60 protein-coding genes and 1 pseudogene (1 of these 61 running past the window's edge) are annotated in these 57671 nt (G+C 39.7%); 41 read left to right on the top strand and 20 right to left on the bottom strand.

What is annotated here, in order from left to right; all coding sequences use genetic code 11:
* Nucleotides 1-254 carry the final stretch of a mannose-1-phosphate guanylyltransferase gene (locus tag HY063_00735; GenBank protein MBI3500297.1) on the top strand. It extends 829 nt beyond the left edge of the window, so the window shows 254 of its 1083 coding nt (coding positions 830-1083); its start codon lies off the left edge, out of view; its stop codon occupies nt 252-254.
* On the opposite strand, the gene HY063_00730 is transcribed toward HY063_00735, so the two are convergent.
* The 3 genes from HY063_00730 to HY063_00720 all read right to left on the bottom strand — a co-directional run bounded on the left by HY063_00730 (nt 251) and on the right by HY063_00720 (nt 2817).
* The gene (locus tag HY063_00730; GenBank protein ID MBI3500296.1) at nt 251-1453 is read right to left on the bottom strand and encodes a PKD domain-containing protein; all 1203 of its coding nucleotides are present in this window, start codon (nt 1451-1453) and stop codon (nt 251-253) included. The genes HY063_00735 and HY063_00730 overlap by 4 nt on opposite strands.
* A complete protein-coding gene (locus tag HY063_00725; GenBank protein MBI3500295.1) occupies nt 1414-1767 on the bottom strand; it encodes a hypothetical protein in 354 nt (117 codons plus the stop codon). Before HY063_00725 ends, HY063_00730 begins: the two co-directional genes overlap by 40 nt.
* 138 nt (nt 1768-1905) lie before the next feature.
* Nucleotides 1906-2817, bottom strand: coding sequence for a hypothetical protein (locus tag HY063_00720; GenBank protein MBI3500294.1), 912 nt, complete (start codon nt 2815-2817; stop codon nt 1906-1908).
* Nucleotides 2818-2901: 84 nt separating this feature from the next.
* Between HY063_00720 and HY063_00715 the strand changes: the two genes are divergently transcribed.
* Both HY063_00715 and HY063_00710 read left to right on the top strand, forming a co-directional pair.
* Nucleotides 2902-3351, top strand: a complete 450-nt coding sequence (locus HY063_00715; protein MBI3500293.1) for a hypothetical protein — start codon at nt 2902-2904, stop codon at nt 3349-3351.
* A gap of 45 nt (nt 3352-3396) precedes the next feature.
* On the top strand, nt 3397-4929 hold the full coding sequence (locus HY063_00710; protein MBI3500292.1) for a T9SS type A sorting domain-containing protein: 1533 nt from the start codon (nt 3397-3399) through the stop codon (nt 4927-4929).
* 1 nt (nt 4930) lies between these two features.
* Here HY063_00710 and HY063_00705 read toward each other — a convergent pair whose 3' ends face one another.
* Both HY063_00705 and HY063_00700 read right to left on the bottom strand, forming a co-directional pair.
* Complete coding sequence (locus HY063_00705; protein MBI3500291.1) at nt 4931-6976, bottom strand: DUF1736 domain-containing protein; 2046 nt, start codon at nt 6974-6976, stop codon at nt 4931-4933.
* A 27-nt stretch (nt 6977-7003) separates the two neighbouring features.
* Nucleotides 7004-7774 carry a TatD family hydrolase gene (locus HY063_00700; protein MBI3500290.1) on the bottom strand — a complete coding sequence of 257 codons (771 nt, stop codon included), beginning with the start codon at nt 7772-7774 and terminating at the stop codon, nt 7004-7006.
* A gap of 87 nt (nt 7775-7861) precedes the next feature.
* On the opposite strand from HY063_00700, the gene HY063_00695 reads away from it, so the two are divergent.
* On the top strand, nt 7862-8563 hold the full coding sequence (locus tag HY063_00695) for a hypothetical protein (GenBank protein MBI3500289.1): 702 nt from the start codon (nt 7862-7864) through the stop codon (nt 8561-8563).
* On the opposite strand, the gene HY063_00690 is transcribed toward HY063_00695, so the two are convergent.
* From HY063_00690 to HY063_00680, 3 genes are all read right to left on the bottom strand, one after another.
* Nucleotides 8564-9163, bottom strand: a complete 600-nt coding sequence (locus HY063_00690; GenBank protein ID MBI3500288.1) for a hypothetical protein — start codon at nt 9161-9163, stop codon at nt 8564-8566.
* Nucleotides 9164-9212: 49 nt separating this feature from the next.
* The gene (locus HY063_00685) at nt 9213-10550 is read right to left on the bottom strand and encodes a DUF4270 domain-containing protein (protein MBI3500287.1); all 1338 of its coding nucleotides are present in this window, start codon (nt 10548-10550) and stop codon (nt 9213-9215) included.
* Nucleotides 10551-10623: 73 nt separating this feature from the next.
* The gene (locus HY063_00680) at nt 10624-11445 is read right to left on the bottom strand and encodes a glycogen/starch synthase (protein MBI3500286.1); all 822 of its coding nucleotides are present in this window, start codon (nt 11443-11445) and stop codon (nt 10624-10626) included.
* A gap of 130 nt (nt 11446-11575) precedes the next feature.
* Between HY063_00680 and HY063_00675 the strand changes: the two genes are divergently transcribed.
* Both HY063_00675 and HY063_00670 read left to right on the top strand, forming a co-directional pair.
* The gene (locus HY063_00675) at nt 11576-12451 is read left to right on the top strand and encodes a pantoate--beta-alanine ligase (protein ID MBI3500285.1); all 876 of its coding nucleotides are present in this window, start codon (nt 11576-11578) and stop codon (nt 12449-12451) included.
* 51 nt (nt 12452-12502) lie between these two features.
* The gene (locus HY063_00670; protein ID MBI3500284.1) at nt 12503-12697 is read left to right on the top strand and encodes a hypothetical protein; all 195 of its coding nucleotides are present in this window, start codon (nt 12503-12505) and stop codon (nt 12695-12697) included.
* A 65-nt stretch (nt 12698-12762) separates the two neighbouring features.
* Here HY063_00670 and HY063_00665 read toward each other — a convergent pair whose 3' ends face one another.
* Nucleotides 12763-12999 (bottom strand): hypothetical protein, encoded by a 237-nt coding sequence (locus HY063_00665; protein ID MBI3500283.1) that lies wholly within the window; start codon nt 12997-12999, stop codon nt 12763-12765.
* Between the two features lie 201 nt (nt 13000-13200).
* On the opposite strand from HY063_00665, the gene HY063_00660 reads away from it, so the two are divergent.
* Both HY063_00660 and HY063_00655 read left to right on the top strand, forming a co-directional pair.
* Nucleotides 13201-13548 carry an aspartate 1-decarboxylase gene (locus tag HY063_00660; protein MBI3500282.1) on the top strand — a complete coding sequence of 116 codons (348 nt, stop codon included), beginning with the start codon at nt 13201-13203 and terminating at the stop codon, nt 13546-13548.
* Nucleotides 13549-13672: 124 nt separating this feature from the next.
* Nucleotides 13673-14704, top strand: a complete 1032-nt coding sequence (locus HY063_00655) for a flippase-like domain-containing protein (protein ID MBI3500281.1) — start codon at nt 13673-13675, stop codon at nt 14702-14704.
* Between the two features lie 158 nt (nt 14705-14862).
* Here the strand turns inward: HY063_00655 and HY063_00650 are convergent, their stop codons facing one another.
* Genes HY063_00650 through HY063_00635 form a run of 4 tightly spaced genes read right to left on the bottom strand, consistent with a single transcriptional unit; the run spans nt 14863 to nt 18549 of the window.
* Nucleotides 14863-15216 carry a divalent-cation tolerance protein CutA gene (locus HY063_00650; GenBank protein MBI3500280.1) on the bottom strand — a complete coding sequence of 118 codons (354 nt, stop codon included), beginning with the start codon at nt 15214-15216 and terminating at the stop codon, nt 14863-14865.
* Between the two features lie 2 nt (nt 15217-15218).
* Nucleotides 15219-15950, bottom strand: a complete 732-nt coding sequence (locus HY063_00645) for a hypothetical protein (GenBank protein ID MBI3500279.1) — start codon at nt 15948-15950, stop codon at nt 15219-15221.
* Nucleotides 15951-16661, bottom strand: coding sequence for a 3'-5' exonuclease (locus HY063_00640; protein ID MBI3500278.1), 711 nt, complete (start codon nt 16659-16661; stop codon nt 15951-15953).
* A 1-nt stretch (nt 16662) separates the two neighbouring features.
* Nucleotides 16663-18549: a DUF4153 domain-containing protein gene (locus tag HY063_00635; protein ID MBI3500277.1), complete on the bottom strand. Its 1887-nt coding sequence runs from the start codon at nt 18547-18549 to the stop codon at nt 16663-16665.
* A 141-nt stretch (nt 18550-18690) separates the two neighbouring features.
* Between HY063_00635 and HY063_00630 the strand changes: the two genes are divergently transcribed.
* From HY063_00630 to HY063_00580, 11 genes are read left to right on the top strand one after another with little or no spacing between them, the layout of a single operon-like run.
* Nucleotides 18691-19089 (top strand): hypothetical protein, encoded by a 399-nt coding sequence (locus HY063_00630; GenBank protein MBI3500276.1) that lies wholly within the window; start codon nt 18691-18693, stop codon nt 19087-19089.
* A gap of 15 nt (nt 19090-19104) precedes the next feature.
* Nucleotides 19105-19653, top strand: coding sequence for a methyltransferase domain-containing protein (locus HY063_00625; GenBank protein ID MBI3500275.1), 549 nt, complete (start codon nt 19105-19107; stop codon nt 19651-19653).
* A 15-nt stretch (nt 19654-19668) separates the two neighbouring features.
* Complete coding sequence (locus HY063_00620; GenBank protein MBI3500274.1) at nt 19669-20778, top strand: DegT/DnrJ/EryC1/StrS family aminotransferase; 1110 nt, start codon at nt 19669-19671, stop codon at nt 20776-20778.
* Complete coding sequence (locus tag HY063_00615; GenBank protein MBI3500273.1) at nt 20775-21473, top strand: glycosyltransferase family 2 protein; 699 nt, start codon at nt 20775-20777, stop codon at nt 21471-21473. Before HY063_00620 ends, HY063_00615 begins: the two co-directional genes overlap by 4 nt.
* 6 nt (nt 21474-21479) lie before the next feature.
* Nucleotides 21480-22400, top strand: coding sequence for an SDR family oxidoreductase (locus tag HY063_00610; protein ID MBI3500272.1), 921 nt, complete (start codon nt 21480-21482; stop codon nt 22398-22400).
* Nucleotides 22401-24428 (top strand): hypothetical protein, encoded by a 2028-nt coding sequence (locus HY063_00605; GenBank protein ID MBI3500271.1) that lies wholly within the window; start codon nt 22401-22403, stop codon nt 24426-24428.
* Between the two features lie 8 nt (nt 24429-24436).
* Nucleotides 24437-25798: an ABC transporter permease gene (locus HY063_00600; GenBank protein MBI3500270.1), complete on the top strand. Its 1362-nt coding sequence runs from the start codon at nt 24437-24439 to the stop codon at nt 25796-25798.
* Nucleotides 25799-25808: 10 nt separating this feature from the next.
* Nucleotides 25809-26771, top strand: a complete 963-nt coding sequence (locus HY063_00595) for a Ppx/GppA family phosphatase (GenBank protein ID MBI3500269.1) — start codon at nt 25809-25811, stop codon at nt 26769-26771.
* 4 nt (nt 26772-26775) lie between these two features.
* Nucleotides 26776-27942: a sigma-54-dependent Fis family transcriptional regulator gene (locus HY063_00590; GenBank protein MBI3500268.1), complete on the top strand. Its 1167-nt coding sequence runs from the start codon at nt 26776-26778 to the stop codon at nt 27940-27942.
* Entirely contained in the window at nt 27939-29138 is a 1200-nt protein-coding gene (locus HY063_00585; GenBank protein ID MBI3500267.1) for a glycosyltransferase family 9 protein, read from the top strand. The genes HY063_00590 and HY063_00585 overlap by 4 nt, the downstream gene beginning before the upstream one ends.
* A gap of 22 nt (nt 29139-29160) precedes the next feature.
* Nucleotides 29161-29895, top strand: coding sequence for a dienelactone hydrolase family protein (locus HY063_00580; protein ID MBI3500266.1), 735 nt, complete (start codon nt 29161-29163; stop codon nt 29893-29895).
* Here the strand turns inward: HY063_00580 and HY063_00575 are convergent, their stop codons facing one another.
* The 4 genes from HY063_00575 to HY063_00560 all read right to left on the bottom strand — a co-directional run bounded on the left by HY063_00575 (nt 29896) and on the right by HY063_00560 (nt 35631).
* Nucleotides 29896-30348, bottom strand: coding sequence for a D-tyrosyl-tRNA(Tyr) deacylase (locus HY063_00575; GenBank protein ID MBI3500265.1), 453 nt, complete (start codon nt 30346-30348; stop codon nt 29896-29898).
* Nucleotides 30349-30420: 72 nt separating this feature from the next.
* Nucleotides 30421-31362: a ribosome small subunit-dependent GTPase A gene (rsgA, locus tag HY063_00570; GenBank protein MBI3500264.1), complete on the bottom strand. Its 942-nt coding sequence runs from the start codon at nt 31360-31362 to the stop codon at nt 30421-30423.
* 14 nt (nt 31363-31376) lie between these two features.
* Nucleotides 31377-31781: a cobalamin B12-binding domain-containing protein gene (locus HY063_00565; GenBank protein ID MBI3500263.1), complete on the bottom strand. Its 405-nt coding sequence runs from the start codon at nt 31779-31781 to the stop codon at nt 31377-31379.
* A gap of 85 nt (nt 31782-31866) precedes the next feature.
* Nucleotides 31867-35631, bottom strand: coding sequence for a GHKL domain-containing protein (locus HY063_00560; protein ID MBI3500262.1), 3765 nt, complete (start codon nt 35629-35631; stop codon nt 31867-31869).
* 38 nt (nt 35632-35669) lie between these two features.
* Between HY063_00560 and HY063_00555 the strand changes: the two genes are divergently transcribed.
* The 15 genes from HY063_00555 to HY063_00485 all read left to right on the top strand — a co-directional run bounded on the left by HY063_00555 (nt 35670) and on the right by HY063_00485 (nt 48326).
* Nucleotides 35670-36041: a hypothetical protein gene (locus HY063_00555; GenBank protein ID MBI3500261.1), complete on the top strand. Its 372-nt coding sequence runs from the start codon at nt 35670-35672 to the stop codon at nt 36039-36041.
* 94 nt (nt 36042-36135) lie between these two features.
* The gene (gene atpB / locus HY063_00550; GenBank protein ID MBI3500260.1) at nt 36136-37197 is read left to right on the top strand and encodes a F0F1 ATP synthase subunit A; all 1062 of its coding nucleotides are present in this window, start codon (nt 36136-36138) and stop codon (nt 37195-37197) included.
* Between the two features lie 73 nt (nt 37198-37270).
* Complete coding sequence (gene atpE / locus HY063_00545) at nt 37271-37537, top strand: ATP synthase F0 subunit C (GenBank protein ID MBI3500259.1); 267 nt, start codon at nt 37271-37273, stop codon at nt 37535-37537.
* Nucleotides 37538-37580: 43 nt separating this feature from the next.
* On the top strand, nt 37581-38075 hold the full coding sequence (locus tag HY063_00540) for a F0F1 ATP synthase subunit B (protein ID MBI3500258.1): 495 nt from the start codon (nt 37581-37583) through the stop codon (nt 38073-38075).
* A gap of 1 nt (nt 38076) precedes the next feature.
* Complete coding sequence (gene atpH, locus HY063_00535) at nt 38077-38634, top strand: ATP synthase F1 subunit delta (protein MBI3500257.1); 558 nt, start codon at nt 38077-38079, stop codon at nt 38632-38634.
* 130 nt (nt 38635-38764) lie between these two features.
* Nucleotides 38765-40366, top strand: a complete 1602-nt coding sequence (locus tag HY063_00530) for a F0F1 ATP synthase subunit alpha (protein ID MBI3500256.1) — start codon at nt 38765-38767, stop codon at nt 40364-40366.
* 96 nt (nt 40367-40462) lie between these two features.
* Nucleotides 40463-41140 carry a response regulator transcription factor gene (locus HY063_00525; GenBank protein ID MBI3500255.1) on the top strand — a complete coding sequence of 226 codons (678 nt, stop codon included), beginning with the start codon at nt 40463-40465 and terminating at the stop codon, nt 41138-41140.
* Nucleotides 41137-42387 (top strand): HAMP domain-containing histidine kinase, encoded by a 1251-nt coding sequence (locus HY063_00520; protein ID MBI3500254.1) that lies wholly within the window; start codon nt 41137-41139, stop codon nt 42385-42387. The genes HY063_00525 and HY063_00520 overlap by 4 nt, the downstream gene beginning before the upstream one ends.
* Before the next feature lie 76 nt (nt 42388-42463).
* Complete coding sequence (locus HY063_00515; protein ID MBI3500253.1) at nt 42464-42925, top strand: PepSY-like domain-containing protein; 462 nt, start codon at nt 42464-42466, stop codon at nt 42923-42925.
* A gap of 89 nt (nt 42926-43014) precedes the next feature.
* Nucleotides 43015-44107 (top strand): peptide chain release factor 2 gene (gene prfB, locus HY063_00510; GenBank protein MBI3500252.1). Its coding sequence is split into 2 segments (ribosomal slippage): nt 43015-43068 and nt 43070-44107, totalling 1092 coding nucleotides; the frame shifts between segments, so codons are not numbered across the junction.
* A gap of 5 nt (nt 44108-44112) precedes the next feature.
* Complete coding sequence (arsC, locus tag HY063_00505) at nt 44113-44451, top strand: arsenate reductase (glutaredoxin) (GenBank protein MBI3500251.1); 339 nt, start codon at nt 44113-44115, stop codon at nt 44449-44451.
* Between the two features lie 36 nt (nt 44452-44487).
* The gene (locus tag HY063_00500) at nt 44488-44739 is read left to right on the top strand and encodes a T9SS type A sorting domain-containing protein (protein ID MBI3500250.1); all 252 of its coding nucleotides are present in this window, start codon (nt 44488-44490) and stop codon (nt 44737-44739) included.
* A gap of 33 nt (nt 44740-44772) precedes the next feature.
* On the top strand, nt 44773-46170 hold the full coding sequence (fumC, locus tag HY063_00495; GenBank protein MBI3500249.1) for a class II fumarate hydratase: 1398 nt from the start codon (nt 44773-44775) through the stop codon (nt 46168-46170).
* Complete coding sequence (locus HY063_00490; GenBank protein MBI3500248.1) at nt 46131-47939, top strand: T9SS type A sorting domain-containing protein; 1809 nt, start codon at nt 46131-46133, stop codon at nt 47937-47939. The genes fumC and HY063_00490 overlap by 40 nt, the downstream gene beginning before the upstream one ends.
* Before the next feature lie 96 nt (nt 47940-48035).
* Nucleotides 48036-48326 carry a carboxypeptidase regulatory-like domain-containing protein gene (locus HY063_00485; GenBank protein MBI3500247.1) on the top strand — a complete coding sequence of 97 codons (291 nt, stop codon included), beginning with the start codon at nt 48036-48038 and terminating at the stop codon, nt 48324-48326.
* 281 nt (nt 48327-48607) lie between these two features.
* On the opposite strand, the gene HY063_00480 is transcribed toward HY063_00485, so the two are convergent.
* On the bottom strand, nt 48608-48976 hold the full coding sequence (locus HY063_00480) for a DUF2116 family Zn-ribbon domain-containing protein (protein MBI3500246.1): 369 nt from the start codon (nt 48974-48976) through the stop codon (nt 48608-48610).
* Between the two features lie 204 nt (nt 48977-49180).
* Between HY063_00480 and ssb the strand changes: the two genes are divergently transcribed.
* Nucleotides 49181-49519 (top strand): single-stranded DNA-binding protein, encoded by a 339-nt coding sequence (gene ssb / locus HY063_00475; GenBank protein MBI3500245.1) that lies wholly within the window; start codon nt 49181-49183, stop codon nt 49517-49519.
* Between the two features lie 116 nt (nt 49520-49635).
* Nucleotides 49636-51108: a polysaccharide biosynthesis protein gene (locus HY063_00470; protein MBI3500244.1), complete on the top strand. Its 1473-nt coding sequence runs from the start codon at nt 49636-49638 to the stop codon at nt 51106-51108.
* A gap of 259 nt (nt 51109-51367) precedes the next feature.
* Here HY063_00470 and HY063_00465 read toward each other — a convergent pair.
* Nucleotides 51368-51520: pseudogene (locus HY063_00465) on the bottom strand (DUF4325 domain-containing protein).
* A gap of 237 nt (nt 51521-51757) precedes the next feature.
* On the opposite strand from HY063_00465, the gene HY063_00460 reads away from it, so the two are divergent.
* The 5 genes from HY063_00460 (at nt 51758) to HY063_00440 (ending at nt 57425) form a co-directional block, all read left to right on the top strand.
* Nucleotides 51758-52798, top strand: coding sequence for a hypothetical protein (locus HY063_00460; GenBank protein ID MBI3500243.1), 1041 nt, complete (start codon nt 51758-51760; stop codon nt 52796-52798).
* A 195-nt stretch (nt 52799-52993) separates the two neighbouring features.
* Nucleotides 52994-53287, top strand: coding sequence for a hypothetical protein (locus tag HY063_00455; protein ID MBI3500242.1), 294 nt, complete (start codon nt 52994-52996; stop codon nt 53285-53287).
* A 35-nt stretch (nt 53288-53322) separates the two neighbouring features.
* Nucleotides 53323-53955 carry a site-specific DNA-methyltransferase gene (locus tag HY063_00450; GenBank protein ID MBI3500241.1) on the top strand — a complete coding sequence of 211 codons (633 nt, stop codon included), beginning with the start codon at nt 53323-53325 and terminating at the stop codon, nt 53953-53955.
* Between the two features lie 93 nt (nt 53956-54048).
* Nucleotides 54049-55203 carry a hypothetical protein gene (locus HY063_00445; GenBank protein ID MBI3500240.1) on the top strand — a complete coding sequence of 385 codons (1155 nt, stop codon included), beginning with the start codon at nt 54049-54051 and terminating at the stop codon, nt 55201-55203.
* Between the two features lie 71 nt (nt 55204-55274).
* Nucleotides 55275-57425 (top strand): hypothetical protein, encoded by a 2151-nt coding sequence (locus HY063_00440; GenBank protein MBI3500239.1) that lies wholly within the window; start codon nt 55275-55277, stop codon nt 57423-57425.
* Between the two features lie 110 nt (nt 57426-57535).
* Here the strand turns inward: HY063_00440 and HY063_00435 are convergent.
* A partial coding sequence (locus HY063_00435) for a hypothetical protein (protein MBI3500238.1) occupies nt 57536-57671 on the bottom strand: 136 nt, incomplete at its 5' end.

Genomic DNA, 57671 nt, shown 5'->3' with positions numbered 1-57671 from the left:
ACGGCTCGCTTTACAATCATAGTAACAAGGATGAAAAACAAAATGCAATTGTGGGGAAAAATGTAATGATGTATGACAGCAAAAACTGCATCGTTCATATTTCGAAAGATAAACTGGCGGTGATTGAGGGCTTGCAGGATTATATCATTGTGGAATCGGACGATATAATTCTGATTTGCAAAAAGCAGGACGAGCAGCGTATCCGCGATTTTGTAAATGATGTGAAACTGAAAAAGGGTGAACGGTTCGTTTAATCGGTGATGATTAATTTTCCTGTACCAAGAACTTTCCCTTCGGAGAAAAGTTTTAAGAAATAAATTCCGGCCGGCACTTCGCTCATATTTACTATTTCCTTTTCTGAATTTAATTTCTTTTCAAGAATAATTTTCCCAATCGCATCAGAAATTTTTATCTGCACATCTTTAAACATTGAGCATTGAATGCTGAATATTCCGCCCGATGGATTAGGATATACCTGAAACCCGAAACCTGAAACGTTCAACTCATTGATGCCCGTGCACGGATTCACGTGAATGATTGCCGTTGCCGATGCGGTGCATGAATCGCTGTTGGTATACGTGTAGGTGATAATTTTATTTCCCGTGGAAGTGCTGTCGGTATAAAAAATTCCGCTATAAACTCCGGGACCGGAATAAATTCCTCCGGCAGGATTTCCGCCCGAAAGAACCAGCGTATCAAGTTTGCAAAGCGTGTCAACCGGCAGAACCAGTGTAACTATTGGAAGCGAATCTACGAGCACAACTTTTTTCACCGTGTCAATGCAGCCGCTTGTATTATTTACAATGAGTGTTACGGTGTGCGTTCCCGGAGTAGAAAAAATATGCGTGGTGTTTCCTTTCGTTGTGTCATCTGTGATTCCATCGCTGTTAAAATCCCATGAGTAAGTATAATTTGCAGTGGTATCAAGATTCGAAGAAAGGTCGGTGAAACTCATAGGAGAATTCTGGCAAACCGTGTCGGCAGAAAAATCGGCAACCGGAATAAAATTGCAGATGACAAACGCTTGTCCTTCGTACAAACTCCAAACGTTCATGCTGTCGCGTACGCGGAGAAATAAATGATGCATGCCCGCAGTGAGCGGAGCAGTAGGCAAAGAATCGGTGAGCAGAATGCTGTCAGCCGGAGAAAAAGCCGGAAGCGGAATTCCTTTTCCGATTCCCGGGTCGGCATCGTAAAAATATTCTCCTGCGGCAAGGAAGTAAGAAGACGTGTTTGTTTGCAGCACTGTGTCGGATAAATAAAAACTTCCGCCTTCGTATAAACTCCAGATGTTATTGCTGTCTTTCGCGCGGAAGAAAATAGTATGGAAGCAGGAATTCAAGCCGGCAGTGGAAATGAAAAGCGTGTCGTAAATAGAATCAGCAGGAGAATTGGAATAAGCAAATCCGTTTTTCACTCCCGGGTCGGCATCGAAAAAATATTCTCCCTGCAATGAATCAAACTTTGCAACGGCAGCGAGCGTATCGTAAATATAAAACCGGTCGCCTTCGTATAAACTCCATACGCCATTCGTATCGCGGAAGCGGAAAAAAACTGAATGGAAACCGCATTCAATCCGTTTACATTTATATACACACTGTCGAGCAAAGAATCTCCGGGCGTAATGCTGAGCGGAAATCCTTTCGTTACTCCCGGGTCGGCATCAAAAAAATATTCGGCAGAATCAATTGACTGCGAAAACAAACCAGCAGAAGAAATAATCCAGAATGCAAACGCAATAAATAATATAGAGAAAGTTTTTTTCATTCTTCTTTTTTGAATAATGAGTAATGAAAACTTAATTCTGTTTTTTCGCTTTCAGAATCACGTGCAAACTATCTCCCACCGGAATCATGGGGTTCAGAATAGTCATTGATTTAATCTGCGGAATGGCAGGAGAACCGGTTAAATCGGGGAAGGGCTGGGCCCGCCAAACACTCCGATGTCGGTTCCGTCTGTGCCCGCATTTTTTCCCGGAGAAGTTGCCGCCAGCGAATAATCATAGGAGTAATTAAATGTATTCGAAGGCGCATTCACATACTGCGGATTCTGCGAAATAAAATTTCCGGTGCCGGTATTTGTGCCGAACGGAATGCTGTCATTCGCGGTTTGGTAGGTGATGTTGTTGTCAAACACATTCGCATTCACATTGGTTCCGTGCGGAGTGGAGCCGCTGAAAATATTATTCGTGATAAGCGCGTTGCTCACGTTGGTGAATGCGCTCGCGGTGGAGGTCTGGAAAAAAATATTGTTTGTGATTACAACAGTGGAGGAGGTGGAAATGGTGATGGTGCTCGCGTTGAAAATATTATTTCGAATCACAATGTTCGCTTTGTTGTTCACCGTTACCGAAGTGGGATTGATAATATTATTTTCAATCGTCCAGCCGCTGCCGGTAACATTAATTTTTGCCGCGCTCGAAGAAGTGAAATAATTCCGGCTCACCAGAACATTTTTTGTTCCGCCCGAATAGCCGAGCACTTCGTTCAGTTTGAAGCCGATTATTTTTGTTCCCGATGCGCCCGAAGCATTCGAAAGCGAATCGAGCTGCACAATGCCGAACTGCGCCACCGCAGGATTTGCCTTTTGCGGATTATGCCCCGTGCCAATGAGCGTGAGGCGTTTCTTGATGTTGATGTTTCCGTAGGAAGTTCCGCCCCCGTGCACGTAAAGCGTATCGCCCACTGCCGCGCTGTTAATTGCCGTTTGAAGATTGGTGAATTGCCCCGGACTGTTGGCGGCATTGCTCACGGTGATTACAGTTGCCTTTCCGAAAAAAGGAGAAAGACAGATAAGAAGAAAGTAGAATTTTTTCATCGGATGATAATTAATGAAGAATACAAATATAATTTTTTTTACATTTGAGTAAAACAATTCCGCCACCTAAAAATCCTACTCAATATGAAAACAAAAATTTTAATCGTTGCCGCGCTTGCCTTTGCAAGCATTGCTTCTTTTGCGCAGAAAAAAGAAGCCGCGCCCAAAAAAGAAAAAGACAAAGTGCTGGTGAATAAAGTTTTCACCGTTGAATTCACCGAAACCAGCGCCAAAAAACCCAAACCCATTGCCGATGAAATCAGTTTCAAAGGAGAGAAGTTGAATTCGAAGTTCATGACTTCAGAGAATAAACTTCCCGCTGCGGCTTATACTGTTTCGGTTGATTCTTCTTCATCCAGCAAGGATGCCACGTTTCAATCTTCCAGCAAAAACCCCGATGGCGATGAAGTGAAATGGGATGGCACCGTGAGCGGTGAGAGCATTGAAGGCACTGCCGTAATCACCACCAAAAAAGGAAAGACCATTGAGTATTCTTTTACCGGCAACCTGAAAGCAAAGCCGGGGAAGAAGTAGCGAATGGGGATGGTTAAATAAGACGTTTGTAAAATATATTTATGAATGAAAATTCTTTTTCCTTTCCTTTTTCTTTTCATTGTTGCGGATGAAACAGAAGCGCAAGTTAAATTTCAAAAAACTTATGGTAGTTTAGCAAGTGATTGGGCGAGCACTGTTCTACAAACTAGTGATAGTGGTTTTATTATTTGTGGAACAACAAGTTTTGGCGCAGGTGGCACACATGATATTGGAATTCTCAAAACTGATTCAAATGGTGTTTTAAAATGGACTAAAACGTTTGGTGGAGGAAATGAAGATAGAGGTTATGATATCAAAAAAACTGCTGATGGCGGATTTATTGTGAGTGGCTCAACAGAAAGTTTTGGTGCTGGAAAAAGCGATGCTTATTTAATAAAAATTGATTCAATTGGTAATTTGCAATGGTCAAAAACTTATGGAGGAACGGGTAATGATTTAGGATATTCTGTTCATCAAACAAATGATGGAGGATACATAGTAGCAGGTTCTGGAATCAACAATCATTTTTATTTAATAAAAACTTATTCGGATGGCAATCTGCAGTGGACAAAAACTTACGGAGGAACATGGAGTGAAGATGTTTTTTACATGTCGCAAACTAATGATGGGGGATTTATTCTTAGCGGAAGGACGTATAGTTTTGGAGCTGGGAAAAGTGATATTTATCTTGTAAAAGCAGCTTCAGATGGTACTTTACAATGGTCGAAAACTTTTGGCGGCACAGGTGATGATGTTGGATCGTCAGTGCAGGAAACAAATGACGGAGGATATATTATTATTGGTGAAACAAATAGTTTTAGTGCGGGCAATAATATTTATTTAATCAAAACATATTCTAATGGAAATTTACAGTGGTCAAAAAGTTATCAGAATGGTGAAGGATATGCAATAAAGCAAACTACCGATGGAGGATTTATTATTGCAGGCAATACTAGTTTTGGTTCTGGTGCATTTGACATTGGTTTAATGAAGACTTCTTCAGATGGAGTTTTACAATGGTCAAAAACTTTTGGTGGTACGAATGGGGATATTGGTCGGTCATTTGAACAACTAAGTGATGGATACATTATCGTTGGTTCTTCGTGGACTTTTGGACCAGGATTTGTAGATATGTATTGTGTAAGAACAGATTTAAATGGTAATACTGCTTGTAATCAAACAACCTCTTTCCCCATAGTAACCACACCCAATACTATTGTAACAACTCCTGCCACGCAGGTTTCATCGGGAGGAGTGATGGGAAATCCCGCCACGCAAACCAGCAGCGGTGGAGTTGAAACCACGCTTTGTTTTTCAAACGGTATTAATGAACTTACGCAAGAAGGTGTTATTAATGTGTATCCGAATCCCTCGCCTGATGGAATATTTACAGTTCAATGTTTAAAGTTCAATGTTGGAAAGGCAGAGGTTTTCAATGTATTTGGGAAAAAAATTAAAACCTTAAACTTTGAACACGAAACTTTTAATATTGATTTGAATGCCCCAAGCGGAATCTATTTCCTTCAACTCAAAACCAAAGAGGGAACAGCAGTAAGAAAAATTATAATCAGCAAATAACTTATTTCTTCAGCGAAGGGTCCAGTTGAAATGCTTTCTGAAAATTCTCACCGGCTTTTTCTTTATTGCCTTTGTTCTGCCAACTCAGGGCAAGGTTCATGAATATGCGCGCATCTTCTTTTTTGAATTCTGATTTTAGTTTCAGCGCTTTCTCAAATTCATTGATTGAATTGTCATAGTCCTTTTTCATTGCGTAGCATATTCCTAAATTTTCGTGATACCCTTCGTCATCGGGTTTGTTGGCAAGCGCTTCTTTCAGCAGGGGAATTGCTTTGTCCACATCGCCTTTTAATTTTCCATATACCAAACCCAGCGCGCCCTTTGCCATGTACTGCGCCATGGTGTTTTCCGGCTTGAGCGAAATAACTTTTTGCTGGTAAGCAATGGCAGAATCGGGCGCTCCGCTTTTTTCCCAGATGAGCCCGATATTGTAATAGCAATAATGGAAGTACGGATTTATTTGCATGGCTCTTGTAAATTCTTTTTTCGCCAGCGCAAAAATGGAATCGCGCTTGGGCGAAGGCGCATCTTCCATGTGAGAAGTGAAAACAGTGTTTGCAAAATAGTAATGCGCGTTGGCGCTGTTGGTGCTGGTTTTTACATCGGCAGTGAAAAGCGCTTCATTATTTTTCCAGACAGGATTGCGTGAAATTGTTTTTATCGAATATGGAATAATAATTAGTGCAAGAGGAATCATCAGTTTTGTATTTCTGAAAATATCTTTTCGTAATTCGTAATTCGTTATGTTCGTAATTCGCAGCAGAACGGCAGCAAGCGCAAGGCAAAATCCCAAAGAAGTTATATAAGCAAACCGTTCGCCCATATTTGTGCCAATCAGGAAAAATAAATTTGAAACGATGGAAATGGTTATAATGTGAAAGAGAATGGCAAAGGAGAAAATATGGTTAATGGTTAATGGTTGATGCCTGCCTGCCGGCAAGGCAGGGCTGATGGTTGATGCTTCTAAACTTGGGGCTTTAAACTTTGCAATTAAAATTTTCACTGCGTAAAAAAATAATCCGGCATAAATTAAAATGGAAATGATTGCTTTCGGGTTTGATAAACTGATAGCGGGAATTTCATTGAACGCATAATCGGAAGTGAGCGGATGAGGAAAAATCAGGAGCAGGAGATACTTCAGAAGAATCCAGCAAACGGTGGCGAACTTTTCCGGGAAAGGAATTTGCATGGGCAGAGCAGGAAAATTTACTTTCATGAAAGGGTTATCGGTTAAATCATTGCTCACGCGGTCGCCAATCATGCCGACAAAATGAGTTCGCAGAGCAAGATAAATTCCTGCTGTAATAAAAAATGGAATGGAGAGCAGTAAACTTTGCTTACTATTTTTTCCTGCAAAGCAAAACAGCGCCAGCGGAATAATGGCGATGAAAGTGATTCCGTTTTCTTTTGAAAGAAGTGCGGTGAAATAGCAAAGCGCTCCGTAGAAAATAAGAGCCCCCCTCCTGCTCCCCCCGTTAGGGGGAGAGATGCGTGCGTAACGAAAAAGAAAAAAAAGTGTCAGGCAAAGAAAAAGAAACGAAACAATTTCATCCCGGCTCTTGATGTTTGCCACAACTTCCGTGTGGATGGGATGAGCGATAAATAAAAGTGTGGCAAGAAAAGCAAGTAATTTATTCTTCGGGAAAATTTCTCCGAGCGTCATAAATAAAACCATTGCAGTAATTCCATAGAGAAGAATATTTATGAAGTGATACGGATGTGCATTGTCGCCAAAGAAATGATATTCGATGGCGAACATGATTAAAGTTAAAGGCCTCCACCGCCCGCCTTCCAGGTCAAGCGCGTTGCCGTAAATTCCATAGAACAAATCTTTGGTGGCGAGCGTTTTTATTCCTGCGAAACCTTCCTTGGTATATTTATTTCCGGTGATGACAACCGAGTCGTCAAAAGCAAATTCATGATTGAGCGTGTTGATGTAAAGCCCGCAGGCGAGAAGGAAAAGAAAAATGTAAGCCCACCGATACGATGGTTGATGGTTGATGGTTGATGGTTGATGGACTTTTTTATTTTTATTTTTTTTTCTCATTCGGGTTATTTGTATCAATTCGTGAAATTAGCGGCTGAATATTTCTTCTGCATTTTTTGTTGTAACTGCTGCAACTTCTTCCAAAGAAATTTCTTTTATCTCCGCAATTTTATTGGCAATAATAGGTAAATAGGAACTTTCATTTCTTTTTCCGCGATAAGGCGCAGGAGCAAGATAGGGCGAATCGGTTTCGAGAACGATATGTTTCAAATCAATTTGCCTCAGCACCTCCGGCAAAGTTGATTTTTTATAGGTGATAACTCCGCCTATTCCCATTTTAAAATTTCCAAGCGAAATAATTTTATTTGCTTCTTCCAACGTGCCGGTGAAGCAATGAAAAATTCCGCGCAGAGTTTTGTCATTTTTCGATTGAACAATTTCAAACGCATCGTCAAAACATTCACGCTGGTGAATTACAATCGGGAGATTCAGTTTTTTAGCCCGGTCAATTTGTTGTGAGAAAGCATCTTTCTGCTGGGGAATAAAAGTTTTATCCCAGTAATAATCCATCCCGATTTCTCCGACCGCAATAAATTTTCTTTTGCTCAGCCAATCTTCTACAATTTTTAATTCCTCCGGATAATTTTCCTTCACCGAACCCGGATGCAAACCCATCATGGCAAAACAATTTTCTGGAAACTGCTCTTTCAGTTTCAGCAGGGAAGCAAGGGAAGACGCATCAATATTAGGCAGAAACATTTTTTGTACGCCCGCAGAAATTGCGCGCTGAATCATTTCCGTTCGGTCAGCATTAAATTCTTCAGCGAAGAGATGGGTATGCGTATCAATAAAAACCATGCTCAAAAATAAACTTTATTCAGGCATTGAATTTGTTCTTTGAAATCTCAAATGAAATTTTATCTTTGGCAATTAAATTCAATCATCATGAAAAATATTTTTTTAGCCGGTGCAATCACTTTTTTAATCGGTGCAATTACTGCCGCTTCCGCACAGAAAATAAATATTAAAGTCACGGAATCAACCGAACGAATTGGCGGAGGAAAAAATCCGGCTTTTGTGGTGAGTGTGTACGATGCTGCGCCCGATGACGTGGAAAGCAAATGGAAATCGCTGATGAAGGATTATCGCGCAAAAGTATCTATGAAAGACGAGGTGTTTGCCGATAACGCGGTGATTTCTGAAATCAACGGCAACAACACAATTGATGTGTATGCGAAAGCGGAAAAAGTGAAAGACGATGAAACAAAACTTACCGTTGCGTTTGATTTGGGCGGAGCATTTCTGAGTTCTTCCGCCAGCAAAGATAAATTCAACGAAGCAAAAAAAATTGTAAATGATTTTGCTGTCAAAACCACCAAAGATGCAATTGCCGGCAAACGTAAAGCAGCAGAAAAGATTTTTAACTCGCTCGAAGACGACCAGCATGACTTGGAAAAGCAGCAGAAAAAACTGAATTCAAATGTTGAGGATTATAAAGCGAAGATTGAGGACTACAACAAGCGCATTAAAGAAGCGCAGGATGATTTGGCGAAAAATAAAACGGACCAGGAAAAAAAGAAAGGCGAACTGGATGCTCAGAAAAAAATTGTTGACGCGATTACAGCAAAAGAAAACGCTGTGGAATAATTAATTTCCGTATACTTCGTCTCCTGTTTTGTTTTTCTTTTTCTTTTGCTTTTCAGGTTTAGGAGAATCTTTTTCACTTTTTGTTTCAGGCAGTTCTTCTTTTACAATGGCAGCAGACCAGTTGCCGTAATTTCTCAGATGCACGGAGCGGTCAACGGGCAGCGTATTCCAGTTAATTGCGTATCCTAAATTTATCCACACATGCGGATAAAAGTCTGCGTGATGATGAAAATGATAGTTCGGCTGAAACGTAAATGCCGATGCCACGCACAGCGCAGTAATTCCTCCCACAATCAGCACAGCGGCTACTGTCTCGGCTGTTTTTTCTGCGCGTATCCGCTCGCGCGTATTTCCGGCAAGTATGTCAATTTGCGAAAGCGAAACCTGCGAGTTGTCAAACACCAAAGATGAATCTGTAATTTCCCGTATGAAACCTTCGTGAACCGATTTATCCGCTTTTATTCCGAACACAACATACGAACCCTTGCGGAAAATATCCGATTGATTTGTTTTCGGATTGGTGAGGGAAAGAACATTATCGGCAAAAGCGCTGATAAAGATGCAGGAAAAAATTATGGAAAGAGCAACTGATTTTTTCATGAAAAGAAAATTATGGTTACTTCTGATACATCAGAAATTATACCATCACTTATTGCAAAGGCGTATACGTAATTTTCAGGCGCATTTTATTCGCCAGCGCTTTGTTTCCTCCCAAAAGCACAATCCGGTTGGCAGTGGTGGGGCGGGCATTGGCAAGAAGATAAAGCCCCTGATTTTTTCGGGTGCCGTTCAGCACCTGCTGAATGTAGCGCGCAATATTAAACTTGTAAACTTTATTTGTTGCATCGTAATCGCCTCCGAAATAAGTGGCGCCTTCAAAATAATCGGGCATGATAATGGGACCTTTTGCGCTGTCGGCAATTGTTGCCACTAACTTTGAAACCGTAGGATAAACGGTATCAATCAATGAAGGTTCAACCGGCAAAATCAACTCAGCTTTATTGACGGCAACTTTTTTATTCCTGAAGAAATCCATAATGTAAGGCATGGAAATTTTTGCGCGCACTCCCGCCATCGGCTGAACAAAAACTTTGTCTTCCTGAACGGAAGCGGAAGAATTTAACTGCTGCTGAATATCTGTTGTGCCTGAATAATCATGTTCGAAATGCGAAAAGCGCGCGCACTCTGATTTCATTCCGAAATAATAGTAGAGCGAATCGGCAGAATCATTATGATAGTAAAGCGTGAGGCGTGAAAAATTATCGGAAGGGCTCAGATATAAAATAGCTCCCTGGTTTGAAGCGGGCAGGGTAGAGGAGAGCAGGTAAATTCCTTTGAACGCAGTTTGAAAATTTGTGTTGCTGTTGTAAGCAGAAGTATACGATGGGTCATCCAGGAAATGCTGAAACATTCCCTTGCTGAGTTTTATTCTCAGGTGAGCGGGAAACTTCAGCGTGTCAACGGAAACAGAATCTGCGTTCACTGCCGGAGCAATGACAGCGCTGCCGATTATCTGGGTGGAATAAAAATAATTCTGCACCGAAACATTGGAATAATAATCCGTGTTGCTGCTGAGTGTTTGCGATAATTCATACACATCAAATTTCTGTGCAGTCAGGTTTCCGTAATGCTGAATGGCTGTTCCAGACACAACATAAACCAATGATAGAACCGCTGAATCCAGTTGCGGGTTTGTTCCGAAATCAGGACTGGTGGCGGAGAGAGAAAACTGTGAAAGCAGTGATGCTTTTGTTATACTGAATACAGGGTCATTCATGTTTCCCAAAAGAACAGTCGAAAGATTTGTTGTATTGAGCGAATCGTCTTTCACGGTATGCGCAATAAGAGTTGCGGTATCGGTAAACTGCGCGTTCAGCAAATCTCCGCTGGGAAGAAGCGGAAGCCCGATATCTTCGGGAGTTTTCTTTTTGCAGGAAATAAATCCGAGCAGAAGAAAAAAGAAAATGCATTTACTGAATGTTCCCATAAAAAAATATCCCCCGATAAAATTTATCGGGGGACAACGTTACGAATATTTATTTATTTGATGAATGGCTCTTTCAAGCCATAGCAGGTTCCTCTTCCAGAACTGCATCGTAAAAATCGTTATACATATCAATATAGTCCTCTCCCGGATGTTCGAGCACGGGCTTACCGCACTTCTTCAGGTATTTTTCAATTTCCGGATTGGCTTTGTCCACCACTTTAATTATAGCATCGGAAAAATCAATGGCAGTTTTAATCAAGGCGGAATAATTGGGGACTTTCAAATGCTTCACATCTTCTTTGCCGATTCCTTCGAAGAATGCTTTGCCGGCTAATTCCTTATTCAATGTTCCTTTGAATTCATCATCAAAGATAGAATATACAATTCTTGTTTCTGCAAAGAGCGGGTCATCGGCAAATGATTTTTTCAGATACATGGGCACCAGCGAAGTCATCCAGCCGGAGCAGTGCACAATGTGCGGAGCCCATCCGAGTTTGCGCGAGGTCTCAATCACTCCGCGGCAGAAAAAAATAATACGTTCATCGGTATCGGGGAAAATGCTTCCGTTCTTATCGGTTACCATTGCCTTGCGGCTGAAATAATCTTCGTTGTCAATAAAATAAACCTGCATGCGCGCAGCAGGAATGGAAGCCACCTTGATAATGAGCGGATGGTCAAAATCATTTATGATAAGATTCATGCCCGAGAGGCGGATTACTTCGTGCAACTGATGCCTGCGCTCATTGATAATTCCGTAGCGCGGCATGAAGGTGCGTATTTCTTTTCCTGCTTCCAGGATTCCCTGCGGGAGTTGGCGGCTGATAATGCTTGCCTGACTTTCTTCTACGTAAGGAGTAATCTCCTGCGACACGAATAACATTCTGGCTTTTTTCATAGGATATATTTAGTTGATAAGATTTTTTTAAGAGGATAGGTTTTCATTAAAACGAGCCCAAAGATACTAATAAAATTTTTACAACTGAACAAATATTTAAAGTAGTTTTGGCGCGCATTGAAAATTTCTTATGAATGTTTGTACAACCATACAAGATACTAAAAATTATTTGAATTTCCGCAGAAAAGAGGAAAAAACTATTGGCTTTGTGCCCACCATGGGGGCTTTGCACCAGGGACATATTTCACTTCTGGAAAGATGCAAAAAAGAAAATGATATTGCTGTGGCAAGCATTTTTGTAAACCCGCTTCAGTTCAACGATAAAAAAGATCTTGAAAACTATCCGCGCACCCTTGAAACGGATAGTGAGAAGTTGAAAGCGGCCGGATGCAACATGCTTTTTGCTCCTTCGGTGGAAGAGATGTATGGCAAAAATCCAATGCTGCCTTCGGAACATCCGGAATCTTTTTTTGATTTGGGCGGGCTTGATTTATTCATGGAAGGCGCTCACCGCCCGGGGCATTTTCAGGGGGTTTGCACGGCAGTGAAAAAACTCTTCGGTATTATTCAGCCGCGCAAGGCGTATTTCGGAGAAAAAGATTTTCAGCAGTTAGCAATTATAAAACACATGGTGAAAATGCTGAAGATTCCTGTTGAAATAACCGGCTGCCCCACCGTTCGCGAAGAAGACGGGCTTGCCATTAGTTCGCGCAACAGGGTGTTGACGCCTGAAGAAAGAAAAAATGCTCCGCTCATTTATAAAACATTGCTGGGAACAAAAGCCACCGGGGGCACGCTTGTGCAAATACGAACATGGGTGGAAGACCAAATCAACTCCAGCCGCTTTATGAAATTAGAATACTTTGAAGTTGTAAATGCCGGAACGCTTCACCCTTTATCAAACGAAGAATTTCACCATGCGCGCCTGTCGGCTCCGGAAGGATTGCAGGCATGCATTGCGGTTAAAATGGGAAGTGTGCGGTTGATTGATAATATTCCTTTCTGAAAACTCTCCCTCTTTCCCTCTCTTTATACTGAAACAAATCGGCTTTGCGAAATGTTGAAGTTTTTAGAAGCGGAAGAAAAGTTTTTGCTGAAAGATTCCAGCGGGCAGGAAGTGTTCATTCGTATTTCGGTAATGAACGCCCGCGGGCAGAGCAACTGGAGCACGGTGGTGTCTTTCATTTCAAGAACGGGCGTAAACCCTCCATCGCCATCGCCCAATCCGCATCCGCTGCCGCCTGCTGTTTGACCGTCATGGAGCAGCCCTGCCTGTCATCACGAAACAAAACAAACGATGCCTGCCTGCCGGACAGGCTAAACAAAAAAAACGATGCCTGCCTGCCGGACAGGCAGGGCGGGCAGGGCTTTTTCGTAACCGTTCGCTGAGTTACCGTCATCGTTCACCGGGTTACCGATATACTTCACCGGCTTACCGATGTACTTCACCGGCTTATCGTCATACATCAGGGGCTTATCTCCATACTTCAGCCGCTTACCGATGTACATCACTCGCTTACCTCCATACTTCAGCCGCTTACCGATGTACATCACTCGCTTACCTCCATACTTCACCCATTTACCGTCATACTTCAGGGGCTTATCGTCATACATCACTCGCTTTGGTATGGAGTAAAGTCAGATTACTCCATACTTCACTCGCTTACCTATCATCATTTTTCGGGTGTTTCTGCATATTAATGGGAACCAGTATCGCACAGGGTTTATTTATTTACCTTCGCGCCACTAATTTTTATGGAAATACAAATTCTGAAATCAAAAATTCACCGCGCGCGCGTTACCGAAGCCGATTTGAATTACGTGGGAAGCATTACCATTGACGAAGATTTGATGGATGCCGCCAACCTGACTGTCAACGAGCAGGTACACGTGCTGAATTACCGCAACGGGGAGCGAATCATTACCTATGTAATCAAAGGCGCAAGAGGTTCGGGAATCATTTGCATGAATGGTCCGGCTGCTTTGAAGTTTGCCATAGGTGATGAAGTGATTGTGCTCGGCTATGCCGCCATGGATTTTGAAGAAGCAAAAAAATTCAAACCGAGTTTGGTTTATCCGAATCAATCCAACAAAATAAAATAACAGTTTATAGTTCATTAGTTTTTAGTTATGGTTAAATGGTTTTTGGTTTTAGTTATAGTTTTGACCCTAACCATCAACCACAGAACTAAAACCTTTAACTAAAAACAATAAACTGATATTTCTTTTGAAAAAATACCTCCTCACCGCCATTAAGTTTCTCGTTTTCCTTTCGCTCGGCATTCTTCTGATTTGGCTGGCGGTGAAAGACCTTACGGAAGAAGACAAAACGCAAATCAAAAAATCGCTTGCAGAAGCCAATTATTTCTGGATTGCGCTTGCCATGCTGATTGGAATTGTATCGCACATCAGCCGCGCCATGCGGTGGAAAATGCTGCTGGCGCCTTTGAATCTCTCTCCGAAACTCAGCACCACTTTTTATGCGGTGATGATTGGCTACATGGGCAACCTGGCGCTGCCGCGGCTCGGAGAAGTGCTGCGCTGCGGAATTTTGAAACGCTACGAAAAAATTCCGCTCACGCAATCGTTCGGCACCGTAATTTCAGAACGGGTGGTTGATTTGATTTCGCTGGTCATTCTTTTCGGCATCAGCATCTGGGTGGGCTATGAGCGCATGCACGATTACATTTCTCAGAATATTTTTTCTCCGCTGAAACTGAAACTGCATTCGCTTCTTGAAAATAAAATTCTACTGCTCGTTTTAACGGGCGGGGTTCTTCTTCTTCTCTTCTTACTTTTTCTTTTCCGGAAAAAGATTCTTCAAAACCCCCTCGCGCAAAAAATACGCGGGCTGCTGCTGGGTTTTCTCGATGGAATCCGCTCGGTGGCGCTGGTAAAAAACCCGCTGCTGTTTATTTTCCATTCGGCATTCATCTGGTTTATGTACCTGCTCACGGTATATGTGTGCGTGTTTGCTTTCAGCGAAACCAAATCGCTTACGCTGGGCGATTCGCTTTTGATTATGACCTTCGGAAGTTTAGGCGTGATTGCCACGCCCGGAGGAATTGGCGCTTACCAGTGGATTGTTTTGCAGATAATGCTTTTCTGGGGATACTCTACTGCTATGGGAGTTGCCTTCGGATGGGTGGTGTGGCTGGCGCAAACGGTGGTGGTGCTGTTGTTCGGGCTTCTGTCGTTCGGGTTGCTGGCGATAAACAATAGGGAAAATTCCAAAATACAAATTCCAAATAACAAATAATCTCCAAACTTCAAATTCGAAATTCCAAACGTTTTGAATTTGGATTTTCAGATTTGAAATTTGACTTACGCAAAACGGTGTCATTCCGAGCGAAGCGAGGAATCTCCTTTGTGCCAAACATAGGAGATTTCTCCCTCTGGTCGAAATGACAATACTCACTAAACTTCTGCGTAAGTCCTGTTGGAATTTGTTTTTTGTGATTTGGTATTTGAAAACAGCCACTTCACATATTCTTTATTCCCATCGGTAATTTCAATCTCCAGAATGCACGGGCATTCGTAACTATGAAGTTCTTTCACTCTTGTTGAAAGTTTTTTGAATAAAGTTTTTGTTGTCTTGGCAATGAGCACCGCTTCGTTTGCTTCTTCTATTTTTCCCTTCCACCAATAGATGGAATTCATCTCCTGAAAAATATTCACGCAGGCGCATAAACGCTCTTTTACTAACGCGCTTCCGATTTTTTTTGCTTCGGATTTGTTTTTACACGTGATGTAGGCGAAAATGATTGACATTATTATTTTGGTATTGTCTTTTTGTGTTTACAAGAAATACTTATTTGTATTCCTGCTTGCAAACTTGGTAGATAATCATATAGTATATATTTAGTATTAGGCGGAGTATGAAAAGGAGTATAAGGAGTTGGATTATTACCATAAGAAAAAAAAGAATTAAATAAAGAAGAATTAGTTCTTTCTTTTATTTCTTCTAATACCCTATATTTATATCTATAACCAATCCCAACATATATATTAATCAAGTTTTTTTTATTATGTAGTTCCCGTCCAACGAGGAATTCAGTTGCAAGAACTTGTTTGTTATCATGTGCCGTTACTGAAAGAAAACCATCGCCATCCCCATCAGAAATAGTAAGAATGATGCCAGGATCAAGATGTCCTTGCGCAGTATCTTTATTAGTATAATCCCATAAATCTTTCTCGTGATGTAGAATCATATGTCTGTAAAAAAATACCGACTCAAAATAGTAACCATGTTTTAAATAAAATTTCAATCCTGTTCTAATTGTATATCCTTCAGGATGCACTCCGCCTCCTACCTCCACTGATTTTTTTGACCCAAAACGATATTCAACTAATGCGCCTAACTCTAATTGCGATACCATTAGCAAAGGATTAATAACAATTCTAAATCGACTATTGAATAAAGTAGAATCTTGCTGCTGAGCAAATATAGTATTACATGCAAATAATAACAAGAAGAAAAATAATATTAGCTGATTAATTTTCATTTACACAATCACAACATCTTTCTCTTCGATCAACTTCTCACCTTTAAATTTCAAATACACCTGCGCCACGGTGAGCACATCGCGCTGGTTGTATTTTACAATGCGCTCCCAGTCCTTGTCTTCCCAGTAAACTTTATACATCATGCTTCCGTCCATATCGCCTTTGGGAGAGGGAATGCCGAAGATTTCTGCCAGCAGGTTCAGCGAAGTGAAACTTTTATAATCGCCAAACTTCCAGAGTTCGAGCGTGTCGAGATACCTTACTTCCCATGGTTTTTTCCCCGCGTTGTCGAGGATTTTAGGAATGCGCATTCCATTCACTAAAATCCTGCGGGCGAGAAAAGGGAAATCAAATTCTTTTCCGTTATGCGCGCAGAGGAAGTGTTTTTCTGTATTGTAATGCGTGTTCAGCAGCGCAGAAAATTCTTCGAGCATTGTTTTTTCATCATCTCCGTGAAAAGATTTCAGCCGGAAATTTTTCCCGCTGAACATTCCCACTGTAATGCAAACCACTTTTCCGAATTCCGCGTAAATGCCTGCGCGTTTGTAAACATCGGTGGAAGTTTGATTTTCTTCGAGGAAATATTTCGCTTTGCCGTCCCAGAGTTTCTTATGTGAGTCGGGTGCCGATTCATAGTCCGGATGCTGCGGGGCGGTTTCAATATCGAGAAATAAAATCTTCTCTTTATCTATTTTGTTCAATGCTTCCATTTTATTTTCCAACTTTCAATAACATCATTCCGCTGATATCTGAAATCTTCATTTCGTTTTTTGATTTTGTACCGTTAATGCTTGTGATATACATTCTCATTCTCACCGAATCATTTTGCGCTTCAAACAGCATCCTATCGCGCGGAATGTACTGGTCATACTGGTATTTTTTATGTTCCTTGTTATAGTCAGAAATCTTCTTCACGAAATCTTTTAAATCGAAGCGAAGAATTTCCTTTCCGTTCTTCGTGAAATAAAAATCTTTCCGCTCAGAAGAAAATTTTATTGCGCCCGAGTCCTTTCCGAAATGAATATTATAATAGTAAGTGTTGTAATAAGAATCGTTGTCGTAAAAATACTGGTTGAAGTTGCACGAGTAATCGAATCCCGCAACCGGAATTGCCTCCTGGTAATTATTCTGTGCGTAGTAATAAAAGTTTTTCATCGTAACCGTGTCTTCATCATCGCGGTCTTCGCGGTAGCCGTAATAATAATTGTCGTCCACGCCCATCAGCGCGAGAATTTTTCCCGATTCATACACATATTCGTTTGAATCTTTCGAAGCAAGAACGGTATCCATATTTTCTTTGAACCAGGGTTTGATGGATTCGAAATGATGATGTTCGTCAAGATAATGAATGATGGAAGCAATCTGCCTTCCGCTTTTTTCAGGAATAGTATCAGTTGCTTTTTTAATTTTTCCGTCCACCAGAATTTTTTCTTGCGTCAAAAGTTTTTCCAATCTTCTCACCTGTGATTTTTCCGAAATGCTGAACGCGCTCCACGGCCCGAACGAAGAAAGAAACGCAATAATAAAAAGCGTAACCGGAATTACTTTTATGTTTTTCCGTTCGCTGAAAAGAAAATAAATGGCAATGCCGGTGAGCCAGAGCGCAACAATCAAAACAAAATAACGGTTCTCGGTAATTCCATATTGCAAAACTCTTTTTCCGATTGCCACGCCTAACAAAATAATCAGCGGAAAGAGCGCGCGGTAAAACCAGCGTGAAAAGTTTTTTATCCATTTGTTTTCTTCATCATTTCTTATCGGCCAGATGAGCAGCAGAGATAAAATTCCAAAAACGGAAAACGCATTCACTAACCACGAAACCCAGCCTTTGGGAAGTTCCCATTGAATAATAATTTTTATTCCGTAAGCGTAAAGTATAATAAGGTAAATGGTGACAAGCGGAAGTAAAACAAACTGCGTGAAAATTTTTAATCCCTTCGGATAATCGGTTACGGTTTCGAGTTCGTCTAAATTTTTCGGAACGCCCGCGAGAAAAAACCACGTGTTGAAAATTCCAGCGAGGAAATACCACAACTGCATGTAGCGTTCCCATTTTATATCTGCGCCAAACAAATGGTCAATAGCAGCAAGCGCAAGCGAAAGACCGAGATAAAGAACTCCCGAATATAAAATAGAAAGCAGGAAACGAAGAAACAAAGTTTTGTTGAACTGCCAGAAACCATTTACCTCGCCTCTCGCGATGAACGGAGAAAATGCAACCAGCAAATGTAAGCCGGTGGAAAAAAGCGCATAGCGTGTTCCGTCTGTAATTGTCATTCTTCTGAATTCGGGAAGGAGAAAATAATATCCAACCAAAATAATAATTCCGAAAAACTGTGCTAAATATTTTTGCGCGGTGCTGTGATTTCTTCTTTCGGAAATCATGCACATGGAAAAAAACATCGTGAGCCCGAGCCAGCAGCACATCACGATTTTCCAGAGGTATTCATATTTTTTTTCTCTTTCCCAACCTAAGTCAATTATGTAAATTGAAATTCCGCTTGCCACAATTGCCGAAAGAGGCGGAAGAGGAAATCTTTTTGCTGTGTCGAGCGCGCCTTTTATCAGCGCGGAGACGGAAGGAAGTTTGAAAGCCATTTTTATTTTTTGAGAGGTGTAACGAAAATTATTTCATAATATTTCAAGCAAATGTAAAACATTATAAACCATAAAGAAATTCAAACTTGCAGGAGAAGACATGTCTGCTTATTTTCTATTTTTGTCGCCTTAAAAATTCCTATGGAAAAAATTGAAAGCGGGGGTCATTTGCTGGTGCTTGTGTGCAGGGATAATGAATGGACCGATGGGCTGAACTTCATCACCCCTGATTCTTTTTTTGTGCAGGCGGGAACGTGGGGATACAACAAAGGAAAAATTCTTGCCGCGCATATTCACAAAGAACATCCGCGCACGGCTTTGAAAACATATGAAACAGTTTATGTGAAGCAGGGAAAACTGAAAGCGTTCATTTACGATAACGACAGAAAATTTGTGAAAGAAATTATTTTGAGCGCTGGCGATTATGCTGTGTTTGCCGAAGGCGGCCACGGCTATGAAATTCTGGAAGACAATACAAAAGTTCTGGAAGTGAAGAATGGTCCTTTCGTAAGTGTAGAAAAAGATAAAGACAAATTCTGAATGACAAACTCCCAACTGTGGTTACATCTCGGCTGCGGAAAAAGAAATATTCCGGGATTTGTGAATGTTGACCTTGCAGATTTCAAGCATATTCATTACAAAAGAAAAGCAGATGACCTTTCACCTTTCAAAAATAATTCTGCAGATTTAATTTATGCCAGCCATGTGTTTGAATATTTTGACCGCGAGGAAGCGCCAAAAGTTTTGAAAGAATGGAAGCGCGTTTTGAAAAAAGGCGGAACGCTCCGTCTTGCCGTTCCCGATTTTGAAGCGCTGGCAAATGTTTACGAAAAGTATAAAGACCTCAATTTAGTCAAAGGTCCGCTCTACGGAAAATGGAAAGTGAAAGGGAAAAATAAATATGTGTATCACAAAACCGTTTATGATTTTGATTCGTTGAAAAATTTATTGGAGAAAAACGGTTTCACAAATGTGAGAAGATATGACTGGAAAACCACCGAACCACATACTAAATTCGATGACCACTCACAGGCATACATTCCGCATATGGATAAAGAAAACGGAATACTCATCAGTTTAAATGTTGAAGCAAATAAAAAATAAATTCTCCCTTTAGGGATGGGGCAACAAATCAATCAATACGAACCATCGTACAGCCGCGAAGAAATTGACGCAGTGAATTCGTATTTGAATTCTGGTGCGTGGCTCACAGAATTCCGCAAGACGCGCGAACTGGAAGAAATGATGTGCGCTTTTACCGGAGCAAAATACTGCGCTGCCATTGCCAACGGAACTGTTTCGCTTTTTGTGATGCTCAAAGCAGTTGGCATTGGTCATGGAGATGAAGTGATTGTTCCCGATTTAACAATGGCTGCAACTCCCAATGCAGTTGTTCTCGCAGGCGCAACTCCTGTTTTTGCCGACATTGACGAAAAAAATTTATGCCTCGATGTGGAGCAGGTAGAGAAAGCAATTACAAAAAAAACCAAAGCAGTCATTCATGTTTCATTTAACGGGAGAGCAGGAAAACTGGAGGAACTGAAAAAACTTTGCCGCGTGAAAAAAATTTATTTGTTTGAAGACGCGGCACAGTCGCTCGGTTCGTTTTACAATGGAAAACATCTGGGAACTATCGGAACAATCGGGAGTTTTTCGCTGAGCATGCCGAAAATAATTACTACCGGGCAGGGAGGATTTCTGATTACCGATAATCCTTCGCTCTATAAAAAAATAAAACTGCTGAAAGATTTTGGAAGGAGAAAAGGCGGAGAAGATTTTTACAAAGTGATTGGATGGAATTTTAAGTTCACCGATTTGCAGGCGGTGTTTGGGATTGAACAATTCAAAAAACTTCCGGAGCGGATGGCGTTCAAGAAAAGAATTTATGCGCAGTACAAAAATCTTCTGGCAGATATTCCGCAGGTGGAATTTTTTGAAACGGATTTATCTTCCGTTTCTCCCTGGTTTATTGATATCATGGTTCCGCAGCGGGACAAACTGATGAAACATCTTCACAGCAACGCCATTATTTCCCGCCCGGTTTATCCGGCACTGCACACGCAACCGGCTTATAAAAAATCTCCGCTGGTAAAAATCAGGGGAAAGTTTCCTGCTTCAGAAAAAATCTCGCGCAGAGTTTTGTGGTTACCTTCGTCCTTTTCGCTCACGGAAGAAAATATTGAAATCGTCTGCAAAAGCATCAAAGAATTTTTTCAGATTCCAAAATGAAAGTGACCGTTCAAATACCAGCGCGCAACGAAGAGGGCTCGCTTCCTTCGGTGATTGCAATGATTCCGAAAAATTTCGTGCAGGAAATTCTGGTGGTGGACGGACATTCTACAGACAAAACAATTGAGGTTGCGAAATCGCTTGGCTGCCGTGTAATCACGCAGCCGGGGAAAGGTTATGGCGATGCAATGATTCACGGTTTCAAAAATGCTTCGGGCGATGTAATTATTTCCATGGATGCCGATGGTTCTCCCAACCCGGAAGAAATTCCGAAACTGCTGGAGAAAATGAAAGAAGGATATGATTTGGTTTTGGGCTCGCGTTATCTTCTGGGCGCGGGTTCAGAAGACGATACGTTCATCCGCTACATAGGAAATAAAGGGTTCACCTGGCTTACCAATCTTTTGCACGGAACAAAAATGAGCGATTCGTTGTATCTTTTCTGCGCCATGAAAAAAACGATGCTCAACAGTTTGGTTTTTCGCTGCAATGATTTTTCGCTTTGCATAGAAATTCCGGTGAAGGCGCACAAAGCCGGTTTCAAAATTGCCGAAGTTGCCTGCTATGAAAGAAAAAGAATTGCAGATGTTTCAAGAGTAAATGCTTTTATTGACGGAATCAAAATTCTTTTTGCTAACATTAAGTTATGCTTTGAAAGCAAAAAAGATTTCTTCATTCCGCAAAAAGAAAAATAAAATAGTATGCTGAATATTTTAATCACCGGTGGAGCGGGATACAAAGGAGTGATTCTGCTGGAAGAATTGCTCAAGCGCGGACATAAAGTAACCGTGCTGGATAATTTTATGTACGGCCACGATTCTGTGCTCGGATTTGTGGGCGAAAAAAACTGCACGCTTATCCGCAAGGACATCCGCAACTTGGAAAAAACAGATGTGAGCAAGTACGATATGATTTATCATCTTGCCGGCATCAGCGGCTATCCCGCCTGCGAAGCCAATCCGCACTCCGCGCAAATCATCAATGTGGACAGCACGAAAAAACTGGTTTCCTATTTGTCAAAAAACCAAGTGCTCGTGAATGCATCCACCACTTCATTTTACGGTTCATCGGGCGAAGTGATGCACGAAAACAGTCCGGTTGCGCCTGTGAGTTTGTATGGAATTACAAAACTTGAAGCGGAAAGAATCTGCATGCAACATCCGAATTCGGTTTCGTTTCGCTTTGCAACTTTGTTTGGCGTGAGCCGCAAAATGCGCGCAGACCTTTTGGTGAATGATTTTGTTTACAAAGCGGTGACCGAACGCAGTTTGGTTTTGTTTGATTCAAAAAGTATCAGAACGTATTTGCATGTGAGAGATGCAGTAGATGCTTATTTAATGATTACAGAAAAGCCCGAAAAATTCTCCGCACAAATTTTCAACGTGGGCTCCAACGAGTTGAACTTTTCAAAACTTGACCTTGCGAAAAAAATTCAGGAACAGATAGATTTCAAAATTATTGATTCGGATTTAAATGATTTTGACAAACGGAATTTCATTATCAACTACGATAAAATAAATTCGCTCGGTTTCAAGCCCAAAGTTTCCCTGGAAGAAGGAATCAGCGAACTGAAAAAACTTTATTCGTTCTTCCGCCCGTATTTGCCGTATCAAATTATTTAAATGGGAAATAAAGGAAATAAAAAACTTCTTCCGGGTAAAAATCCTCAGAAGAGAAAAGTCGGTGAATCCTTTTCCTTGTTTGAGCGCCTAAATAAATTTTTTGAAAAGAGAGAAAATATTTTTTTCTGGATTTGTTTTTTCCTGATGATAATTTTTTCCATTCTCTTTTTCGATGTAAAGGTGAGCGATGGCGGAGATGATTCTTCGTATATCGTAAGAGCATATAAACTTTTGCATAATTTTCAGTTTCCCGGCTATCAGGGTCCGCTGTATCCGATGGTATTAAGTTTAATCATTGGGATTTTCGGGATGAAACTGGTGGTGCTTAAATCTTTTTCGCTGCTTTTTTTGCTTGGCTTCATTTATCTTTTCAATAAAGGAATGAAAGATAAAATTCCTCCGCTCGTGTTTTATTATTCTTTGTTCATCACTTCTGTAAATTATTTTGTGCTTTATTTTGCCAGCCAAACTTATTCGGAAGCATTTTTCTTTTTGATTCAGTCCGTTTTATTTTTTATTGTCTTCAACAATAATTTTATAGGAGAAGAAAAGGAAAACATTTCTATAAAAAAGGACTATAAAAAATTTCTTCTGCTCGGATTCTGGCTCGCTGTTGTGTTTCTTTCAAAAAATATTGGTATGGCGAGTGTCATAGCCATATCGGTTTATTTTCTTATTGAGCGCAAATGGAAAAGTTTTTTATTTACCGGAATCTGTTTTGCAGTTTTTTATTTTTCATTTAACTTTCTTGAAAAAACTATCTGGAATATTTCGGATATTCAAATCAAAGGCGACAGCGAAGGACTGATGCGCAAAGATTTTTACAATCCCTCAGAAGGCAACGAGGATTTTTCGGGATTTGTTCAGAGGTTCATTGACAACTCAAACTTATATCTCTCCAGGCATCTGTACATTTTCACCGGGTTAAAAAATAATTACGGAATTGAACCATGGCTTACCATTCTGACCTATGTGCTTTTCTGTGTTGCATTTTATTTTACGTTAAGAAAAAATAAATATTTGCTTTTCACCGGAATTTACATAGGAGCAATGCTCGGGGTAACATTTGTTGTTCTTCAAAAAATCTGGGACCAATGGCGGTTGATTGCAATTTACTATCCGTATATTCTGCTTTTTATTTTAGGCGGGCTTTATTATATTTTTGAGGTGAAGAAACGGTTGCAATTTATTTTCATCGGGCTGCTTCTGGTTATTGCTTTTACAACTCTTAAAGGAACATTTACCGCGGTGGGAGTTACAAAAGATATTCTGAAAAAAAATATTCAGGGCGATATGCTTTACGGCATGCATCCCGGCTGGGCGAATTTTATTCGCATGAGTCAGTATGCTGCCGAACATGTTCCCGAAGGAAAAAAAGTTGCAAGCCGCAAAGCCGACATGTCGTTTGTATATACCGGCAGGGAATTTTATCCCATCTATACTGTTCCTAAACTTTCTGCCGACAGCGTTCTGAATTTAATTCAGAAAGATACTTCTTCGGTTTACGTTACGGTTATTGAAACAGATATCTTCAGAAAGCCCGGCTTGGAACGGCTTTATGAATCGTATCGTTTTTATGTAAAAACTTTTCTCAGCGGAGAATATGGCCCCAATTCCAAACAACAGGGAAATGTTACAAATATTTTATATGCATTTCCGAAAATTCATGCCGAGCAATTAATAAATTATCTTGTTGCCAACAAAGTTCCCTATGAAAAAGGAATTAAAAATATTATTGACGGCTTGCGGAAAAAATACGATAACCTTTACGTGTATGACCCCGATATGCTTCTGAAAATTTTGAAACATGAAAATGTAGATTATGCCATCATTACAAACATTAAATACAAAAACAACTATGGAAAAGAAGTTACGAGCATGGGAACGGTCAGCAATTTTTTACACTTCATAGAATTGAAATATCCTATTTTGAGTGTGGAACATAAAATCGGAGATGAAAACGTAGATGGCGCCATGCTTTTGCAAATTCATTACGAACGGTTAAATACTGCGGTTGTAAAAATATAATTTTGACAATGAGCAAAATTTCTCTCATCATCAGGCGCGAATACCTTTCACGGGTAAGAAAAAAATCCTTCATCGTGATGACGCTTCTTGTGCCCGTACTTTTTGCGGGATTTATTTTAGGCGCGATTGTACTAATGCTGAACGGTACGGAAAAACATTTTGTGGAAGTGATTGATGAGTCCACTGTTTTTTCCGGAGAACTGAAATCAACTTCTGATATCCATTTTACTTTTCCGGAAATTTCAATCGAGAAAGCAAAAAAAGAATTTTATGATTCGCCTTACGATGTTATTCTTTACATTCCCTATAAAGAAGGCGAGTATGATATTCTCAAAGGCGGGCGCGCGCAGATTTTTTTCAAGAAGCAGCCGGGAATTTTGCTTCAGGAAATTGTGAAAAAGCAAATGGAAAATATTTTATATGACTATCAACTCAAGCAATTTGGAATTGACGAAACAAAAGTGGAGCAAGCACGGAAGTTTAATCTTGGCCTTGCCATGATAAAAATTGACGAGCACGGTGCGGAAGAAAACAGTGATACGGGGGTGATGTATGCAATCGGTTTTTCATCCGGGCTTCTGATTTATATTTTTGTTTTACTTTATGGAATCCAGGTGATGCGCGGAGTGATTGAAGAAAAATCGAACCGCATTGTGGAAGTGATTATTTCTTCCGTCAAACCATTTCAACTTATGATGGGAAAAATTATCGGGGTGGCAATGGTGGGCTTAACGCAATTCCTCATGTGGATTGTGCTTTCATTTATTTTTATTTCCGTTGGACAGGCAACGTTCCTGAAAAAATATTCCGAAGAATTAATTCCTGTCATGCAGAAAAAAATTCCGGACTATAAAGGAATGCATGGCATGGCGCAGTTTCAAAAAAGTGAAAATAAAGAAATGAATGAAGATGTGGCGCAGATTCTCGGAGCGCTCACCGATAAAAAATTTATTCTCACTTTACTTTCATGCTTTTTATTTTATTTTCTCGGTGGATATTTATTGTACAGTGCCATGTTCGCGGCATTTGGCGCTGCAGTAGATAATGAAACCGAAACGCAGCAGTTCATGATGCCTGTCACACTTCCGCTTGTGCTTGCATATATTATTTCCATTTTCATCATGCAGAATCCGAATGGCAATGTTGCATTTTGGTTTTCTATTATTCCGTTCACTTCTCCGGTGGTAATGATGGCTCGCTTGCCCTTCGGAGTTCCCTTATGGGAATTACTTCTTTCCATGATAATTCTTCTTGCAACTTTTGTTTTCATGACTTGGCTTGCCGGAAAAATTTACCGCACCGGAATTCTGATGTACGGAAAAAAAATTACTTACAAAGAACTTTGGAAATGGTTGAGATATTCAGGTTAATTTATTTTTCATGCGAATTGCTATTCTTGATTTAGGAACAAACACGTTCAACATTTTTGTTGCTGAAATTTTTTCCGATAAAACATATAGCAAACTTTATAAAAGCAAAATACCTGTCAAGCTGGGAGAAGGAGGAATAAATAAAAATCACATTGAACCGAAACCTTTCAGGCGCGGAATTAAAGCGTTGAAGAAACATAAAAAGACAGCTGAAGAATTTGGCGCGGAAAATATTTTTGCTTTCGGAACTTCCGCTATCCGCAGCGCGAATAACGGAAATGATTTCATAAAAGCAGCCAAAGAAAAAACCGGAATAGATATAAAAATAATTTCAGGCGACAAAGAAGCGGAACTGATTTATTACGGAGTTCGTTCCGCAGTGAAAATGGATAACACTCCTTCGCTCATCATGGACATTGGCGGAGGAAGCACTGAATTTATTATTGCCGATAAAAACAAAATTTTATGGAAGCAAAGTTTTTTGCTTGGAGCAGCCCGCCTTCGTGAAAAATTTCATCCTTCTGACCCGTTAACCGAACCGGAAAAAAAGAAAATAGAAAAACACCTTGAAGAAAATCTTCAGCCGCTTTTTGAAGCCGTAAAGAAATTTCCAGTAACGGAATTAATCGGCTCCTCCGGTTCATTCGACTCGCTGGCGGAAATGATTGCCTATCGTTACTATGATATTGGATTGTTAAAAGGAAATACAGAATACGATTTCAATCTTGATGATTGCAAAAAACTTTATGACATCATTCTTAAATCAACTATTGAAGAACGATTACACATGAAAGGGCTGGTGAAAATGCGCGTGGATATGATTGTGGTCTCCGCAATTTTTGTGGATTATGTTTTTGAAAAACTTGCTTTGAAAAAAATGCGCCTCTCAAGATATTCGCTGAAGGAAGGAGTTTTATGGGAAGTTCTTAATAACGCACAATTCGTAAATTCGTCAGCTATTCGTAATTCGTAAAGCTATGCCGAAAATCTTAGTCATTGATGACGAGAAAAGCATTCGCAAAACACTCCGCGAAATTTTGGAATATGAAAATTTCAAAGTGGACGAAGCAGGTGATGGAGCCGAAGGTGCATCCATGGCGGAAAAAGAAAATTACGACATCGTTCTCTGCGATATTAAAATGCCGAAAGTGGACGGCATGGAAGCGCTCGACCGCATTCAAAAAGTAAAACCCGATATGCCCATCGTGATGATTTCCGGACACGGCACCATTGAAACCGCTGTGGAAGCCGTGAAGAAAGGTGCGTTTGATTTCATAGCGAAGCCGCTCGACTTAAATCGTCTGCTCGTTACCATCCGCAATGCGATGGACAAAACAACTTTGGTTTCGGATGTAAAAGTCCTCAAGAAAAAAATTTCGAAAACCTACGATATGATTGGCGAATCATCCGCCATTGAGCATATAAAAGAAATGATAGAGAAAGTTTCACCCACCGATGCCCGTGTTTTGATTACAGGAGAAAACGGAACAGGAAAAGAATTAGTTGCAAGATGGGTGCATGAAAAAAGTAATCGCGCAAATAATCCTTTCATCGAAGTGAACTGCGCGGCAATTCCCAGTGAACTTATCGAAAGCGAATTGTTCGGTCATGAAAAAGGAGCATTCACATCCGCAGTGGCGCAGCGCAAAGGAAAATTTGAATTGGCTGAAGGCGGAACAATTTTTCTCGATGAAATTGGCGACATGAGTTTATCTGCGCAGGCAAAAGTGTTGCGGGCGTTGCAGGAAAATAAAATCACACGTGTGGGAAGCGAGAAAGAGCTGAAAGTAAATGTGCGCGTGCTGGCAGCAACCAACAAAGATTTGCAGAAAGAAATTTCAAAAGGAAATTTCCGCGAGGATTTATACCATCGCCTGAGTGTAATTATTATAAAAGTTCCTTCGCTGAATGAGCGAAAAGATGACATTCCCATCCTTGTTGAACATTTTTCAAAAATGGTTTGTGATGAACAAGGAATTCCACAAAAACAATTTTCCAAAGACGCGCTGAAAGAACTTCAGAAAGTAAACTGGACAGGCAATATCCGTGAACTCCGCAATGTGGTGGAGCGCCTCATCATTCTTGGAGATAAAACCATTTCAGGAAAAGATGTTCAGACGTTTGCTTCACATAAGGAAAAATGAATCCTCAAACCATTCGCAAAATAGATTTCTGGCTCGGCCAACCGATTTGTTTTTTCCTGACATTATTCCGTACTTCTTTTCCTTCAACCGCAAGCAAGCCAAAGAAAATTGTTTTCCTGAAATTCATTGAACAGGGCGCAACCGTGCTTGCATACGGAGCAATCAAACGCGCCACAGAAATTGTCGGAAGAGAAAATGTTTATTTCTGTGTGTTTGCAAACAACCGTCCGATACTCGACATACTGGAAATAATTCCGCAGGAAAACATTATCACGCTCAGTGATAAATCTCTTTTGAGTTTTATTTTTGATTCCTTCTTCGCTATCAGAAAAATCCGCAGGGAAAAAATTGATTCGGTGATTGACATGGAATTTTTTTCGCGCGCTTCTGCAATTTTTTCTTTTCTCACCAGAGCAAGAACAAGAGTAGGACTTCACAGATTTAAGAGCGAACTTCCTTATAGAGGAAATTTGATGACGCATCGGATTCAGTATAATCCTTACCTGCACACCTCTATATTTTATTGCTCGCTTGTAGAAGCAAGTTTGCAAAACCCTTCTGAAGTTCCAATGATGAAAATTCCTCAACGCAATTTCTCTACTTCTCTGCCCATATTCACTCCCAAGGAACAAGAGAGAAAAGAAATGCTGGAGAAAATCCAAAATTCATTTTCTCCCTTTAGGGACGGGGCAAAACTTATTCTGCTTAATCCAAATGCCAGCGATTTGCTCCCGCTAAGAAAATGGGAATCGGAAAAATTTATTGTACTCGGAAAAAAAATACTTGCGGAAAATTCCAACGCGAGAATTATTATTACAGGAGCGCCATCCGAACAAAAAGATGCAGAGGAAATCTGCAGACAAATCGGTTCGGAAAAAGCAATTTCATTTGCCGGAAAAACCACACTGAGAGAATTGCTTACACTTTATTCGCTTTCTGACATTCTTGTCACGAATGACAGCGGTCCCGGACATTTTTCTTCGCTCACAACTATTCGCACCATAATTTTATTCGGACCGGAAACGCCAAAACTCTTTGGACCAATTTCTCCGAACACGTATGTGATTTGGAAAGAACTGGTGTGCAGTCCTTGCGTGAATGTGTTCAATCACCGTTTTTCGCCCTGCAATAATAATGTTTGTATGAAAACAATTACGGTGGAGGAAGTATATTCTGCTGTAAAATCCCATCTCTGAAAACATTTTGTAATTTCGATTCATGTTTCGAATTTTACCCGCGATAATTTCATTTCTATTTTTTTCTTTCGTTCAATTAAGTCCGCAACCTGCACAGAAAATTTCTTTCCCCGCTTCGGACGGTTTGGTAGTTACCGCTGATTTATATTTGGTGAGTGATTCCCTTCCTTATATGATTCTTTGTCATCAGGCAGGTTATAGCCGGGCAGAATATGCAGAGACCGCCAGTAAGTTTTGTCATCTCGGATATAATTGCCTTGCTGTTGATGCGCGCTCGGGCAATGAAGTGAACGGAGTGAAAAATGAAACTGCCGCACTAGCTGTTCAGAAAAAAAAACCGGCAACTTATCTGGATGCAGAAAAAGATATTCTTGCAGCGATTGATTATGCATATAACAAAAGCGGGAAGAAAGTTTTTCTCGTTGGAAGTTCTTATTCCGCATCGCTGGCGCTGAAAATTGCCGCAACAAATAAAAAAGTAAAAGCGGTGATGGCATTTTCCCCCGGAGAATATTTCGGAACGAAACTGAAACTGAAAGACGCCATTGCAAATCTTTCCGTTCCTGTTTTTGTTACATCCGCGAAAGAGGAAGCGCAGGATGTTACCACTCTAATCAGCGATGTGAAATCAAAAATCAAAAACCAGTTTGTGCCCACTTCAAAAGGAAAACACGGCTCGTCTTGTTTGTGGAAAGATAATCCCGGCTACCATGAATATTGGTTTGCGATAATGCTTTTTGTAAAACAATTGAATTGATTACTCGCGATTTTTTGTATCAATGATTATTGTTACCGGACCGTCATTCAGCAATTCAACTTTCATATTCGAGCCAAATTCTCCTGTAAAAATTTTCTTTCCAATTTCTTTTTCCATTTGTAGAATAAATTTTTCATAGAGAGGAATTGCTCTTTCAGGTTTTGAAGCTCGGATGTAAGAAGGTCGGTTTCCTTTTTTTGTGGAAGCATAAAGCGTGAATTGCGAAACAACCAAAACTTCTCCGTTAATTTCTTTCACAGAAAAATTCATCACTACGTTTGCATCATTAAAAATTCTCAGGTTGGAAATTTTTGCAGAGAGCCATTCAATATCTTCATTTGTATCTGCATCTTCAATTCCTAAAAGAATCAACAAACCATTTTCAATTGAAGATTTTATTTTTTCTTCTATAGAAACTGATGCTTTGGAAACTCTTTGAATAACTGCTCTCATGTTAGGTTAAAAGTTTTAAAGTCAAAATTCAAAAGTTGTTCTTTTGACTTATGACTTTTCGCTCTTAGACGCTTAGTCATTGTATTCTTTAATCACTTCTTCTCCGTTCATAATACTTAAATAAGAATGATAACGTGAAAGAGCAATTTCTCCGCGTTCTACCGCTTCGATCACCGCGCATTTGGGTTCGCTCATGTGAAGACAAGTATTGAATTTGCACTCACTCGCTTTTTTGAAAATCTCGGGGAAGAAATGATACACTTCATGTTTGTCAAAATTGATTACGCTGAATTCTTTTATGCCGGGCGTGTCAATAATAAATCCGCCAAACGAAAGCGGAAACATTTCTGTGAAAGTGGTCGTGTGCATTCCCTTCAAGTGCGCATCCGAAAGTTCCTGCGTTTTTAAATCCAGCGTTGGTTCAATCGCATTGATGAAAGTGGATTTGCCAACTCCTGAATGCCCGCTCAGCAAAGTGGTTTTATCTTGCAGCAGAGAAATAATTTTTTTTTTCGCCTCTTTTTTCATTTCCAATGAGGAAACGCTGAAACACTGATAGCCGATTTTTTCATAGATATTCATTGTGTCTTCCAAATCTTTTTTCATCACTTCATCACTTTCAAAAACATCTGCTTTGTTAAAAATTAAAATGGAAGGAATGCGGTACGCTTCCGCTGTGGCAAGAAATCTATCTATGAAACCGAAAGAAGTTTTCGGAATGGCAAGTGTTACAACGAGCATTGCCTGGTCAACATTCGCTGCGAGGATATGTGATTGCTTGCTGAGGTTTTTTGATTTGCGGATGATGCAGTTTTTTCTTTCTTCAACCTTGCTGATGCTTCCATTTCCATCCGGTTCAATTTCAAAAATAACTTTATCGCCCACCGCAATGGGATTCGTGCTTTTGAAACCGTTAATGCGCAAACGCCCTTTGATGCGGCAATTTATTTTTTGTCCATTATCAGCAAGAACAGAATACCAGTTGCCCGTAGATTTAATAACGGTACCAAACATTTATCAAATGAAAATTAAAATTTTCTGTTCACTTTCACCCAATCCGTAATGTAACTCACAATCTCTTTCGTGTCTGTTCCCGGAGGAAAAAGTTTTCCTATTCCAAGTTCATTTAATTTTTTCATGTCTTTGTCGGGAATAATTCCTCCGCCTGTGAGAAGCACATCGTTCAACTTTTTTTCTTTCATCAGGGAAAAAACTTTTGGAAAAACTGTCATGTGTGCGCCTGAGAGAATGCTGATGCCGATTACATCCACATCTTCCTGCAAGGCGGAGTTCACTACCATTTCAGCAGTTTGGCGAAGGCCGGTGTAAATCACTTCCATTCCCGCATCGCGCAGAAAAGATGCAATCACTTTCGCACCGCGGTCGTGGCCGTCTAATCCAACTTTTGCAACAAGAACACGTATCGGTCTCATCTACTAATTTACTAATGAGTACGAATATACTAATGAATACAAAACAAAACGGGCTGTTATTAGTACATTAGTAACGATTGGTAAATTAGTAGATGTCTTTATACTCAGGCAGTGAAACAAAAAAAGTTGTTCCCTTTGCGCGTGAAGTTTCAAACCAGATTTTTCCGCTGAAGGTTTCTATGATGCTTTTTGTCATTGCCAAACCCAAACCCATTCCTCCTGTTTTTGTTGTGAAGTTCGGAGTGAAAATTTTATTTGCTTTGTCTCCGTCAATACCGGTGCCGTTGTCTTTTATTTTTATAAGGACAGAATTTTCTTTTTTAGAAAGCAACACATCAATTTTCCCCTGCTGATTTTCGGGAATTGCCTGCAGCGCATTTTTCAAAAGATTGTTGAACACGCGGAGCATTTGTTCCTTATCCGCATAAATGATGGCATCGCTTACCGAAGATTCAAAAGTAAATTCAGTATCGGTGGAATCTTTGAACAGCGCAATTGAATTTTCTAAAATATTTTTCAGATTTATTTTTTCGCTCACGCTCACAGGCATCTTGGCAAAATTGGAAAACTCGCTGGCAATAGTTGAGAGCGTTTCAATCTGTTCAATCAGCGTTTCGGTGATGCGCTCAATTTTTTTGTCTTTGTCATCGTCATTGTTTTTCCATGTGCGCTGCAAATGTTGAATGGAAAGTTTCATAGGAGTGAGCGGATTTTTTATTTCGTGCGCTACTTGTTTTGCCATTTCGCGCCACGCAGATTCCCTTTCCGATTTTGCAAGCAGCTCAGCGCTCCTCTGAAGTTCTTCAATCATTCGGTTGTATTCATTCACCAAACTTCCGATTTCATCCTGCGATTTCCATTCAATCGGCTCGCTGGTTTTTCCGAGTTTCACTTTCGAAAGTTTTTCCTGAATAAGTTTGAGCGGCTTGGTGAAATATTCCGAAATGAAAAGTGCGAGCATCACCGAAATCACAAAAAGCAAAACATAAATATTGATAATCGCCCCGAGCACCGATGCAATTTCTTTTTCGAGTTCACTCTGCCGGGCGAAATACGGAATGTTCAGGTAGCCGAGCAAATCTCCTTTTGCATTTCTGAACGCGCAGTAAGCAGAAAGATAATTCAGGTTCCCGATTTTTTCATCGTGAATGAAATCAATATTTTGTTTCAGCGCAAGGCGGTAATATGATTCGGGGCACATTTTGCGCGACATTAATCCTTCATCAAACATTTTCATTTGCGATGAGCCGATTAAATTTCCTTCCTTATTATACAGCGTAATGTCCGTGAGAAAAATATTTGACATGCGCTTCAATATGTAAGAGAAAAAATCCGACTTGGTCGGGCTGAGTTCTTTTTCGTCTCCGAGTTCCTGCATTCCTTCCACAAGTGATGATTCCATTTTCTCGCGGACATTCTGCCGCATCTGCCGCTCGTATTGTTTCTTAATGTAATAAGTTGTTCCCCCTCCGAAAAATAAAAGTGAAAACAAAACCATTGAGACAAGCACATACTGAATGCGGCTGCGAAAAGAGTGGATGTGAAAATTTCTTTCGAAGAAAAGTATTCGCAGCAAAAATAAAATCAGCAGAAGCAAACTGAAAAAAGCAAAGAGATAAGAAAAAGTTGTTGCTACTGCTACCCGCCCGCTGTTAATTTTGCTGATGACCACGAGCGAATTTTCATCAGGCATATATAAAAGATGGCTATAATTATCTTTCTCGAAAAAATTATAACGCGGAAAATTTTCTCCGGAAGAATCAGGCAAAGAATTTTCTGCAGACAAACTGTACGGAAATTTTCCGTGATAAGAAATCAGTTTTCCGTTTTTATATTTTGCATAGGAATAATCGAGCAAATCAGGAGTGATGCCGAGTTTGCGGTCGAGCATGAGTTCGGGAAAACCGGTTTCTTCCGAAACATTTCTCGAATCAAATTCAATGAACAAATCCGCTATGCGTGAAGAAGAATTTTTATTCTGCACCAGCGGCAGGTGCGCTAGGTAACTCAGATGTGCGAAAGAATTTGAGAGGTAAAATAAATTTTTGCTCTCGGTAGAAATTCCCTGCGAAGCAATTTCTTCTTCAAAAAAACTAAGATTATCCCTGCTTGGCAGCGAAGTTTGAACCAGCGGCAGGCAGCTGGTATCAAAAACCGAAACGCGGATTTCGTATTTTTCCCAGTAGCCGCTGAAATATTTTGAAACAAGTTTTCGCTTGAACTCTTCCGCTTTGCTCAACGGAAGAACCGCTTCCGATTTTCCTTTCAGATAGGGATGGCGAAGAATATTGATCAGTGAAGTATCGCTGCTGATTCTCATTTCTGCTTCGGCAAAAAGATGTTCGGCAAGCGGATCCTGCTCAGCAGAAAGTTTTTGCGAAAAATTTTTTCGGTTCTCATTTTCTTTTTCTTCCGAAAATTTAAGAACCATATGCGCGGAGAAAAATGAAATGATGAAAAGCAAAATGACAATTACAGAAAAAGGGTAGGAAAAATTTCTACGCTTCATCCATAGTATAATAAGGAAGAGCAAAGGCGACCAGAGTACAAGAATTAAATCAACCGTGCCGAGCAAATGAGAAACTACAATAAAAAAAATAATAGATGAAAAAATAATAACATTTAATTTATTTTTTTCAGAAGTGAACGAAGAAATGATGCCAGAAATTTTATCAAGGAGAAGAAAATAGGAAATAAAAAGAAAACCCAGAACAAGCAGGGAGAGATAAGTAAAAATATTCTGGCTGAAAAAATCGCTAAGGGTGAAAGAAATGCTTGAATTAATAATTAAGCTGGAGAAAATATAATTGATGATTCTTGAGAAGAAGAAAACAATCAACAAAAGAAAAAAAGTAATAAGGAATTTTGATTTGTAAAAACTCAGCTCTACATCCCTGAAAAAATAAAACGAAAGATAAAAAATCAAAATGGAGTTGAGCAGTAAATCTCCCAGCGAGCCGAGCCAGAAATATTCCGCATCGCCATAGAGTTCGGGAGAAAATAATTTTGTCTCGTAAAAAATTTGTGGGAAATGAATTTCAATAGAGAGATAACGAAGTACAATCAGCGTAGCCGTTAGCAGAAGAAAAGACCAGCCCTTGCCGATTTTTTCAGCAAGGGAATTTTCTTCTGATTGCAAAAACCAAAGAGAAAAAATTAATCCAAGAAGATTCAGAATAATAGCGAAAAAAAAAGTAAACGGATTGACCGTGCTTGACGAAGGAAAAACCAGTGTAAATAAATAATTTTCTCCTTCATAAACATCCCCGCTTAAACTGTTTTTCGGATTATTCTGTGTGATTTTTTCTTTATCAATTTGTACTTCTACATCAGAACTTAAATTAAAATCCTGTTGGAATTCATTTACCAAATATTTATTCTGGTAATTGTATTGATGCTTCAGCAAAATCAGCGCGAACAAATCTTTTTTTCCGGACGAAATTTTTTCTACGTGAAACCAGCCGTTTGGAAGTTTTACAATTTTCTCGTTGAAATTAGTATGCGAGAGATGATTATCCACCGCCACCATGTTATCCGTCCAGAAACGCAGCGTGTCATTTTCAAAAATCAAAAACTCCAATCCTTCTTTGTCAAAAAGATTTTCATAGTAGCCCGGCTTTTCGCTGAAAATTTTTTCATACGACCAGGTTTTTGTTTTCTCTCCAAGTTCGTTCAACTCTTTTTTTGCGTGCGTTTCTTTTTGTTCCAGAATTTTTTCAAATCGTTCTGCCGTTGAAGAATAATCTGCTTTTTCTTTCCCGGAAATAAAAAATGCCAGCGCAAAACTAATCACAGCGCAGGCAAGCAAAAAAAATCTGCTCCGGATGAAATTATTTATGGTACGTTGCATCTTCACCAAAGTTAATCGTTATTTGTATTTTCGCGGGCATGAAAATTTTTCTTATCAAACTTTTTTTCTTTTCACTCTTAATAGCCCTTATTGATTTTTGCTGGATACGGTTTATGCCGGTTGAAAATCATATTCCGCATGTTTGGTTCCTGCTTTTATTTTTTTTCACAATGACTTTGCTTTTTCATTTTCTTGCTGTTCGCGCATCACAAGGAAAGCCGCAAGGTTTTGTCCGCTTTTACATGGGTTCAACTGCGCTGCGAATTTTCCTATATATAATGGTAATTGTTGCGTATCGTTTTTATGATAAACCCGCAGTGCTTTCTTTCACCATTGGTTTCATGATTCATTATTTTGTTTTCACTTTATTTGAAGTTACTGTTTTATTGAAAGAATTAAAAAAGTCATAGCGGATTTTTGTTATTATCTCCCTTGCAAAAATCATTTTGTCAATTAAACTAAATGTATAGTTTTGCACGCGCTTTAAAAAGATTTTAGAAATTTATGCCTTGTAAAATAAAAATAATTTTTCTTTTTTTAGGAATTATCCTATCCTCCAATTTTATTTTTGCATCTTACGAAAAATCTTCTGAAAAATTTGACGCGGGAAAACTCATTGTTGGCCACATTGCCGATGCGCACGAATGGCATTTGTGGGGTGAAACAAAAATTTTTCTCCCGGTAATAATTTACTCCCAGAAAAAAGGTATTTCGGTTTTTTCATCCAAGCATTTTGAAGAAGGAAACGGAATTTACAACGGCTATAAAATGAACGGCCATGAAATTGCTGCCGTGAATGACGATGGAAGCATTAACGAAGAAGCCACAAAAAAAATCTGGGATTTATCCATCACCAAAAATGTTCTTTCCATGTTTGTGGGAGTTGCCATTCTGCTTTTAATTATGATTTCCATCGCGCGCAGGTATTCACGCAATCCAAATGTTCCGCCAAAAGGTTTGCAAAGCTGGCTCGAGCCCATTATTGTTTTCATCATTGACGATGTCATCAAGCCGGGCATTGGCGAAAAACACTACCGCAGGTTTGTTCCCTTTCTGCTCACGGTTTTCTTTTTCATCTTGATAAATAATATGCTCGGGCAGATTCCGATTTTTCCCGGAGGCGCAAACTTCACCGGCAACATTGCCTGCACCATGACACTCGCAGTAATTGTTTTCATCATTCAGATGTTCAACACAAAAAAATATTACTGGCGCCACATTTTTGCAATGCCCGGAGTTCCCGGCTGGGTTTTGCCGCTCATCACTTTCATTGAAGTGCTCGGAATTTTTCTCAAGCCGTTTGTGCTCATGGTGCGGTTGTTCGCCAACATGCTTGCCGGCCACATGGTGATTTTATCTTTCATCAGTTTGATTTTTATTTTTGGCGAACTCAATCAATGGCTCGGATGGGGAGTTTCAATTTTGTCTATGGCGTTCAGCGTTTTTGTAAGTATGCTTGAACTTTTAGTTGCTTTCATTCAAGCATATGTTTTCACTTTGCTCTCGTCCATTTATTTCGGAATGGCGCTCGAAGAAGACCATCATCATAGCGAAGAGCATGCATAATTTCAAAAAGAAAAAATGATAACGAAAAAAATTTCATATTCAATTTTAAACCTTAAACCTTAAACTTTCATTTATGTTTTTATCAGTTTTGTTAGACACAGTAGCATCGGGCGCAAACATCGGAATCGGTTATGGTGCAGCCGCCATCGGAGCCGGGCTCGCAGCCGCAGGAGGCGGAATCGGAATCGGAGTCATCGGAGGAAACGCGCTTCAGTCCATCGCGCGCCAGCCCGATTTGATGGGCGACATCCGTTCGAACATGATTCTCACCATTGCATTCGTGGAAGGAACCGCCTTCTTCGGAATGGTGATTGGACTGCTCGTGCTTTTCATAAAATAAATCTTCTGAAGTTTTTTAACTTCAGAAAATAAATTATAGAACTATGGAATTAATTAAACCTGCCATCGGATTAATTTTCTGGCTCTGCCTCACGTTCTTCATCGTGCTTTTCATTCTGAAAAGATTCGCGTGGAAGCCGATTCTGAAAGCGCTGAAGGACAGAGAAGATTCTATTCAGAATGCGCTCGACACAGCAAAGAAAGCCCGGGAAGAAATGGCGTCTCTGAAAGCCGACAACGAGCGAATCATTGCAGAAGCAAAAATTGAACGCGACACTATTCTGAAAGAAGCGCGCGAAATCAAAGACAAATTAATTGCCGAAGCGAAAGAACGCGCTGGCAAAGAAGCGGAAAAAATTACTGCTACTGCGCGCGAGAATATTCAGAATGAAAAAATGGCCGCGATTACTGAATTGAAAAATCAAGTCGCACATCTTTCCATTGAGATTGCAGAAAAAATTCTGAAGCAGGAACTCGCAGAAAAAGATAAACAGAAAACAGTAATTAATAATTTACTGCAGGAAGTGAAGATGAATTGATATGAAAGGAACACGCGCATCCACCCGCTATGCAAAATCCCTCGCTGACCTTGCCACCGAGCAAGGCGTGCTGGATAAAGTGTATGCCGATATGATTCTCATAGACAAAATCTGTAAAGCAAGCCACGAACTTTCTCTCTTCCTGAGAAACCCGATTATTAAAACCGACAAGAAGGAAAAAATACTGAAACAAATTTTCAGCGGAAAAATTTCCAAACTCACGGAACTATTCATTAATCTTCTCACGGAAAAAAGAAGAGAATCATTTCTTGAATCCATTGCCGAATCTTTTGTTGACCAGTATAAAGAGCGCAAAAAAATTCTCACTGCAATCATTACAACCGCAGACGGGCTTGATGAAGATTTAAGAAAAAAAGTTTTGCAGCTGGTGAAAAGCAGCGCCTATTCCGAAGTTGAACTCGTGGAAAAAACCGACAAGAATATCATAGGAGGATTCGCCTTGCAGGTGGGTGACAAAAGAGTAGATGCAAGCATTGCAAAGCAAGTTCGAAAACTCGCTATGGCATTCACAGAAAATCCTTACATTAAAGAATATTAAAACGATGGTAGCGAACTGCGAAAAAAAATTCACGAACATACGAAGTGCGAATATGCGATTCGTAGTTCGTACGTTCGTATAAATTTCGTACTTCGATACAATAAAAAACGTAATCAATAATTAAAATAATATGGCCGAGGTTAAACCAGCAGAAGTATCAAACATTCTAAGGCAGCAATTAGCCGGATTCAAATCCGAAGCAGAACTCGAAGAAGTGGGAACCGTGCTGCAAGTAGGTGACGGCATCGCGCGCATTTACGGCTTAACAAAAGTTCAGTCGGGAGAACTTGTGGAATTTGAAAACGGATTAAAAGCTGTCGTGCTCAATCTGGAAGAAGACAACGTAGGAGCCGTGCTTCTCGGAAATGCGGAAGTAAAAGAAGGCGATGTGGTAAAGCGCACGCGCAAAATTGCAAGCATCAACGTGAGTGAAAAAATGCTCGGCAGAGTTGTGGACACACTCGGAAATCCCATAGACGGAAAAGGGCCGATTGAAGGTCCGTTTTATGAAATGCCAATTGAGAGAAAAGCACCCGGAGTAATTTTCCGCCAGCCGGTGAACGAGCCGCTTCAAACCGGAATCAAACCGATTGACGCAATGATTCCAATCGGACGCGGACAGCGCGAATTAATTATCGGTGACCGGCAAACAGGAAAAACTGCTGTTGCGATTGATACGATTATCAACCAAAAAGAATTTTACGAAAAAGGCAAGCCCGTATTTTGCATTTACGTTGCCATAAGTCAGAAAGGTTCCACCGTTGCAAACATCCAGCGCACGCTGGAAGAAAACGGAGCGATGGCTTACACGGTAATTGTTTCTGCAACCGCATCCGACCCCGCACCAATGCAATTTTTTGCACCGATGGCGGGCGCGGCAATCGGAGAATATTTCCGCGATACCGGACGACCTGCGCTGATTGTCTATGATGATTTGTCGAAGCAGGCAGTGGCTTACCGCGAAGTTTCTCTTCTGCTGCGCAGACCTCCCGGACGCGAAGCATATCCGGGAGATGTATTTTATCTTCACTCGCGTTTGCTCGAGCGCGCGGCAAGAATTATTTCTTCCGATGAAATTGCAAAAAATATGAATGACCTTCCTGTATCTTTAAAATCGAAAGTGAAAGGTGGAGGTTCGCTCACTGCGCTTCCGATTATTGAAACACAGGCGGGTGACGTATCGGCTTACATTCCTACAAATGTGATTTCAATTACTGACGGGCAAATTTTTCTCGAAGCGAATTTATTTAACGCGGGAATTCGTCCAGCCATCAACGTGGGAATTTCGGTTTCGCGCGTAGGAGGAAATGCGCAAATTAAATCCATGAAAAAAGTTGCCGGAACTTTGAAACTCGACCAGGCGCAGTACCGCGAACTCGAAGCATTCTCCAAATTCGGTTCAGACCTTGACGCATCCACCAAAGCCGTTCTCGACAAAGGCGCGCGCAACGTGGAAATTCTCAAGCAGCCGCAGTTTTCTCCTATGACGGTTGAAAAACAAATTGCAATTATTTATTGCGGAACAAAAGGATTGCTGCGCGATGTGCCGGTGAACAAAGTAAAAGAATTTGAAGCAGATTTTCTTGCTTACCTCGAAGCGAAACATAAAAATATTCTGGATGAACTCCGTGCCGGAAAACTTACGGATGAAATCACCGGCACGCTTGAAAGCGCTGCAAAAGATGTTTCGCTCAGGTATGCTCCGAAAAAAGAAACTGCAAAGCGAATTTGATTTCTGTTTTTCCAAAGCGATAAATAAAAACTGAACTTTATTCAGGATTTTTATTTCTCCAAATTCCCTCCAGAATCATTTCTTTATATTTACTACGTGAAAATTCTTTTGGTCGAAGATGAAGTTTCCCTCGGAGATTCCATAATTACTTTCCTGAAGAAGGAAGGGCATCTCTGTGAGTGGGTGAAAAATTTTAATGCGGGCGATGAAAAAGTTTCGCTCTATCAATACGACTGCGCGCTCATTGACATCGGCTTGCCGGGTGGAAGCGGCCTGGATATTGTAAAAGCACTGAAGAAAAATAATCCAAAAACGGGAATCATCATTGTCTCCGCAAAAAATTCGCTCGATGATAAAATAACAGGATTGGATTTAGGCGCGGATGATTACATCACCAAACCATTTCATTTTGCCGAATTAAATTCACGCCTGAATTCCGTTCTGCGCAGAAGAAATTTTGAGGGGAATAAGGAAATTGTTTTTGAAAAAATAAAAATCATTCCCGACAAGCAGGAAGTTTCTGTAAATGGGAAAAATATTTCACTCACTAAAAAAGAATTTGATTTGCTTTTATTTTTTATTTCTAACAAAAACCGCGTGGTCACAAAAGAATCCATTGCCGAACATCTCTGGGGAGATGAAATGGACATGGCGGATTCATTTGACTTTATTTATTCGCACATAAAAAATCTCCGCAAAAAAATTATAGACGCAGGCGGAGATGATTATCTGAAATCGGTATACGGAATGGGATATAAATTTTCTGCTCAATGAAATTGTTAACTAAAACAGGAATTTATTATTTAGCGTTGACGCTCATGCTCTTCCTCGTTGGCGGAATTATCTTTTATTTTTCTCTCAGCAATATCATTAATGAATCCATCACCGAGCGGATGTATTCGGTGAAGGAAGATGCAATTAAGTATGCAGAAAAAAATTCAACCCTTCCACCTGTTTCTCCTATTGATGTTTACAAAGTTGTTTTCAACGAAGTAAATTCTCCCGTGAAAGAAAATTTGCGCGATACCATGCTTCCCGATGAAGACCAGGAATTAGAACCCTATCGTGTGCTAACTTTTTCCGTAATGGCAGGAGAAAAAAATTATTCAGCCAGCATCAGCCGTCCGCTCGTTGAATCGGATGATTTGATTGAGAGCATTGCTTACACGCTGGGAATTCTTACTGTAATTCTGCTCGTGGTTTTGTTCCTGCTGAACTGGTATCTTTCAAAAAATATGTGGAAGCCGTTTTATAAAACGCTGGACGAACTGAAAAAATTTGACTTGAATGAAAGAGAACAAATGAATTTGCCCTCGGCAAAAACTTCAGAGTTCAGAATTCTGAATTTTGAAATTCTAAAAATGACTGAAAAAATTCAACGCGATTACAAAAACCTGAAAGAGTTCACCGAAAATGCTTCGCACGAAATTCAAACTCCACTCGCCATCATCCGCTCAAAACTTGAACTGATGATTCAATCGGAAAACTTAGCGGAGGAGCAAATAAAATCTATTCATGAAATTTATGAATCGGTGAATCGGCTTTCAAAACTCAATCAGTCACTCCTTCTCCTTGCGAAAATTGAAAACCGGCAATTTGGCGAAGAACAAAATGTTGATTTTAAAAATCTCATAGAGAAAAAACTGGAGCAGTTGGAGGATATGATTTTATTTAAAAATATTTCCATAGAGAAAAAATTAATTGCTTCGCCTCAACTGAAAATAAATTTTCAACTCGCTGATATTCTGCTTTCAAATATTTTCGGCAATGCCATCAAACATAATGTAACCGATGGAAAAATAATTATTGAACTGCAAAATAATTCTCTTGTCGTTTCAAACATCGGCAATCCGCTTGAAACTCCGACTGAACAATTATTTGAGCGATTTCAAAAAGCAAGTCCTTCGAGTGATTCCGTTGGACTTGGCTTGTCAATTGTAAAACAGATTTGCGAAACGTATAATTTCAAAATAAAGTATTCTTACAGCAATTCGATTCATACTGTTTCAATTTATTTTTAACGCTACAACTTTTCTACAGAATCGCATCGTTCTTTTGTATCGTCAAAACAAAACATCAACCAAAAATAAAATCAAAATGAAAACAACCATCGTCCTGCTCGCTATAGCGGCTGTAAGTTTCAGCGCAAGCGCGCAAAAAATCAAATCAGAAGAAGTTCCTTCCGCAGTGAAATCAAAAGTAACTTCGCTTTATCCAAATTCAAAAGTGGAGAAATGGGAAAAGGAAGACGGCAACTTTGAAGCCGAACTCGAAGTGAACAAAGTGGAAACTTCTGTTCTTCTCAACGCCAGCGGAAATCTTTTGCAAACTGAAACCGAAATTGCTTCAAGCGCTTTGCCGAAGGGCGTGAGCGATTATGTGACGAAAAATCTCGCAGGCAAAAAAATAAAAGAAGCCGCAAAAATTGTAGACGCAAAAAACACAGTGACGTATGAAGCCGAAGTGGACGAGGCAGATTATATTTTTGATGCCAGCGGAAATTTTCTGAAGAAAGAAGTGGAGAATGATAACGATAAGGATGAGAAAAAAGGAAAATAAAAGTTTATAGTTTGTCGTTTGTGGTTGAACAATTAACTACAAACGACAAACATTTCTAGTATCTTTGCTCGCCTTTTTAACCTTCTTATATGATAACCGCAGAGCAAATCAAAGATTTGAAAGACCGCAGAGAAGCGTTAAGGAGGCATCTTTGACCTCGACAGAAAGCAAAACGAGATTGGCGAACTCGAACAAAAATCTCACGCCCCCGATTTCTGGAACAATCCTAAAAAAGCCGAAGAACTTCTCCGTGAATTGAAACAAAAAAAATTCTGGACAAATTCTTTTTCTGAACTTTCACGCCACGTAGATGATGTGGAAGTGATTTTTGATTTCTTCAAGCAAAATGAAGCGAGCGAACAAGATGTAGACAAGCAATTTACTTCCGCGCTGAAATCAATTGAAGAACTCGAATTCAAAAACATGCTGGGCGAAAAAGAAGACGCACTTAGTGCGGTGCTTCAGATAAATTCAGGCGCAGGCGGAACAGAAAGTTGCGATTGGGCAGGAATGCTCATGCGCATGTACATGATGTGGGGAGAAAAAAACGGATTCAAAGTTACAGAACAAGACAGGCAGGCAGGCGATATTGCAGGAGTGAAATCGGTCACGCTTCAGTTCGATGGTGACTTTGCTTATGGTTATTTGAAAGGAGAAAACGGAGTCCACCGGCTTGTGCGGATTTCTCCGTTCGATTCAAATGCGCGAAGGCATACTTCATTCGCATCGGTTTATGTTTATCCGCTCGTGGATGACACGATTGAAATTGATGTGAAAGAATCTGATTTGGAAATTCAGACATCGCGCTCAGGCGGAGCGGGCGGGCAGAATGTAAATAAAGTGGAAACAAAAGTTCAGATGAAACATATTCCTTCGGGAATCGTGGTCGTGTGCCAGGTGGAACGTTCTCAGTTGGCGAATCGCGAGCGGGCATTGAAGATGTTGAAGTCGCAATTGTATGAAGTGGAAATGCGAAAGCGCAGGGAAAAATCTGCTGCTGTTGAAGCAGGAAAGAAAAAAATTGAATGGGGTTCGCAAATCAGAAACTATGTGTTGCATCCGTATAAACTGGTGAAAGATTTGCGCACGGATTATGAAACTTCCAACGCGCAGGGGGTTCTCGATGGGAATTTGGACGAATTCATAAAAAAATATCTGATGGAGTTTGGAGGGAAAAATTAATTGCAATGATTACCATTTACCATAACACCCGCTGCTCCAAAAGCCGGTGCGCGCTTGAAATTCTCGGGAAGAAAAAAGAACAAATAAAAATTATTGAATACCTGAAAACTCCTCCTTCCGAAAAGGAATTAAAAAGCATTCTGAAAAAACTCGGAATGAAAGCGGAAGAAATTATCCGAAGGAAAGAACCGCTCTTCAGGAAATTTCAGAACAAAAATTTTTCCGAAGAACAATGGCTGAAAATCCTCGCAGCGAATCCTGTTCTGATTGAACGGCCCATTGTGGTGAAAGGAAACCATGCAATAATTGCGCGACCGCCTGAAAAAGTGAAAAAGTTTTTATGATAATTGCAACTATGATACTTTTCTATTTATCTATCTTTGACAAAAAATAAGAATGAAAAAAAATCTCTCTGCGTTTTTCCAAATCCTGTTTCAGAAAAGGTTGAACTTAAAAGCGGGGAAGAAATTAAAAACGTAGAACTTTTTAATAGTGTCGGAGAAAAAATAAAATCAATACAGCCAATCAACAACTCAATCACTATTGATTGCAGCGGTTTAAATGCAGGAATTTATATTCTTAAAATTAATTCTGCCGGAGAAAATTTTTATAGAAAAATAGTAAAGCAATAAATTCTAATTTTACCTTCCATTAATTTAATTCCTATGGATTTCAGAATTGAACACGACACCATGGGCGAAGTAAAAGTGCCCGCAGATAAATACTGGGGTGCGCAAACCGAACGCTCCAGAAATAATTTCAGGATTGGTCCCGAAGCCAGCATGCCGAAGGAAATCATTCATGCCTTTGCGTATCTGAAAAAAGCTGCCGCCCGGGCAAATCTCGAACTGAAAGTTCTTTCAAAAGAAAAATGCGATTTGATTTCAAAAGTATGCGATGAAATCCTCACCGGAAAATTAGACGACCAGTTTCCGCTCGTGATTTGGCAAACCGGAAGCGGAACGCAAAGCAACATGAATGCAAACGAAGTGATTGCTTACCGAGCGCATGTTGTATCAGGAGGAAAACTTACCGATGAGAAAAAAGTTTTGCATCCGAACGATGATGTGAACAAATCGCAATCCTCCAACGATACTTTTCCAACCGCCATGCACATTGCGGCTGGATTGCTCATTCATTCCGTCACGCTTCCCGGAATGAGAAAACTCCGCGAAACTCTTCACAAAAAATCCGAAGAGTTCAAAACTATTGTGAAGACCGGCAGAACTCATTTCATGGATGCAACGCCTCTCACACTTGGGCAGGAATTTTCAGGATATGTTCAGCAACTCGATAACGGAATCCGCGCTGTAAAAAATGCCCTCGAAATGATTCGCGAACTTGCGCTTGGCGGAACTGCAGTGGGAACCGGATTGAATACTCCGAAAGGTTATGATGTTCTTGTTGCAAAAAAAATTGCCGAACTCACAGGGCTTCCTTTTATCACTGCACCCAACAAATTTGAAGCGCTCGCAGCGCACGATGCAATGGTGGAACTCAGCGGAGCGCTGAAACGTTCTGCAGTTTCTCTTTTCAAAATTGCGAATGACATCCGCATTCTTTCATCCGGTCCGCGCAGCGGAATCGGAGAAATTAGTATTCCCGATAACGAGCCGGGCTCCTCCATCATGCCCGGAAAAGTAAATCCCACTCAGCCCGAAGCCATGACAATGGTTTGCGCGCAGGTGATTGGAAATGATACTGCGGTTTCCATAGGAGGAATTTCGGGGCATTTCGAGTTGAATGTTTTCAAACCTTTAATCGCAGCAAATGTTTTGCAAAGCGCGCGCTTGCTCGGTGATGCCTGTGTTTCGTTCAATGATAAATGCGCAGCGGGAATTGAACCGAACAAAGAAATAATTAAAAAACATTTGGACAATTCTCTCATGCTCGTTACTTCACTCAACACGCACATCGGCTATGAAAACGCAGCCAGGATTGCCAAGAAAGCACACAAGGAAAATAAAACCTTGAAACAGGCAGCGATTGAACTTGGTTTGGTTACCGCAGAACAATTTGACCAATGGGTTCGTCCCGAAGATATGACGGGGAGTTTGAAATGAGAAAAATAATTTTCTTATATCTATGCGTGCTTTTCTCCCCTCTCTTTTGGAGAGGGGCAGGGGGTGAGGCATTCTCCCAAAGTTTTTACGTTGATGGCGCAACCGGAAGCAATACTAATTCCGGCACATCCACCGCGCAGGCATGGAAAACAATTCAGAAAGCATTTACCAGCGCAACTCCCGGCAGCACCGTTTATATTCGCGGAGGAACCTATTATGAAAATGTTATCGCCAACGTAAGCGGCACTCCTGCAAATCCAATCACGTTCAGAAATTATCAAACAGAAGTGGTTGTTCTTGACGGAACCGGAACTTCGCAAAATGATATGCTGTACATTGAAGACAAAAGCAATCTCATCGTTGAAAATATTACCGTGCAAAATAAAGTGGTGAACTATGCAACGGGCGTTACCATTTCTGCAACCGCAAGCGGAGGAGTTTCAAATATCACGCTGAGGAATTTAAAAATCACCAGCATCAACTGGACTTCCAATCCAAGCGCAACTCCAACTTCAAATGACAACTCAAATCCAATGATTGTCTATGGACAGGGAACAAATCAGGCGAATGCAATTACAAATGTGGTGATTGACAGTTGCGAAGTATATAACAACATCACCGGCTTCAGCGAAGCAGTGGCGCTCGATGGAAACGTGGACACGTTCACAGTTTCAAATAATAGTGTGCACGATAATAAAAATATCGGCATTGACATGGAAGGAAATTACGGAACAAGTTCAAACGCTGCCCTCGACCAGGCGAGAAACGGAAATTGTTTTCAGAATATCTGCTACAACAATGTTTCCAACTATGCAACCAGCGGGGGAATTTATGTGGACGGAGGAAAAAATACTATCATCGAACGAAACACTTCCTATGGAAACGGCTGGGGAATTGAAATCGGCTGCGAGCAAAACGGAAGCACATCAAATATTACTGTGCGCGATAATGTTTTCTACAATAATAAAGAAGCAGGGCTCGCCATTGGCGGCTACACTTCTTCCACTACCGGGCAGGTGCTGAACAGTTCTGTGCTGAACAATACTTTTCTGAAAGACGATTATTCAAATAGCGGCACAGGAGAAATTTACATGACCAAAATGTCGAACTGCAAAATTCAGAATAATATTTTCTATACCAACGCGCAGAATATTCTCATCTCGAAAGACAACATCACCCCTTTCAGCGGAAATTCCATCAACTATAATTGCTGGTACACTCCCAATAATAATAGCAACAATATAACAGTGAACTGGGGAACAAATTCCTATTCCGCGTTTTCAAATTATGTTTCGCAAACAGGAATGGATGCAAATTCAATTTACGCAGACCCTTCGCTGATAAATTCAAATATTGCATCTCCCGATTTTCATCTTGATATCAACACAAGCCCATGTATTGACAATGGAGATTTTTTATTTGTTGCCGGGGTCAATGAAACAGATTATTTTGGAGGTGTAAGAGTTCTGAATAATCATGTTGATATTGGTGCACATGAAACTATGTTTTTTATGCCTGTTAATGAAATTGAAACCGAAACCGGAATCAGCATTTATCCCAACCCCTCATCAGGAAAATTTATTTTAAGTACTGAATTAACAAAAGGAGAAGTAACAATTTATAATATGCAGGGAGAAAAAATTTATTCTTCTCAAATCAATTCCACAAAAACAGAAATTACTTTATCAAACCAACCCCAAGGAATTTATTTCATCCAACTAAAAACGGCACAAGGCACAGCAAATAAAAAAATTGTAATCAGCAAATAATACACACAACGCAGCCCGTACTGAGCAAAGTCGGACCATCACCACTCTCTACTGAGCAGAGAGTGGTAGCAGCAGAGCAATAAATTTTTTTTCAACATTCCTTTCAAAAGCGTACTAACCGATAAAGCCACCACCGCAGCCATCGGAGGCGCGCTCGTCTCACTCAAAAGCGTCCTCGCAAGCGGCTTCCGCCAACAAACCACCACTCCCGCAGACGATACACGCACCACCCGCACAAATCGCTCAGGGCATTACTCCTTCAAACGAATTCCCGAAGGCACTTACCAACTCGAAACAACAAAAGCCGGCTACAAAACCAACACCACACAAGTCACAGTCAAAACCACCACAATAACAGATGCCGACATCCAAATGGAAAAATCCTAAACCCAATATGAATTTTTAATTTTTAATTTTTAATTTTTAATTTCTTTATCTCAAACCATCATCCCACAACCATCAACCATCAACCATCAACTTCAAATCATCCTTTCACAACATAAAACCTTACTCCCTCAACCTTAACCTGCCATTCCTTCACATCAACCTGTCATCCCTCAACCTCAACCTGCCATTAACCATCATCCATTAACCATTAACCATTCCCAACCTGCCACCCCGTCACCTCAAACCATCATCCCACAACCATCAACCATCATTAATCATCCTCAACCCTCCTTCCTGTCTGAATTCCGTTTCACTAATAGGAAAAAATCCTTTTCCAGCGGAAGATAACCGTACTCGTAACAGAAAAAATAAATTCCTTTCTGGGTTTTCAGCGTGTGCGTAAGATGGCTGAAGTTAAATCCTTTCTCATTCAGTTTTTGCCGGTGCACATTCGCTTTCCCCTTTCCGCGTTCCACATACTCCAAAAGTATTCTCCGGTTCTTCCGCAGAATAGTATTCACCGAGCGCATGTAGTTGGTGGTATCGCTGTTTTGTTTATTGTTGAACGCATTCCGGCAAAGGTCCGAACAGAATTTTTTATCTATCCTCCCTTTGAACGACTCACCGCATTCAATACATTTCTTTTCCATAGCAAGAAATTTCCACGAATGTAAACATTATCCGTTTGCAAACGTTTACAAACACTTAGTTCCGAATGTAAATACTTAATAACCGAATCATCTGGCAGAAGCATCGCACCTTTGTATCATAAATTAAAAACAACAACTGGTGCGGCAAACATACATTCGCAGATGCGTAGTGATTCGTTATCCGCACCGCAAAACCAAAACACAATGAACACATTAAGAAACAAAGTTCAGCTCATCGGAAACTTAGGGCAAAACCCCGAAGTGAAAGAACTCAATGGGGGAAAAAAAGTAGCGAAGTTCTCGCTCGCCACCAACGAAACCTACCGCAACAAAGCGGGCGAAAAAGTAACCGACACGCAATGGCACAACCTCGTTGCGTGGGGCAAAACCGCAGAAATCATTGAGAAGTATCTCAAGAAAGGAAGCGAAGTTGCCGTTGAAGGAAAACTCCTCAACCGCAATTACACCGACAAAGAAGGCGTGAAGCGCTATGTCACCGAGATACAAGTGAGCGAACTGCTCATGCTCGGAGGAAAGAACTAAGAAAAACTTTTCTTCTTCACGAAAGCCCTGTTAATAAAAAACAGGGCTTTTGTTTTTTCTACAGGTTAAAAGATTGAACTTTGAAATAAAGAATACAACCAAACGTTTCCTGCGCGTTGAATCCATTTAAAAAACTCGCTTCGCAGACCGCTATCTACGGACTTCCGACCATCATCGGTCGCCTGCTGAATTATTTGCTTGTTCCTCTTTACACATACAATTTTTCTCCAGCCGAATACGGAACCGTGAATGAAATGTACGCCTATGTTTCCTTCCTTATTATAGTCCTCACGTATGGAATGGAAACCGCGCTCTTTAATTTTTCGGTGAAGAATGAAAACAAAGAAAAAGTTTACAGCGCCATTCTTTCTTCGGTTGGAATCACATCTGTTTTGTTTATTGTTTTCCTCTGGCTCTTTTCCCAGCCCATTGCAAATGCAATCCGTTATCCCAACCATCCTGAATATATAATTTGGTTTGCGCTCATTCTCGGAATGGATGCAATCTCTTCCATTGCCTTTGCCAAACTCCGCGAACAGAACAAAGCAAAAACGTTCGCTGCAATCAAAACACTCAACATTGCGGTAAACATTTTCTTCAATTTGTTTTTTATTGTATACTGCAAAAAAGTTTACGATTCCAACTCCAACAGTTGGGTGAGTTCAATCTATTCTCCTGAAATCGGAATCGGTTATATTTTTATTTCAAATGTGATTGCAAGCGCAGTTACGCTTCTCGTTCAACTTCCTTCTATTGTTCGGGCAAAATTTTCTTTAGATATTTCTCTGCTGAAAACAATTCTTCCCTATGCACTTCCACTTTTAGTGGCAGGGCTTGCAGGAATGACCAACGAAACCATAGACAGAATACTTCTCAAATATCTTCTCCCTTCAGATATTGCGCTGGAGCAAGTGGGAATTTACGGAGCGTGTTATAAAATTTCCATCATCATGACCATGTTCATTCAAACTTTCCGCTTCGCTGCCGAACCGTTTTTCTTTTCCCAATCACAAGAAGCCGATGCAAAAAAAGTTTATGCGCGCGTGATGGATTATTTCGTCATCATCTGCATGCTCATTTTCCTCGGCACAATGCTCAACATATCATGGCTCCAATATTTCATCGGAGAAGATTTTCGTTCCGGATTGGATGTGGTTCCGATTTTGCTGCTCGCAAATTTTTCTCTCGGAGTCTTTTTCAATCTTTCCATCTGGTATAAACTCACTGACAAAACAAAATGGGGAGCGTATCTCACAATTTTCGGAGCAGTCATCACGCTCATCGGAAATTTTGTTTTCATTCCGAAGTTCGGTTACATGGCAAGCGCCTGGGCAACGCTTGTTTGTTATGCAGGAATGATGGTTGTTTCATTTTTCATCGGCAACAAATATTATCCGGTGAATTATGATATGAAAAGGTTTTTAGGATATGTAGGTTTGTCTTTAATACTATATCTTTTATCAGAGCAGTTTGAAATTTCTTCCAGTGTTTTGAATTTAGTTGCCAAAAATTTTCTTCTTCTTGTTTTTATCAGCACTGTTTTCTTTTTTCAAAGAAAGGATTGGACGAAAAAAAATCGGCATACCTGAGTTGAACCTCCGATATACCGATTTGGTTGGCCCGCCTGGGAGATTCCTTACCAAAGATAGAAATTGTTTTTCAACTAGTTACAATCGTTTCCTTACTAGAAAGGAACCATTTAGGAACATGAATGATAAACTTTCACTAAAATAATGGTAAAGTAATCTCAATATTGTTGTTCATTTTTATCATAGGTAAGTTTAGTAATTAGGTAAACAAAAAAACCATTCTTTCAGAAACGGTTTTCTAAAACGGAACAAATATTTTTTATTGAACCAACTTGTCTAATTCTTTAAGGTAACCACGAATACTCACAGCTTGTGATGGCAGGAAATTTACCAGTATAATATGCTTACTCAAAAATTTATGACCGTATTTATCGTGAAGTTCTCTGAAAGAAGAATTTAGAAAAGAAGAAGATAATGGCGTAGCCCCTCACAAAGAAAGTTGTACAACTTTTTTTGTCTTCAACACTCTTTCCATAGCATAAAACAATGCAACTCCCTCATGTGAAGTGGTTGTGCCATCTACACATTTCATCAGTCTGAGATGACGCTAACGGGGAGACATTATTTTAAAAAAATGATTTTACCTTTGCTAAATTCAATTTTTTGTAAATTTTTTTACAACTAAAACATTTCCTAAAGATCTAAATAAATGCTTCAACAACCTGAAAGAGAAAACCTGCATAATATGCTCAATCATGGCGTTTGCAATGTAAGAATTGGAAATGATATTCATAAATATAATTTTTGGGAAGGGGATGTGCAAGTATACGTTGACGGTTCGTTTTCGCAAAACCCGGAAGTATTTTCATTCGAAAAACATGAAAATGAAATAGAAGATTACCGTCATTACTTATCATGCTGCCTTAGCCAATTTAAAGTTGAAATTGGATCTATTAATTTATCAATTCCAGAATCAAAATTCAAGGAATATATAAGTGATGTCACAAAAGAACTTGGCGAGCACATTAAGAAAAGAAAAGCATTTTGTAAAAAAAATTCTGATACTACCGATTCTTCTAAAAAAGAAGATATAGAAAGATATAATACCGAGTTTGAACTTATTGATGTTTTTATTAAGGAAATAAATGTGATGTGCAAACCGGCAAATGAAGATGAGGTAAGTGAAAGCAGGAAAGAAAAGAAAGGTAAGAAAACGGATCCAATAAATGAACAGAATAAAGCTAAGGATATTTCATCCGCTCAGCCAGTTAGCGATTATCAACCATCACCGATTATAATTTTAACATGGAACTCAAAAGTCGAAATTTTAAAAAGAATTTTCAAATACCTAGTAACCGAGCCCTACAATGATCGTCTGCCAGTTATTTTAGCTTCTGAGGAAGACATAAATGAATTTATTTTGCACAGATTTCACATTTTCAACAATATCCCTGAAATTCTGGATGATAAAAAAAATGAAAAACAATTCAAGTTCAAATTAAATTGTAATGTAAATATTTTTGCGGATATTTTTTATCAATTATCTCAGAAAATTGTAAATAAAAAAACTACTGCATTAGCAAACACCACAGACGAAATAGCATATTTTATTATTCAAAATTTTACTGCAAAGGAAGGTGGCGAAATATCTTATTCTACATTGCTAAAATATTTAAGACCCGGCTCTGATCGCAGACCGAAAGAATTAGATCCAAATAAAATTCCTGTTGACCGGCTATTCCGAATCTAGTTCTGCAGTCAATAGAATTACGCTTTCCCTCACCTCTTTTTAAAATCAAAGTGTCTTATAAGTGTCTTTCATGAGACACTTAAGACATTTCTCCCATTTCGATGCATTAGTTTTGACTTCAAATGAGAAAGAGCCAGTCAATATCTCACTTAGAAGATTTTACTGGAAATAATTACAACTTATCCAAACAAATTCATGAAACCTACTAACGAAATAAGTCCAGTGCTTGTCGTCAATAGAGAGGACTTGAAAAATATTATCCTGGAATTTTTACATGAGAAGAAGTTACCCCTACAGTCACATGTGAATGAGAAAGAAGAAAATGATACGATTGGAATTTTTGAGGCGATGGCTATTACTGGGTACAGTAAAAACACCCTCTATAAAAAATGCTGCCTTAAGCAGATAGAGTTTTGGAAAAAACCTTCAATTAAACAACTTTTTTTCAGCAGAAAAACTCTCACAGAATTTATGAACTCAAAAAAATAATTTATAAAAGCAGCAGCAGAAATTGACACTGATTAATGTTAGAATTAAATAAAATATTCCAAGGGGATTGTCTTGAATTAATAAAAAAAATTCCAGATAAGTTCTTTGATGTATGTCTGACCGATTTTCCTTATGGTGTAGAATGTCCTTATAAAAGCTTCCTTGATACCAGAAAAAATGTTATTCCATTAATAAACGGCATAATGCCTGAACTATTCCGGACTTGCAAGCGGGTTGCCTTTACTTGCGGGCAAACTCAAATGTGGCTCTTCCCAGAGCCCACCTGGATTTTGAATTGGTATATTCCTGCAGGAGTAAACCACAATCCATGGGGATTCACAACATGGTCCCCTATATTAGTATATGGAAAGTGTCCTTATCTAGAAAATGGAAAGGGATGTCAACCGGATACAATCAAGCATACAGAAAGATCTCCCCAAAACGGACACCCATGTCCGAAGCCAATAAATCTTTGGAGAAAAGTTTTGGAGCGAGTTTCAGTAAAAGAAACAGATATCGTACTTGATCCATTCATCGGATCTGGCACAACAGCAATTGCTGCTATTAAATCTAAAAGGCAATACATCGGATTTGAATTAGAACAAGAGTATGTCAACATCGCTAATAAGAGAATTGAAAATGAATTACGTCACCCAGAATTATTCTAAATAAAAAAATGCTGAAATAATAAAAACACATAAACAAAAAATGCCCCGCTAATTTTTCGAGGATGAGCGAAGGCATTTTAATAAAACAATAATATGAACAAAACTACGGAATATATTTCGATGGAAGAAGTGCTTAACCCACAACTTACTTCCGTTAAACAGACGCAAAAAGATTTGCGTATTAGAAAAGAAAAAGAGATAGTTTTTTCTTCTTCTATAATTTATCAATTCGGTAAACCTCTAATTCATCCCAATACAATAAATGTTATTCAAGGGAAAGCAGGTCAACATAAGAGCCGCCTTGCTGAGACCGTTTGTGCAAGACTACTAAGTACTCCAGATTGCACCAATACTCTCCTACAATTCAGCAGGAATGAGTTTCAGCCATTTTATTTGTTATATGTAGATACAGAGCGAAATCTGAAAGAACAATTTCCATATGCGCTACAGCAAATTCAAACAAAAGCAGGGTTTTCTATCAGTGACCATCCGGATAACTTTGATTATATCTCTCTGTTAAATATTGCTCGTCATGAGCGATATCAAGTACTGGATGATTATTTGAAGCACCTGCGCGAGACAACGACCGACAAACATTTATTCGTTGTGCTTGATGTCGCTTCCGACTGCGTTTCCGATTTCAACCAAGTGGGCGTGTCCATGCAATTGATAGACATGATGAATGTAACCATCAATGAATATGATGTTACATTTTTGTGCATCATCCATGAGAATCCGGGCGGCGAGAAGGCTCGCGGACATTTAGGCACTGAATTAATAAACAAGGCATCTCTTGTTCTTAGCGTAGCTTATGTAAAAGACGCAAAACAAAATCAAACTGATTTTATTCATGTAAAATGTATGAAAACAAGGGTGATAAAAATGCCCGATACATATTTCATTAAGTACGCAGAGGATACGCATGAACTTGTTCTTGCATCCACAGAAGAAATTTCAGAATTAGTAAAGGAGAAAACTCGCAAGGCTGATCCGGATATTATTTGTGATTACCTAGAAAAGCACATAGCAGAAAAGCCGATGAGTCACTCCCAACTTGCTGAAAAACTTTGCAAAGATTTTAACGCTAGCGAACGCACCATCAGGGAACGACTGAATCTTATTGAGGAAGAAAAGCGGGAATTAACCAACGGAAAAGAGATTTGCATCCTAAACAAAAAGAAAGTGGGTAAGGAGGCAATCTGGGAACTCTTACCTATATCTAACAACGGAAACGGAAACAGCATGTAAGGACTTTTCCATTTCCACTATTACGATGGAAAATGGAAACAACAATGGAAAAATGATTTTTCCAGTATAAAATGAGCATACTCAATCAATATGTAAATTACTTTCCTAGGGCTGTTGCCAACATGGGTACGCCCGACTATTACGGAAGCAAAATTCTTTTATCAGATGTGTTGATAAAAATGCAGACAGATCCCAGACACCTTCAACTCAATAAGACTCTTCGCGCTTTTACTAATGCAGAAGAACAAAAAGAATTCAAAAATACGGAAATACCATGTTTTACGGTTTCAGCCTATTTTGAGAAAAACGGAAGAGGAAGCAGAGGAGCAAGTGATGAAATTTACCGGACAAACTTAATTGTGATAGAATTTGATGCCATAGATCCTACTGTCGATTTAAAATTATTTAAACAGAAAGTAAAAAAAGAACCTTACGCTGCTTATGTAGGAGATAGCTGCAGAGGCAAAGGTTTTTTCGCAATAATCCATGTGTCGGATCCATACAGACATCTAGAATATTTTGAATTCTTTCGGCAGTGGGCAGCAAAGAATAAATGTGAAACAGCGTTTGATGAAAATACAAAAAATATAAATCGCTTGCGATATGTTGCTCCGGATCCCGACCATGCAATTAACTATCATACAATTCCCCTAACACTGCGAAAAATAAAAAATAAAAAAGCATTCACAAAGTCTACTTCAGGTAAAATAAGTAGAAATAATTCTTTTGAAATTGCTAACCATATTCTGGCAAAAAAAGGAAATATTTTTTCCGATGGCGCCAAACACAATTACATTTTCAATTTATGCTGCTGGCTAAATAAAATGGGAGTTCCACAAACAGAGGCAGAGCAATTTATCAATACCAATCTGTTAGCTCTTTCAGAAATAAAATCAAACTGCATTTGGTCGCCATATAAAAATTATATCCATGAATTCGGAACTTTTGATTTTGATCATAACACTGGATATACACAGGCAGCATCTGTTCCTACACAAGAATTCTCCTATGAGAAAATATTATTTTTAAAAAATACAGCGCCAAGAAATGAATGTTTTCAAAATCTTGCAGAAGGGAAAACGGGTGTACTGAAATTTTCAATCCGGATTACTGTGCCGTTTACTTATGCACTAATTGAAGCCGATGATTTGCAGCCATCTCATCTTCCTAGTGGGGAAAGAAATCCCAAGCACTATATTTCAGCAGCGCAGCCTAAGGAAAGATCAGATTTAGCAAGCCTATGGGCACAAAATTGTATCGCGAATAATCCGAATTTTTCTGAATTATCAGAATGCCCCCATCCTTACAGTGGTGCTCCTGTAGTAAATATCAGGACAGAAACAATACAGGGCACCAGTCGCGGCAATGGAATAAAAAATCATTACAGAATCGGTAAAGTAAAATACAAATTCGATTTACTAAATGATGTCGAAAAATACGGATTCATTAAAGAGCAAATAGAAAATATGAGAAGTCCTGTACTAGTAAGATTATTAAAAGTTGATGACAATACAGCAATTAAACTTGGCCAATACGTTTTCAAAGATCTTGAAACAGGAGGAAAACAACGAATTGATCCCATTGCAACAAGTAGGAAAATAAGCTTATCTGATAAGTCCAAACTTACTTCAATCCTTTTCTTTGCCGATGACTATCAAACCACTAAAGAAACTATACGGGGGAACGCCAGTGTTGTGGCTGAAATAATTAAAGGTTATCTCAATTCAGCACAGCACAAAAATACTTTTACAAAAGAAGGAAAATTTACCTCTAATGGCATCGATGATGTAGAAGATGTCATAAAGCACTTTTTGTTTGAAGGCGGTGACGCAAGATTGCCCGAAATATTTTCTAATCTCCCGTCTAATATTCAGAAGGGGTTACAGAAAGCAATGCAATACATTTTCTCAGCGGAAAAAGAAAAATCTATTTTGGAAGAGACACAAAACGCAATGATGATAATTTATGATTTTAAAAATTCACCAATAGACATCTTTGATCAATGGGCTAACACAATTGATATGTTCAAAGCAACAGCTCAAAAAGATTTATGCACTAAAATTTCTCTAATACTTGCCGAAAAATTATTGGAAGCGAAAAATCAATCAGAGATAAAACACATATATGAAAAGTATGAGGACCTAGTAAAAAAAAAGGAAGCCACTTTGTTTGATAAACAAACTGAAGGACTTTCAAAAAAAATAGCGATTCTCTGCCTTTGATGAATGTATTTAACCATTAAATAAAATATAAAATGAAAACGATAATTTATTTCTGCCTCCCGCCTTATGGAATCCACCTCCCTTCAATAAGAGGGGCAGAGAGCCGAATTTCACCCATCAGTTTGTTTTTTCAATTCTTCGAGTTCGGCATTTTGCTCATCGCGTTTTTGCTTGAGCGAAGCAAGAGCAGTTTCCATTTCCTGTATTTTTTCTGCCGGATATTTATTGCTTGCTTTCATTAATGCC

The sequence above is a fragment of the Bacteroidota bacterium genome, assembly GCA_016195025.1.
Classification (GTDB): Bacteria; Bacteroidota; Bacteroidia; order Palsa-948; family Palsa-948; genus Palsa-948.
Note: the sequence above shows the minus strand (reverse complement) of the source record. Positions and strands in the feature narration are given on the sequence as shown.

Excerpts from the sequence above, each read along its gene's own strand:
- HY063_00715 (MBI3500293.1), top strand. The coding sequence starts at position 2,902 with ATGAAAACAAAAATTTTAATCGTTGCCGCGCTTGCCTTTGCAAGCATT.
- HY063_00445 (MBI3500240.1), top strand. The coding sequence starts at position 54,049 with ATGAACAAAACTACGGAATATATTTCGATGGAAGAAGTGCTTAACCCA.
- HY063_00585 (MBI3500267.1), top strand. The coding sequence starts at position 27,939 with ATGAATCCTCAAACCATTCGCAAAATAGATTTCTGGCTCGGCCAACCG.
- HY063_00515 (MBI3500253.1), top strand. The coding sequence starts at position 42,464 with ATGAAAACAACCATCGTCCTGCTCGCTATAGCGGCTGTAAGTTTCAGC.
- HY063_00590 (MBI3500268.1), top strand. The coding sequence starts at position 26,776 with ATGCCGAAAATCTTAGTCATTGATGACGAGAAAAGCATTCGCAAAACA.
- rsgA (MBI3500264.1), bottom strand. The coding sequence starts at position 31,362 with ATGTTTGGTACCGTTATTAAATCTACGGGCAACTGGTATTCTGTTCTT.
- HY063_00720 (MBI3500294.1), bottom strand. The coding sequence starts at position 2,817 with ATGAAAAAATTCTACTTTCTTCTTATCTGTCTTTCTCCTTTTTTCGGA.
- HY063_00520 (MBI3500254.1), top strand. The coding sequence starts at position 41,137 with ATGAAATTGTTAACTAAAACAGGAATTTATTATTTAGCGTTGACGCTC.
- HY063_00580 (MBI3500266.1), top strand. The coding sequence starts at position 29,161 with ATGTTTCGAATTTTACCCGCGATAATTTCATTTCTATTTTTTTCTTTC.
- HY063_00670 (MBI3500284.1), top strand. The coding sequence starts at position 12,503 with ATGTTGAAGTTTTTAGAAGCGGAAGAAAAGTTTTTGCTGAAAGATTCC.
- HY063_00460 (MBI3500243.1), top strand. The coding sequence starts at position 51,758 with ATGCTTCAACAACCTGAAAGAGAAAACCTGCATAATATGCTCAATCAT.
- HY063_00645 (MBI3500279.1), bottom strand. The coding sequence starts at position 15,950 with ATGAAAATTAATCAGCTAATATTATTTTTCTTCTTGTTATTATTTGCA.
- HY063_00560 (MBI3500262.1), bottom strand. The coding sequence starts at position 35,631 with ATGCAACGTACCATAAATAATTTCATCCGGAGCAGATTTTTTTTGCTT.
- HY063_00685 (MBI3500287.1), bottom strand. The coding sequence starts at position 10,550 with ATGGGAACATTCAGTAAATGCATTTTCTTTTTTCTTCTGCTCGGATTT.
- HY063_00615 (MBI3500273.1), top strand. The coding sequence starts at position 20,775 with ATGAAAGTGACCGTTCAAATACCAGCGCGCAACGAAGAGGGCTCGCTT.
- HY063_00710 (MBI3500292.1), top strand. The coding sequence starts at position 3,397 with ATGAAAATTCTTTTTCCTTTCCTTTTTCTTTTCATTGTTGCGGATGAA.
- ssb (MBI3500245.1), top strand. The coding sequence starts at position 49,181 with ATGAACACATTAAGAAACAAAGTTCAGCTCATCGGAAACTTAGGGCAA.
- HY063_00605 (MBI3500271.1), top strand. The coding sequence starts at position 22,401 with ATGGGAAATAAAGGAAATAAAAAACTTCTTCCGGGTAAAAATCCTCAG.
- HY063_00595 (MBI3500269.1), top strand. The coding sequence starts at position 25,809 with ATGCGAATTGCTATTCTTGATTTAGGAACAAACACGTTCAACATTTTT.
- HY063_00455 (MBI3500242.1), top strand. The coding sequence starts at position 52,994 with ATGAAACCTACTAACGAAATAAGTCCAGTGCTTGTCGTCAATAGAGAG.
- HY063_00450 (MBI3500241.1), top strand. The coding sequence starts at position 53,323 with ATGTTAGAATTAAATAAAATATTCCAAGGGGATTGTCTTGAATTAATA.
- HY063_00575 (MBI3500265.1), bottom strand. The coding sequence starts at position 30,348 with ATGAGAGCAGTTATTCAAAGAGTTTCCAAAGCATCAGTTTCTATAGAA.
- HY063_00680 (MBI3500286.1), bottom strand. The coding sequence starts at position 11,445 with ATGAAAAAAGCCAGAATGTTATTCGTGTCGCAGGAGATTACTCCTTAC.
- HY063_00600 (MBI3500270.1), top strand. The coding sequence starts at position 24,437 with ATGAGCAAAATTTCTCTCATCATCAGGCGCGAATACCTTTCACGGGTA.
- HY063_00635 (MBI3500277.1), bottom strand. The coding sequence starts at position 18,549 with ATGGCTTTCAAACTTCCTTCCGTCTCCGCGCTGATAAAAGGCGCGCTC.
- HY063_00675 (MBI3500285.1), top strand. The coding sequence starts at position 11,576 with ATGAATGTTTGTACAACCATACAAGATACTAAAAATTATTTGAATTTC.
- HY063_00480 (MBI3500246.1), bottom strand. The coding sequence starts at position 48,976 with ATGGAAAAGAAATGTATTGAATGCGGTGAGTCGTTCAAAGGGAGGATA.
- HY063_00630 (MBI3500276.1), top strand. The coding sequence starts at position 18,691 with ATGGAAAAAATTGAAAGCGGGGGTCATTTGCTGGTGCTTGTGTGCAGG.
- HY063_00690 (MBI3500288.1), bottom strand. The coding sequence starts at position 9,163 with ATGAAAAAATCAGTTGCTCTTTCCATAATTTTTTCCTGCATCTTTATC.
- HY063_00620 (MBI3500274.1), top strand. The coding sequence starts at position 19,669 with ATGGGGCAACAAATCAATCAATACGAACCATCGTACAGCCGCGAAGAA.
- HY063_00530 (MBI3500256.1), top strand. The coding sequence starts at position 38,765 with ATGGCCGAGGTTAAACCAGCAGAAGTATCAAACATTCTAAGGCAGCAA.
- HY063_00640 (MBI3500278.1), bottom strand. The coding sequence starts at position 16,661 with ATGGAAGCATTGAACAAAATAGATAAAGAGAAGATTTTATTTCTCGAT.
- HY063_00695 (MBI3500289.1), top strand. The coding sequence starts at position 7,862 with ATGAAAAATATTTTTTTAGCCGGTGCAATCACTTTTTTAATCGGTGCA.
- HY063_00660 (MBI3500282.1), top strand. The coding sequence starts at position 13,201 with ATGGAAATACAAATTCTGAAATCAAAAATTCACCGCGCGCGCGTTACC.
- HY063_00540 (MBI3500258.1), top strand. The coding sequence starts at position 37,581 with ATGGAATTAATTAAACCTGCCATCGGATTAATTTTCTGGCTCTGCCTC.
- HY063_00725 (MBI3500295.1), bottom strand. The coding sequence starts at position 1,767 with ATGAAAAAAACTTTCTCTATATTATTTATTGCGTTTGCATTCTGGATT.
- HY063_00440 (MBI3500239.1), top strand. The coding sequence starts at position 55,275 with ATGAGCATACTCAATCAATATGTAAATTACTTTCCTAGGGCTGTTGCC.
- HY063_00700 (MBI3500290.1), bottom strand. The coding sequence starts at position 7,774 with ATGGTTTTTATTGATACGCATACCCATCTCTTCGCTGAAGAATTTAAT.
- atpB (MBI3500260.1), top strand. The coding sequence starts at position 36,136 with ATGCCTTGTAAAATAAAAATAATTTTTCTTTTTTTAGGAATTATCCTA.
- HY063_00650 (MBI3500280.1), bottom strand. The coding sequence starts at position 15,216 with ATGTCAATCATTTTCGCCTACATCACGTGTAAAAACAAATCCGAAGCA.
- HY063_00565 (MBI3500263.1), bottom strand. The coding sequence starts at position 31,781 with ATGAGACCGATACGTGTTCTTGTTGCAAAAGTTGGATTAGACGGCCAC.
- HY063_00610 (MBI3500272.1), top strand. The coding sequence starts at position 21,480 with ATGCTGAATATTTTAATCACCGGTGGAGCGGGATACAAAGGAGTGATT.
- atpH (MBI3500257.1), top strand. The coding sequence starts at position 38,077 with ATGAAAGGAACACGCGCATCCACCCGCTATGCAAAATCCCTCGCTGAC.
- arsC (MBI3500251.1), top strand. The coding sequence starts at position 44,113 with ATGATTACCATTTACCATAACACCCGCTGCTCCAAAAGCCGGTGCGCG.
- atpE (MBI3500259.1), top strand. The coding sequence starts at position 37,271 with ATGTTTTTATCAGTTTTGTTAGACACAGTAGCATCGGGCGCAAACATC.
- fumC (MBI3500249.1), top strand. The coding sequence starts at position 44,773 with ATGGATTTCAGAATTGAACACGACACCATGGGCGAAGTAAAAGTGCCC.
- HY063_00705 (MBI3500291.1), bottom strand. The coding sequence starts at position 6,976 with ATGAGAAAAAAAAATAAAAATAAAAAAGTCCATCAACCATCAACCATC.
- HY063_00555 (MBI3500261.1), top strand. The coding sequence starts at position 35,670 with ATGAAAATTTTTCTTATCAAACTTTTTTTCTTTTCACTCTTAATAGCC.
- HY063_00490 (MBI3500248.1), top strand. The coding sequence starts at position 46,131 with ATGGGTTCGTCCCGAAGATATGACGGGGAGTTTGAAATGAGAAAAATA.